The organism is Microbacterium halimionae, assembly GCF_011761265.1.
Classification (GTDB): domain Bacteria; phylum Actinomycetota; class Actinomycetes; order Actinomycetales; family Microbacteriaceae; genus Microbacterium; species Microbacterium halimionae.
Genome location: NZ_JAAOZB010000001.1, coordinates 1,554,176 through 1,611,846 on the forward strand (window position 1 = coordinate 1,554,176; position 57,671 = coordinate 1,611,846).

At 61.1% G+C, this 57,671-nt stretch carries 52 protein-coding genes (2 of these 52 running past the window's edge); 40 read left to right on the forward strand and 12 right to left on the reverse strand.

Features of this window, described 5'->3' with window-relative positions:
• On the forward strand, positions 1-260 hold the 3' portion of the coding sequence (locus tag FHS06_RS07115) for a hypothetical protein (protein ID WP_167047298.1). The gene continues 172 nt to the left of window position 1, outside the view; the window shows 260 of its 432 coding nt (coding positions 173-432); the start codon falls outside the window, past its left edge; it ends in the stop codon at positions 258-260.
• Between the two features lie 12 nt (positions 261-272).
• Here the strand turns inward: FHS06_RS07115 and FHS06_RS07120 are convergent, their stop codons facing one another.
• Genes FHS06_RS07120 through cysK form a run of 3 tightly spaced genes read right to left on the reverse strand, consistent with a single transcriptional unit; the run spans position 273 to position 3,215 of the window.
• Positions 273-1,691 (reverse strand): amidase, encoded by a 1,419-nt coding sequence (locus FHS06_RS07120; RefSeq protein WP_167047301.1) that lies wholly within the window; start codon positions 1,689-1,691, stop codon positions 273-275.
• Positions 1,692-1,704: 13 nt separating this feature from the next.
• Complete coding sequence (gene epsC, locus FHS06_RS07125) at positions 1,705-2,274, reverse strand: serine O-acetyltransferase EpsC (protein WP_167047304.1); 570 nt, start codon at positions 2,272-2,274, stop codon at positions 1,705-1,707.
• A 2-nt stretch (positions 2,275-2,276) separates the two neighbouring features.
• A complete protein-coding gene (gene cysK / locus FHS06_RS07130; RefSeq protein WP_167047307.1) occupies positions 2,277-3,215 on the reverse strand; it encodes a cysteine synthase A in 939 nt (312 codons plus the stop codon).
• A 105-nt stretch (positions 3,216-3,320) separates the two neighbouring features.
• Here cysK and prmC point away from each other — a divergent pair, with 105 nt between their 5' ends.
• The 16 genes from prmC to FHS06_RS07210 all read left to right on the forward strand — a co-directional run bounded on the left by prmC (position 3,321) and on the right by FHS06_RS07210 (position 19,036).
• Positions 3,321-4,211 carry a peptide chain release factor N(5)-glutamine methyltransferase gene (gene prmC, locus FHS06_RS07135; RefSeq protein ID WP_167047309.1) on the forward strand — a complete coding sequence of 297 codons (891 nt, stop codon included), beginning with the start codon at positions 3,321-3,323 and terminating at the stop codon, positions 4,209-4,211.
• Positions 4,212-4,249: 38 nt separating this feature from the next.
• A complete protein-coding gene (locus FHS06_RS07140) occupies positions 4,250-4,984 on the forward strand; it encodes an L-threonylcarbamoyladenylate synthase (protein ID WP_167047312.1) in 735 nt (244 codons plus the stop codon).
• On the forward strand, positions 4,981-6,144 hold the full coding sequence (locus FHS06_RS07145) for an MraY family glycosyltransferase (protein WP_167047315.1): 1,164 nt from the start codon (positions 4,981-4,983) through the stop codon (positions 6,142-6,144). The genes FHS06_RS07140 and FHS06_RS07145 overlap by 4 nt, the downstream gene beginning before the upstream one ends.
• Positions 6,141-6,623: a Cg1360 family ATP-synthase-associated protein gene (locus FHS06_RS07150; protein WP_167047318.1), complete on the forward strand. Its 483-nt coding sequence runs from the start codon at positions 6,141-6,143 to the stop codon at positions 6,621-6,623. The genes FHS06_RS07145 and FHS06_RS07150 overlap by 4 nt, the downstream gene beginning before the upstream one ends.
• A 136-nt stretch (positions 6,624-6,759) precedes the next feature.
• On the forward strand, positions 6,760-7,572 hold the full coding sequence (atpB, locus tag FHS06_RS07155) for a F0F1 ATP synthase subunit A (protein WP_167047321.1): 813 nt from the start codon (positions 6,760-6,762) through the stop codon (positions 7,570-7,572).
• 44 nt (positions 7,573-7,616) lie between these two features.
• A complete protein-coding gene (gene atpE, locus FHS06_RS07160; protein ID WP_165138922.1) occupies positions 7,617-7,853 on the forward strand; it encodes an ATP synthase F0 subunit C in 237 nt (78 codons plus the stop codon).
• Between the two features lie 30 nt (positions 7,854-7,883).
• Positions 7,884-8,450 carry a F0F1 ATP synthase subunit B gene (locus tag FHS06_RS07165; protein ID WP_167047324.1) on the forward strand — a complete coding sequence of 189 codons (567 nt, stop codon included), beginning with the start codon at positions 7,884-7,886 and terminating at the stop codon, positions 8,448-8,450.
• Entirely contained in the window at positions 8,450-9,241 is a 792-nt protein-coding gene (locus FHS06_RS07170) for a F0F1 ATP synthase subunit delta (RefSeq protein WP_167047326.1), read from the forward strand. Before FHS06_RS07165 ends, FHS06_RS07170 begins: the two co-directional genes overlap by 1 nt.
• 65 nt (positions 9,242-9,306) lie before the next feature.
• A complete protein-coding gene (gene atpA, locus FHS06_RS07175) occupies positions 9,307-10,947 on the forward strand; it encodes a F0F1 ATP synthase subunit alpha (protein WP_167047329.1) in 1,641 nt (546 codons plus the stop codon).
• Between the two features lie 19 nt (positions 10,948-10,966).
• Entirely contained in the window at positions 10,967-11,866 is a 900-nt protein-coding gene (locus FHS06_RS07180) for a F0F1 ATP synthase subunit gamma (protein WP_167047332.1), read from the forward strand.
• Positions 11,867-11,885: 19 nt separating this feature from the next.
• Entirely contained in the window at positions 11,886-13,340 is a 1,455-nt protein-coding gene (gene atpD, locus FHS06_RS07185) for a F0F1 ATP synthase subunit beta (protein WP_182486501.1), read from the forward strand.
• Between the two features lies 1 nt (position 13,341).
• Entirely contained in the window at positions 13,342-13,602 is a 261-nt protein-coding gene (locus FHS06_RS07190) for a F0F1 ATP synthase subunit epsilon (protein WP_167048087.1), read from the forward strand.
• 55 nt (positions 13,603-13,657) lie between these two features.
• Positions 13,658-14,407 carry a YaaA family protein gene (locus tag FHS06_RS07195; RefSeq protein ID WP_167047337.1) on the forward strand — a complete coding sequence of 250 codons (750 nt, stop codon included), beginning with the start codon at positions 13,658-13,660 and terminating at the stop codon, positions 14,405-14,407.
• Positions 14,408-14,520: 113 nt separating this feature from the next.
• On the forward strand, positions 14,521-15,117 hold the full coding sequence (locus tag FHS06_RS07200; protein WP_167047340.1) for a large exoprotein: 597 nt from the start codon (positions 14,521-14,523) through the stop codon (positions 15,115-15,117).
• A gap of 153 nt (positions 15,118-15,270) precedes the next feature.
• On the forward strand, positions 15,271-16,047 hold the full coding sequence (locus tag FHS06_RS07205) for a PP2C family protein-serine/threonine phosphatase (protein ID WP_167047343.1): 777 nt from the start codon (positions 15,271-15,273) through the stop codon (positions 16,045-16,047).
• A gap of 124 nt (positions 16,048-16,171) precedes the next feature.
• Positions 16,172-19,036 carry an FtsK/SpoIIIE domain-containing protein gene (locus FHS06_RS07210; RefSeq protein WP_167047346.1) on the forward strand — a complete coding sequence of 955 codons (2,865 nt, stop codon included), beginning with the start codon at positions 16,172-16,174 and terminating at the stop codon, positions 19,034-19,036.
• Here the strand turns inward: FHS06_RS07210 and FHS06_RS07215 are convergent.
• Complete coding sequence (locus FHS06_RS07215; RefSeq protein WP_167047350.1) at positions 19,033-20,022, reverse strand: asparaginase; 990 nt, start codon at positions 20,020-20,022, stop codon at positions 19,033-19,035. The two genes, FHS06_RS07210 and FHS06_RS07215, sit on opposite strands and share 4 nt — an antisense overlap.
• A 54-nt stretch (positions 20,023-20,076) precedes the next feature.
• Here FHS06_RS07215 and FHS06_RS07220 point away from each other — a divergent pair, with 54 nt between their 5' ends.
• Positions 20,077-20,565, forward strand: coding sequence for an OsmC family protein (locus tag FHS06_RS07220; protein ID WP_167047353.1), 489 nt, complete (start codon positions 20,077-20,079; stop codon positions 20,563-20,565).
• Between the two features lie 3 nt (positions 20,566-20,568).
• Here the strand turns inward: FHS06_RS07220 and FHS06_RS07225 are convergent, their stop codons facing one another.
• The gene (locus FHS06_RS07225; RefSeq protein ID WP_310734850.1) at positions 20,569-21,285 is read right to left on the reverse strand and encodes a lysophospholipid acyltransferase family protein; all 717 of its coding nucleotides are present in this window, start codon (positions 21,283-21,285) and stop codon (positions 20,569-20,571) included.
• A gap of 207 nt (positions 21,286-21,492) precedes the next feature.
• Here FHS06_RS07225 and FHS06_RS07230 point away from each other — a divergent pair, with 207 nt between their 5' ends.
• Positions 21,493-22,443, forward strand: coding sequence for an FKBP-type peptidyl-prolyl cis-trans isomerase (locus FHS06_RS07230; RefSeq protein ID WP_167047359.1), 951 nt, complete (start codon positions 21,493-21,495; stop codon positions 22,441-22,443).
• 10 nt (positions 22,444-22,453) lie between these two features.
• A complete protein-coding gene (locus tag FHS06_RS07235) occupies positions 22,454-23,539 on the forward strand; it encodes a 1-deoxy-D-xylulose-5-phosphate reductoisomerase (RefSeq protein ID WP_167047362.1) in 1,086 nt (361 codons plus the stop codon).
• A 7-nt stretch (positions 23,540-23,546) separates the two neighbouring features.
• On the opposite strand, the gene FHS06_RS07240 is transcribed toward FHS06_RS07235, so the two are convergent.
• Entirely contained in the window at positions 23,547-25,181 is a 1,635-nt protein-coding gene (locus FHS06_RS07240) for a Mur ligase family protein (protein WP_243845268.1), read from the reverse strand.
• A 121-nt stretch (positions 25,182-25,302) separates the two neighbouring features.
• Between FHS06_RS07240 and FHS06_RS07245 the strand changes: the two genes are divergently transcribed.
• Positions 25,303-26,577 (forward strand): M50 family metallopeptidase, encoded by a 1,275-nt coding sequence (locus FHS06_RS07245; protein WP_167047365.1) that lies wholly within the window; start codon positions 25,303-25,305, stop codon positions 26,575-26,577.
• Positions 26,578-26,604: 27 nt separating this feature from the next.
• Here FHS06_RS07245 and FHS06_RS07250 read toward each other — a convergent pair whose 3' ends face one another.
• Entirely contained in the window at positions 26,605-28,536 is a 1,932-nt protein-coding gene (locus FHS06_RS07250; protein ID WP_167047367.1) for an anthranilate synthase family protein, read from the reverse strand.
• Between the two features lie 253 nt (positions 28,537-28,789).
• Between FHS06_RS07250 and ispG the strand changes: the two genes are divergently transcribed.
• From ispG to FHS06_RS07270, 4 genes are all read left to right on the forward strand, one after another.
• Positions 28,790-29,941: a flavodoxin-dependent (E)-4-hydroxy-3-methylbut-2-enyl-diphosphate synthase gene (gene ispG / locus FHS06_RS07255; protein WP_167047370.1), complete on the forward strand. Its 1,152-nt coding sequence runs from the start codon at positions 28,790-28,792 to the stop codon at positions 29,939-29,941.
• Positions 29,942-30,016: 75 nt separating this feature from the next.
• The gene (locus FHS06_RS07260) at positions 30,017-31,783 is read left to right on the forward strand and encodes a proline--tRNA ligase (RefSeq protein ID WP_167047373.1); all 1,767 of its coding nucleotides are present in this window, start codon (positions 30,017-30,019) and stop codon (positions 31,781-31,783) included.
• Positions 31,784-31,800: 17 nt separating this feature from the next.
• Positions 31,801-32,847: a hypothetical protein gene (locus FHS06_RS07265; protein WP_167047376.1), complete on the forward strand. Its 1,047-nt coding sequence runs from the start codon at positions 31,801-31,803 to the stop codon at positions 32,845-32,847.
• 149 nt (positions 32,848-32,996) lie between these two features.
• The gene (locus FHS06_RS07270) at positions 32,997-34,859 is read left to right on the forward strand and encodes a lipase family protein (protein WP_310734837.1); all 1,863 of its coding nucleotides are present in this window, start codon (positions 32,997-32,999) and stop codon (positions 34,857-34,859) included.
• 21 nt (positions 34,860-34,880) lie between these two features.
• Here the strand turns inward: FHS06_RS07270 and FHS06_RS07275 are convergent, their stop codons facing one another.
• Positions 34,881-36,377, reverse strand: coding sequence for an alanine/glycine:cation symporter family protein (locus FHS06_RS07275; RefSeq protein ID WP_167047379.1), 1,497 nt, complete (start codon positions 36,375-36,377; stop codon positions 34,881-34,883).
• Positions 36,378-36,542: 165 nt separating this feature from the next.
• Here FHS06_RS07275 and nusA point away from each other — a divergent pair, with 165 nt between their 5' ends.
• The 4 genes from nusA (at position 36,543) to rbfA (ending at position 41,268) form a co-directional block, all read left to right on the forward strand.
• Complete coding sequence (gene nusA, locus FHS06_RS07280; RefSeq protein WP_167047383.1) at positions 36,543-37,532, forward strand: transcription termination factor NusA; 990 nt, start codon at positions 36,543-36,545, stop codon at positions 37,530-37,532.
• Positions 37,533-37,581: 49 nt separating this feature from the next.
• A complete protein-coding gene (locus FHS06_RS07285; protein ID WP_243845411.1) occupies positions 37,582-37,839 on the forward strand; it encodes a YlxR family protein in 258 nt (85 codons plus the stop codon).
• A gap of 57 nt (positions 37,840-37,896) precedes the next feature.
• Positions 37,897-40,749, forward strand: coding sequence for a translation initiation factor IF-2 (infB, locus tag FHS06_RS07290; RefSeq protein WP_182486500.1), 2,853 nt, complete (start codon positions 37,897-37,899; stop codon positions 40,747-40,749).
• Positions 40,750-40,842: 93 nt separating this feature from the next.
• On the forward strand, positions 40,843-41,268 hold the full coding sequence (rbfA, locus tag FHS06_RS07295; protein ID WP_167047390.1) for a 30S ribosome-binding factor RbfA: 426 nt from the start codon (positions 40,843-40,845) through the stop codon (positions 41,266-41,268).
• A 3-nt stretch (positions 41,269-41,271) separates the two neighbouring features.
• Here the strand turns inward: rbfA and FHS06_RS07300 are convergent, their stop codons facing one another.
• On the reverse strand, positions 41,272-42,138 hold the full coding sequence (locus FHS06_RS07300; protein WP_167047393.1) for an A/G-specific adenine glycosylase: 867 nt from the start codon (positions 42,136-42,138) through the stop codon (positions 41,272-41,274).
• Between the two features lie 131 nt (positions 42,139-42,269).
• Here FHS06_RS07300 and truB point away from each other — a divergent pair, with 131 nt between their 5' ends.
• Genes truB through FHS06_RS07320 form a run of 4 tightly spaced genes read left to right on the forward strand, consistent with a single transcriptional unit; the run spans position 42,270 to position 44,973 of the window.
• On the forward strand, positions 42,270-43,166 hold the full coding sequence (gene truB, locus FHS06_RS07305; protein WP_167047396.1) for a tRNA pseudouridine(55) synthase TruB: 897 nt from the start codon (positions 42,270-42,272) through the stop codon (positions 43,164-43,166).
• Complete coding sequence (locus tag FHS06_RS07310; protein WP_167047399.1) at positions 43,163-43,531, forward strand: hypothetical protein; 369 nt, start codon at positions 43,163-43,165, stop codon at positions 43,529-43,531. The genes truB and FHS06_RS07310 overlap by 4 nt, the downstream gene beginning before the upstream one ends.
• A 33-nt stretch (positions 43,532-43,564) precedes the next feature.
• Complete coding sequence (locus FHS06_RS07315) at positions 43,565-44,017, forward strand: hypothetical protein (RefSeq protein ID WP_167047402.1); 453 nt, start codon at positions 43,565-43,567, stop codon at positions 44,015-44,017.
• Positions 44,014-44,973, forward strand: coding sequence for a bifunctional riboflavin kinase/FAD synthetase (locus tag FHS06_RS07320; RefSeq protein WP_167047405.1), 960 nt, complete (start codon positions 44,014-44,016; stop codon positions 44,971-44,973). Before FHS06_RS07315 ends, FHS06_RS07320 begins: the two co-directional genes overlap by 4 nt.
• A gap of 4 nt (positions 44,974-44,977) precedes the next feature.
• Here the strand turns inward: FHS06_RS07320 and deoC are convergent, their stop codons facing one another.
• Positions 44,978-45,697, reverse strand: coding sequence for a deoxyribose-phosphate aldolase (deoC, locus tag FHS06_RS07325; protein ID WP_167047408.1), 720 nt, complete (start codon positions 45,695-45,697; stop codon positions 44,978-44,980).
• Positions 45,698-45,782: 85 nt separating this feature from the next.
• On the opposite strand from deoC, the gene FHS06_RS07330 reads away from it, so the two are divergent.
• The 3 genes from FHS06_RS07330 to FHS06_RS07340 all read left to right on the forward strand — a co-directional run bounded on the left by FHS06_RS07330 (position 45,783) and on the right by FHS06_RS07340 (position 49,891).
• Positions 45,783-46,415, forward strand: a complete 633-nt coding sequence (locus tag FHS06_RS07330; protein WP_167047411.1) for a hypothetical protein — start codon at positions 45,783-45,785, stop codon at positions 46,413-46,415.
• A 182-nt stretch (positions 46,416-46,597) separates the two neighbouring features.
• The gene (locus tag FHS06_RS07335) at positions 46,598-48,757 is read left to right on the forward strand and encodes a DEAD/DEAH box helicase (RefSeq protein ID WP_167047415.1); all 2,160 of its coding nucleotides are present in this window, start codon (positions 46,598-46,600) and stop codon (positions 48,755-48,757) included.
• A gap of 105 nt (positions 48,758-48,862) precedes the next feature.
• A complete protein-coding gene (locus FHS06_RS07340) occupies positions 48,863-49,891 on the forward strand; it encodes a 6-phosphofructokinase (RefSeq protein WP_167047418.1) in 1,029 nt (342 codons plus the stop codon).
• Here the strand turns inward: FHS06_RS07340 and FHS06_RS07345 are convergent.
• The gene (locus FHS06_RS07345) at positions 49,861-52,014 is read right to left on the reverse strand and encodes a S9 family peptidase (RefSeq protein ID WP_167047421.1); all 2,154 of its coding nucleotides are present in this window, start codon (positions 52,012-52,014) and stop codon (positions 49,861-49,863) included. The two genes, FHS06_RS07340 and FHS06_RS07345, sit on opposite strands and share 31 nt — an antisense overlap.
• Before the next feature lie 183 nt (positions 52,015-52,197).
• Here FHS06_RS07345 and FHS06_RS07350 point away from each other — a divergent pair, with 183 nt between their 5' ends.
• Together FHS06_RS07350 and FHS06_RS07355 are read left to right on the forward strand one after the other, a co-directional pair.
• Positions 52,198-53,433, forward strand: a complete 1,236-nt coding sequence (locus FHS06_RS07350; RefSeq protein WP_167047424.1) for an inorganic phosphate transporter — start codon at positions 52,198-52,200, stop codon at positions 53,431-53,433.
• Complete coding sequence (locus tag FHS06_RS07355; protein WP_167047427.1) at positions 53,430-53,765, forward strand: peptidase; 336 nt, start codon at positions 53,430-53,432, stop codon at positions 53,763-53,765. The genes FHS06_RS07350 and FHS06_RS07355 overlap by 4 nt, the downstream gene beginning before the upstream one ends.
• A 28-nt stretch (positions 53,766-53,793) precedes the next feature.
• Here the strand turns inward: FHS06_RS07355 and FHS06_RS07360 are convergent, their stop codons facing one another.
• On the reverse strand, positions 53,794-55,353 hold the full coding sequence (locus tag FHS06_RS07360; RefSeq protein ID WP_167047430.1) for a molybdopterin-dependent oxidoreductase: 1,560 nt from the start codon (positions 55,351-55,353) through the stop codon (positions 53,794-53,796).
• An 82-nt stretch (positions 55,354-55,435) separates the two neighbouring features.
• Here FHS06_RS07360 and FHS06_RS07365 point away from each other — a divergent pair, with 82 nt between their 5' ends.
• Both FHS06_RS07365 and FHS06_RS07370 read left to right on the forward strand, forming a co-directional pair.
• Positions 55,436-56,356, forward strand: coding sequence for a phosphodiesterase (locus FHS06_RS07365; RefSeq protein WP_167047433.1), 921 nt, complete (start codon positions 55,436-55,438; stop codon positions 56,354-56,356).
• A gap of 48 nt (positions 56,357-56,404) precedes the next feature.
• A protein-coding gene (locus FHS06_RS07370) for an aspartate ammonia-lyase (protein ID WP_167047436.1) crosses the window boundary here: on the forward strand, positions 56,405-57,671 show its 5' portion. It continues 197 nt past the right edge of the window; the window shows 1,267 of its 1,464 coding nt (coding positions 1-1,267); the start codon lies at positions 56,405-56,407; its stop codon lies beyond the right edge, outside the window.

Here is a 57,671-nt window from a genome sequence, read left to right on the forward strand (position 1 = left end):
CGGGCGTCGCTCGACGCAATGCCCCGGCTCTTCTCGGCGGAATCGGCATCATCTCGACCCTGGTGTCGCTGATCATCGTCGTGGTCTTGCCGATTGGCGGGATCGAAATCGGCACGCCCTACGTGCTCACCTGGATTCTTGCACCGGTGATTGTGTGGGTGGTGACGGCGCTTGCGACGCTATTGCTGCCGTTGCTGCTTCTGCGTGATGCAGTGAAAGATGCCGAGCGCGATGAAAAGAAAGCCAAGAAGAAACGCTAAGACGCGCTTTCTTTACCAACTCGGCGGATGCAGCAACGCGCCACGCTCGCGCTCCAGTCGAGCAGCCGTGGCGAGAATCGCACGCTCGCCACCCGGCTTGCCGATGAGCTGCACGCTGACGGGGTGGCCAGCTGCATCCGTCGTGAGCGGAAGCACGATGGCCGGTAAGCCCGCCACATTGACGAAACTGCTGTACGGCGCGTACTTCACCTGCTGTGCGAAGTTTCGCTCGGCATCGACGGGGTCGTACCAGCCCACGCGACGCGGCGATTGTGCGAGCGCGGGAGTGAGCACGACGTCGTAGTTGCTGAAGGCTTTGATCGTTTCTTGTTCAAAGCGGGTCGCGGCGGCGAGAGACTCAAGAAGCGCGACGGCGCTCAGTGAGCGTCCTTCACGAACGAGCCACGCCGTGATGGGCTCGACCAGTGACAGATCGTCCTCTGACAGCGGGATGCGCGCGGCACTTGCGCGCCAGAGGGTTCGAAACATCGCAGCGTAGCCACGCGGCTGCCACAGCATATTGCTGACGGCATCCCCAGAGTTCGTCAGTAGGTCCGCCGCGTGCTGCACTGCAGCGCGTGCGTCAGCATCGAGAACAATGTCTTCGTCGTCGTCCCAAGGCGATACCGTCGTCACGCCCACGTGGAGCTTCGCGCCTGCATCGATTGAATTCGTTGCGCTCGTGAACGGCGAGCGGTCACGCGCCCCGGTGGCGTAGCTATACGGTTGAAACCCTGTCATCGCATCGAGGAAGAACGCGGCATCCGCTGCCGTTCGAGCGATCGGACCCGTCACCACGAGCCCACCCGGACCGTCGAGACCGGAACCAAGCGCAAGTCTGCCGCGAGAGGGTTTGAGGCCGACGACACCGACGGTGGCTGCGGGTATGCGAATTGACCCGCCTCCGTCCGATGCGGGAGCAAACGGTAGGAGTCCAGCAGCGACGGCTACCGCGGCCCCGCCGCTTGAGCCGCCGGCTCCGTTCTTGGGGTTCCACGGGTCGCGCGCTGGGGGAGCGACGCGAGTCTCGGTGTAGCCGGTCAGGCCGAACTCCGGTGTGTTGGTTTTGCCAAGACTGATGGAGCCGGCTTCGTCGAGCGCAATCGCCAACGGATCGGACTGCGCGGGGACGTATCCCTCGCGTGCTTTCGAACCGTAGCGAGTGGGTACGCCCGCGCGCGCGACAAGATCCTTGTCGGCGAGGGGTAGTGCCCAGAGTGCACCGCGTGAACGGTCCTCGTCTGATGACCCATCAAGATGCCTTGCTCGCGCGCGAGCAGTCGAGGCAGTGATCTCGGTGAACGCCCCGAGCGTGTTGCCGCTGGCTTCGATGCGCTTCAGGTAGTGCTCGACAAGCTGGGAGGGCTGCAACGATCCCGCTCGGACTACCGCAACGAGTTCCTGCGCCGATAGCTCGTGCAACTGCGTCATACCGGCGCGTACCTCAGATGTGATATTCCGGGGCCATGAGAAGCGATCGAGTGTCGTCTGAATCACGACGAATTCGCGCTCGCGCTGGCACTCCGACGAGAATCGAACCTTCCGGAGCGTCTTTCGTGACCACGGCGTTCGCGCCGACGACACAGCCGGCACCGATCGTGATTGGTCCCAGCACTTTCGCGCCGGCACCGACCGCGACACCATCGCGCAACGTGGGATGCCGTTTGCCGCCGTTTCGCTGCCGACCACCGAGCGTCACGCCGTGGTAAAGCATCACGTCGTTGCCGATCTCAGCCGTCTCGCCAATCACGACCCCCATGCCGTGGTCGATGAAGAAGCGTCGACCAATCGTTGCACCAGGATGAATCTCGATGCCCGTGAGCCAACGCGTCAGCTGAGAACCCGCACGCGCGACGAAACGAGCTCCACGCTGCCATAGCCAATGATTTACCCGATGCGCCCAAAGTGCATGCAGCCCGGGGTACATGAGCGCAATTTCGAGGTTGCTCCGTGCAGCCGGATCCCTCAGCTTTGCGGCAGCGATGTCTTCACGGACGTGTGCCCATACCGCCACCGCTAGTCCTCTTTGAGGTCTGCGTACAACGGCGTCGAGAGGTAGCGCTCTCCAAATGAAGGAATGATGACGACGATGTTCTTGCCCGCAGCTTCGGGGCGGGCTGCCACCTGAAGTGCGGCCCAGACCGCTGCGCCACTCGAGATACCGACGAGGATGCCGTCGCGGGTGCCGACGTCGCGGGCGGTTGTAATCGCATCGTCGAACTCGACGTCGATGACCTCGTCGATGATGTCCTGGTCGAGGATTTCGGGGACGAAGTTCGGTCCGATACCTTGAATCTTGTGGGGTCCGGGCGTGCCCTTGGTGAGCAGTGGTGAGTCGGCCGGCTCTACGGCGATGACCTTGACTCCGGGCACACGCTCCTTGAGGACCTGGCCAACACCCGTGATCGTGCCACCGGTGCCGATTCCTGCGACGAAGTAGTCGACCTGCCCAGCGGTATCGCTGAGGATCTCTTCGGCGGTTGTGGCGCGGTGGATTGCGGGGTTCGCTTCGTTGGCAAACTGCTTCGCGAGCACAGCGCCCGGGGTCTCGGCAGCAATCTCTGCAGCCCGAGAGACAGCGCCCTTCATGCCGAGCGACGGCTCGGTGAGCACGAGCTCTGCGCCATATGCCTTAAGCAGCATCTTCCGCTCCTGCGACATCGAGGAGGGCATCGTCAAAATAACTCGGTAGCCACGTGCCGCACCCACCATCGCGAGGGCGATTCCGGTGTTGCCGCTTGTTCCTTCAACGATCGTGCCGCCGGGCTGCAGTTCGCCAGACGCTTCTGCGGCGTTGACGATTGCAACGCCGAGTCGGTCTTTGACGCTCGAAGCCGGGTTATAGAACTCGAGCTTGGCAAGAATGTTGCCTTCGACGTCTTCGGCGACGCGATTGAGTCGTACGAGGGGAGTGTTGCCAAATGCTGTCGTGATGTCGGAGTGAATGCCTGACATGCCATGCCTTTCGCGGGGAAGTCTCAACGGTCCACCAGCCTAGGCGAGCATTCCGAGGCCATCGCCAAATATGACAAATCCTGCCGGTTAGGCTTGACGCCGATCATGACCGATTCTTCTGACATCCCCCACAGTTCTCTCTCACTCGCCACGGCCGTGCGCCGTGCGTCCGACGCGCTCGAGAAGGCTGGCATCAACGACCCGATGGTGGATGCTGAACTTCTCGCAGCACACGTGCTGAAGACATCACGTGGCGGCGTGCAGTCAGCAATGGTGCGAGGAGAAAAGATCGCCGGCGAGCTGCAGCAGCTCTTTGAAGACGCAATCGATCGTCGCGCTCGGCGTGAACCACTGCAGCACATCACGGGGACCGCGCCTTTTCGCCATGTAGAGCTCGCTGTCGGCCCTGGAGTTTTTGTGCCTCGACCAGAAACCGAGCTGTTGGCGCAGATAGCTATCGACGGGCTTCAGTCCGCGGCGTCTCCGGCGCCGATTGGTGTCGACCTTGGAACAGGTTCGGGTGCGGTAGCGATTTCTATGGCCGCCGAAGTGCCGCATGCTCAAATATTTGCCGCTGAGAACTCTGTGGACGCGTTTATCTGGGCTCGACAGAATGCCTCGAAGCTGGCACCGGACAATCTTCGTCTCGCATTCATCGACCTTGAACACGCATTTCCAGAGCTCAACGGCACTGTGAGTGTTGTGGCATCCAACCCGCCGTATGTGCCTGACTCGGCGATACCGCGCGACCCAGAGGTGCGCAGGTATGACCCGCCGCAAGCGCTCTACGGCGGGCCCGATGGTCTCGACGTTGTGCGCACCCTCAGCATCGTGGGGATGAGGCTCGCTCATTCAGGCGGCATGATTGCGATCGAGCACGGTGAATGGCAGGGTCCGGAGGTCCGCTCGATCCTGGCGGATGCCGGGTGGCGCGCGACAGCGACCCACCCTGACCTCACTCTTCGTGACCGTGTCACGACAGGGCTGCGTCCATGAGCGAAGAAATAGCGTGCCGCCGGTAGACTGTGGCCGTCATGTCATCCCTCTTCGACTGCCGTGACGACGCCCAGCTGCTAGCCGGTATGCGTCGGGCGCGACAAGCCATCGCTCGCGGCGAGCTCATTGTCGTGCCAACCGACACCGTCTATGGCGTTGCCGCTGATGCATTCAGTCCTGCTGCAGTGGCCCGATTGTTGGCAGCGAAAGGTCGTGGTAGGCAGTCGCCTCCTCCCGTCCTCGTGCCCGGAATCAATACTCTGCGTGCGCTCGCGTCGGAGGTCCCCGAGGCGGTTGAGCGGCTCGTCGAAGAGTTCTGGCCCGGCGGACTGACCATCGTGCTTCCAGCGCAGCCTTCGCTTTCATGGGATCTCGGCGATACCCACGGCACTGTTGCAGTTCGGATGCCAGCCCACCCGATGGTGTTGGAACTCCTCGAAGAGACCGGCCCCTTGGCGGTATCGAGTGCCAACCTCACCGGAAAAGCAGCAGCGATCGAAGCAGCAGATGCTGAGAAGATGCTGGGTGAGAGCGTTGCCGTTTATTTGAATGACGGGCCGTCGACGACGGGAATTCCCTCTACGATCATCGATGCCACCGGTCTCGCGCATGGCGCGGAGCGAAAAGTGCGAGTGCTTCGCGAAGGGGTCGTCGACCGTGACGCACTGCGTCGTATTCTTGGCGACCTGCTGGAGGCAGACCCGGGAACGGAAGACACCGCACCCGACCGCGATCAGGGCGACGATGCCCAGGCAGCGGGCGGCGGCGCGTGAAGCAATACCTGCTGATCACGATCATCACAGCGCTTGTGACGCTCTTTTTTTCTTGGGCTGTCTGGCGACTGAGTCTCAGATACAAGCTCTATCCCGCGATTCGTGAACGAGATGTACACAAAACCCCGACGCCGCGGCTCGGGGGAGTTGCGATGTTCCTCGGCGTGGTCGTTGCGTTCGCTGTGTCGTCCCAGCAACCATTCTTTTCGATCGTTTGGGCACACCCGCAACAGGTTCTGGCGATTCTTGCTGCGACCCTCGTCATCGTGTTGATCGGTGTAGCTGACGATCTGTGGGATCTCGACTGGATGATCAAGCTCGGCGCACAATTTCTCGCCGCCGGAATCATCGTCTGGTTCGGTGAACTCCAGATTTCTTCGCTACCCATCGGGGGCATGACGGTCGGATCGAGCTGGATGAGCCTGATCCTCACGATGTTCGCCATCGTTGTCGTGATGAACGCTGTCAATTTCATTGACGGCCTGGATGGGCTTGTGGCCGGCGTTTGCCTCATCGCGAATGGAATCTTCTTCGCGTACTCATACATCCTCGTCCGCGACACCGGAGCGAGCACGTACTTCAACCTCGCTTCACTCATCGCCGTCGTACTCGTGGGTGCCTGTCTCGGGTTCCTGCCGCTGAACTGGAGCCCCGCAAAGATGTTCATGGGGGATTCGGGCGCTCTCATGTTGGGCCTGTTGATGGCGACGAGTGCTATCGCGATCACTGGGCAAATAGAGCCGGCAATGCTCGACCCCGACCAATTCGGTCGCTCTCAACTGCTCGGTGCTTTTATCCCGATCCTTCTTCCGATTGTCGTCGTGCTGTTGCCGCTCCTTGATTTTGGGCTCGCCGTCATCCGGAGAGTGCGCGCGGGTAAGTCGCCCTTCTCTCCCGACAGGAAGCATCTTCATCACCGCATGCTCGACATGGGTCACTCCGACCGGGACGCTGTGCTGATCTTCTACGCATGGACCTCGATCGTTGGTATCGCTGTGCTGCTCATGTACATTGCGACGAAACTTGACTGGTACGGCGAATACTGGATTGGCGTCGCCTTCGGTGTCGTCGGTATTGCTGCTTGCCTCGTCGTCACACTTTTGCCTGCCCGCCGCTCGAACGCTATAACCCGCCTCGAGCCGACGAAAGACGCTCCATGACTCCTGAACCCGATGCCGCCCGCTCAGTAACAAGCGCACCGCTCCTGCGCGCGACCCTCGCCTGGTCAGGCGGTGTAGCAGTAGTGCTCGCTGTCGTCGCCGGAATCGCTGGCTTTGTCGTCTCGGGTACGGATGGCATGTGGAGTGGACTCGTCGGCGTGATCGTCGCGACGGTATTTCTCGGGATCACCGGGGTCAGCATCCTGATTTCAAACCGTTGGTTCGGAGACCCGCTCTATGTGCCGATCTTCTTTGCCATTGTTCTCGGCGGTTGGATTTTGAAGCTCATCATCTTCATCGTCGCCCTCGTCATTCTGCGTGGTCAGCCGTGGGTTGATCCGACGGTTTTCTTCGTTGCGCTTGTCGTAAGTGTGATTGCCGCACTCGCAGTTGACGTCGTAACTCTCGCTCGGATGCGTGTCCCGCGAGTAAATGTCGCCCTACCTACATCTGCCGATGAGGGCGAGAAGACAGATTGAGGGCCGCAAGCGCCACTCAGACGCCCCGAGTTTGATAGGCTGAACATGCGACCGCCCAGCATTACCTTCTGGTGCGGATTTCCGCTCATCGACCATCGTCGCAACGGTCCCCACCGATGCCCCGAAGCTGGAGCCAGTGCTGTTTACTCAAGCTGCGACACTGATCGCTAACGCATCGTCCTCTGACGAGTTTCACGCGCCCACAATCTGGGAGTTCTTCCCCGACGCGGTGTTCTTCGAGGGCACTGATTTCGCGATCACGCGTATCAACCTCATTCAGATGCTCGCCACTGCGGTGCTCGTTGTTCTCTTCATCATGGGAACACGACGCATGCGCATCGTTCCGGGTCGTTTCCAGAGCATTATCGAGATGGGGCTCGACTTCGTTCGAGTCAACATCGCCGAAGATTTGCTCGGCAAGAAAGACGGCAAGCGGTTCCTGCCGATCTTGACGACCCTCTTCTTCATGATCTTGTTCATGAACTTGACGGGGATTATCCCCGGGCTCAACATCGCAGGAACGAGCGTCATCGCGGTGCCGCTGCTGTTGGCTGCTGTCGCTTACATCACCTTCATATATGCGGGCGTGAAAAAGAATCCCGGTAACTTCTTCCGGAATTCGCTTATGCCGTCGGGTGTGCCGTGGCCGCTCTACATCATCATCATTCCGCTCGAGTTCCTGTCGACGTTCATCATTCGTCCGGTGACACTTACGTTGCGACTGCTGATGAACATGATCGTTGGGCACCTCATGCTGGTGCTCTTCTTCTCGGCTACACAGTTCTTCATCTTCACCCTTGGTGGCTTCTGGTCGCTTCTGGGAGCGGGAACCCTCGCTTTTGGTCTTGTCTTTACCCTCTTCGAAATCCTGGTCGCAGTTCTCCAGGCTTACGTTTTCACGATCCTCACCGCGGTTTACATTCAGCTCGCGGTCGCGGAAGAGCACTGAGCGGGCCGGCTCTCGCCTGCCCACCCAACGAAAGGAAATAACCCGTGGACGCAACTACGGTTCTCGCACAGGTCACCGGTTCGATCGCGACTGTCGGTTACGGTCTCGCCGCAATCGGCCCCGCAATCGGCGTCGGCATTGTTGTCGGTAAGACGATTGAGGGCGTTGCTCGTCAGCCCGAGCTCGCCGGCCGCCTTCAGGTTCTGATGTTCATCGGTATCGCATTCACCGAGGCGCTCGCGTTCATCGGTATTGCTACCGGCTTCATCTTCGGCGCCTGATCCCTCCACCTACACAAGTAAGGAGACAGGATGCTATCCGCTCTTGTCACCCACGCTGCCGAAGAGACTGAGGCGGCTCCAAACCCGCTGTTGCCTGCGACGTATGACATCGTGTGGTCGGCAGTGTGCTTTGTCGTCATCCTTTTCGTCTTCTGGCGCGTTGTTCTGCCCAAGATGCAGGCGATGCTCGATCAGCGCGCAACCGCCATCGAAGGCAACATCGCGAAGGCTGATGAGGCTCAGCGTCAGGCGGAGGCTGCTCTTGAGGAGTACACCGCTCAGCTCGCAGAGGCTCGCAAAGAAGCTGGAGAGATCCGGGAAGCAGCTCGCGACGACGGCAAGAAGATTGTCGCTGAAGCGAAAGAGACGGCAACCACTGAGGCTGCTCGCGTCACAGCTGCTGCGCAGTCGCAGATCGAAGCTGAGCGTCAGACTGCTCTCGTTTCGCTGCGATCTGAAGTGGGCACCCTTGCTCTCGACCTTGCTGGTGGCGTAATCGGAGAGACACTCTCTGACGACGCGAAGGCACAGGCCGTTGTCGACCGGTTCCTCGCGGAGCTTGAAGAATCAGACGCAGTAGAAAAGGCGTCGAAGTAATGGGTAGCGCGACCACGCACGCACTCGCGGCGACGTCGGCGGCACTCGATGCTGCATCCGGTGTCGACCTCGACGTTGCTACGCAGCTGTTTACCGCGGCGCGCACTCTTGCTGACTCCGTTCAACTGCGAAGTGCTCTGGCTGATGGCGCTGCGGCGCCATCAGCGCGGACCGCGGTTATCAACGCTGTCTTCGCGAAAGAATTTGCGCCGAGTGCTGTCTCGTTGCTGAACGCAGCGGTCGAGCAGCGTTGGTCTTCGGACGCCGACCTTGTGGCTGGCATCGAAGAACTTGCAGTACGTGCTGCCGTTGTCGCCGATCCGTCGACCGACGTGGAAGGCGAGCTGTTCTGGTTTTCACGGATAGTCGCAGACAACCCGGAACTTGAGCTTGCCTTGGGCAGCCGATTGGGTGACGCCTCTGCGAAGGGAACCCTCGTCGAGTCGCTCGTTGACGGCAAAGTGAGCGCCGCAACCAGCCTGATCATTTCGTCGATCGTGCGCCAGCCTGGTGAACGTCGCGTCCGCGCGATCTTGACCCAGGCGCTCGACATCGCTGCACGCCAGCGTGGTCGAACGGTTGCAACTGTTACGACGGCTCACGACCTCGGTGCGAGCCAGATCGATCGCTTGCGGTCGGCTCTCAGTGCTCGCTACAGAACCGATGTTTCTATCAACGTCGTCATTGACGCAGCTGTTGTCGGGGGACTCCGAGTCGCCATTGGCGATGAGCTCATCGATGCGAGCGTTTCCACCCGATTGGCAGATCTTCGCCAGCGTCTCGCTGGCTGATCAAAGACTTCCCGCTGCACTGCGGAGACTTCGGGGCCGAGGCCCCACAAACACGAAGGAAGACAATGGCAGAAATCTCCATCAGCCCCGACGTCATTCGTGACGCGCTGAAAGACTTCGTCGCCGCGTACGAGCCCACCGGCTCTGCTGCCGCTGAGGTCGGCACGGTCGTCGACGCCGCGGACGGCATCGCTCACGTCGAGGGTTTGCCGGGCGTCATGGCCAACGAGCTCGTCAAGTTTGCTGACGGCACGCTCGGCCTCGCTCTCAGCCTCGATGAGCACGTCATCGGTGTCGTCGTTCTCGGCGAGTTTGCTGGCGTTGAAGCCGGCCAGCAGGTCACCCGTACCGGTGAGGTGCTTTCGGTTCCTGTCGGTGATGGCTACCTCGGTCGCGTCGTTGATACTCTCGGTGCCCCCATCGACGGACTCGGTGAGATCGCAACGACCGGCCGTCGCGCCCTTGAGTTGCAGGCGCCCGGCGTCATGCAGCGCAAGAGTGTGCACGAGCCGCTTCAGACCGGCATCAAGGCAATCGACGCCATGATTCCTGTCGGTCGTGGTCAGCGCCAGCTCATCATTGGTGACCGCCAGACGGGTAAAACCGCGATCGCGATCGACACGATCATCAACCAGAAGGCCAACTGGGAGTCGGGCGACACCAACAAGCAGGTGCGCTGCATCTACGTGGCAATCGGCCAGAAGGGCTCCACGATCGCTTCGGTCAAGGGCGCTCTCGAAGATGCCGGTGCAATGGAGTACACGACGATCGTTGCGGCTCCCGCATCTGACCCCGCCGGCTTCAAGTACTTGGCGCCGTACACCGGTTCTGCTATTGGTCAACACTGGATGTATGAGGGCAAGCACGTCCTCATCATTTTTGATGACCTGTCGAAGCAGGCTGAGGCCTACCGTGCCGTATCGCTGCTTCTGCGTCGTCCGCCGGGCCGCGAGGCATACCCTGGTGACGTTTTCTACCTGCACTCGCGTCTGCTGGAGCGTTGCGCAAAGCTCTCTGACGAACTCGGTGCTGGCTCGATGACCGGCCTGCCGATCATCGAGACTAAGGCGAACGACGTCTCGGCATACATCCCGACCAACGTGATCTCGATCACTGACGGACAGATCTTCTTGCAGTCGGATCTCTTCAACTCTAACCAGCGTCCCGCTGTCGACGTTGGTATCTCCGTGTCGCGTGTTGGTGGTGACGCTCAGGTGAAATCGATCAAGAAGGTGTCGGGAACGCTGAAGCTCGAACTCGCTCAGTACCGCTCACTCCAGGCCTTCGCGATGTTTGCGTCGGACCTTGACGCCGCGTCGCGTCGTCAGCTCTCTCGCGGTGAGCGCCTGACTGAGCTGCTGAAGCAGCCTCAGTACTCGCCGTACCCCGTCGAAGAGCAGGTTGTTTCGATCTGGGCCGGAACGAAAGGCAAACTCGACTCGATCGAAGTCGAAGATGTCTTGCGTTTTGAGCGCGATCTACTCGATTACATGCGTCGCAACACTTCAATCCTCGACACGCTGCGGGAGACCAACGCGCTGAGCGATGAGATTGTTGCCGAGATGGAAAAGGTCACTGACGACTTCATCCTCGAATTCCAGGGCGGCAAAGGCCAGGCCATTGACGCCCCCGGACGCGAGGAGGTGGCGGCGGCAGCTGAAACCGACGTCAACCAGGAGAAGATCGTCAAGGGCCGTCGCGGCTAGATAACAGAGACGACGACTAATGGGCGCACAACTCAGGGTCTACAAGCAGAAGATTTCTTCTGCCCAGACGACCAAGAAGATTACGAAGGCGATGGAGCTCATCGCGGCTTCGCGCATTCAGAAGGCGATGGCGCGTGTACGCGCGTCCTCTCCGTTCGCGCGCGCCGTGACACGGGCTGTGTCGGCAGTTTCGACCCACTCGAACGTTGATCACCCTCTTACCCGTGAGCCAGAGGTGATTCGTCGCTCTGCGGTGGTCATCTTCTCGTCCGACCGCGGCCTCGCCGGCGCGTTCAACTCGCAGATTCTGCGAGACGGATTGGAAGTAGGAGAGCTTCTTCGCTCGCAGGGTAAAGAGCCAGTGTTCTACCTCGTCGGGCGGAAGGCTGTCGGTTACTTCCAATTCCGGAAGATGGTGAGCGCGGCGCAGTGGATCGGTGACACCGATACACCGCACTTCGGCACGGCAGAAGAAATCGCGACAACTCTCCTCGACGCATTCACGCGTGGTGGCGAGAGCGAGGGCGTCGACGAGATTCACCTCGTTTACAACCGCTTCGTCAGCATGATGGTACAAAAGCCCGAGCGTGTGCGCTTGTTGCCGCTCGAGGTTGTTGAGGCAAGCGACGATACCAACGACGGTCAGATTTATCCGCTCTACGAATTCGAGCCGGATGCTGAGACCGTTTTGGACGCACTGTTGCCGGTGTACATCCAGAGCCGGGTATTCAACGCTCTTTTGCAGTCGTCGGCCGCAAAGCACGCCGCGACGCAGAAGGCGATGAAGTCCGCAAGCGATAACGCCGACAAACTCATCACCGATTACACCCGCCTCCGCAATAACGCGCGCCAGGCGGAGATCACGCAGCAGATCGCCGAGATCGTCGGCGGCGCCGACGCCCTCTCGTCGGGCAAATGACATTCACACGAAAGAGAAGATGACAATGACTTCTACCGCTGAAGCGACGCAGACCGCGGTCGTCGGTCGCGTTGCGCGCGTCAACGGCCCCGTCGTGGACATCGAGTTCCCTCACGATGACATCCCCGACATTTACAACGCTCTCAAGACGACGATCACGATCGGCGAGGACGTCACCGAGATCACGCTCGAGGTTGCACAGCATCTCGGCGACGATCTTGTTCGCGCGATCGCACTGAAGCCGACGGATGGCATCGTTCGCGGACAGGAAGTTCGCGACACCGGTGGCCCCATCACGGTTCCCGTCGGTGACATCACTAAGGGACGAGTGTTCAACGTCACGGGTGACATCTTGAACGCTGAGCCCGGCGAGAAGATCGAGATCACCGAGCGCTGGGGAATCCACCGCAAGGCTCCGAACTTCGACCAGCTTGAGTCGAAGACGCAGATGTTTGAGACCGGCATCAAGGTCATTGACCTGCTCACGCCGTATGTTCTCGGTGGAAAGATCGGCCTCTTCGGTGGTGCAGGTGTCGGTAAGACCGTGCTGATCCAGGAAATGATCCAGCGCGTTGCTCAGGATCACGGTGGTGTTTCGGTGTTCGCTGGTGTGGGGGAGCGTACCCGTGAGGGTAACGACCTCATCGCCGAGATGGACGAAGCTGGCGTGTTCGACAAGACCGCGCTTGTGTTCGGCCAGATGGACGAGCCGCCGGGAACGCGTCTTCGCGTCGCGCTGTCGGCTCTGACGATGGCGGAGTACTTCCGTGACGTGCAGAAGCAGGACGTGCTGTTGTTCATCGACAACATCTTCCGCTTCACGCAGGCCGGTTCCGAGGTGTCGACTCTGCTGGGGCGTATGCCTTCGGCCGTGGGATACCAGCCGAACCTCGCTGACGAGATGGGTGTGCTCCAGGAGCGCATCACGTCGACACGTGGACACTCCATCACGTCTCTCCAGGCTATTTATGTGCCCGCAGATGACTACACCGACCCGGCTCCGGCAACGACGTTCGCTCACCTCGACGCGACAACCGAGCTTTCGCGTGAGATCGCGTCGAAGGGTCTTTATCCGGCTGTTGACCCGCTGACGTCAACGAGCCGTATTCTTGACCCTCGCTACATCGGTGACGACCACTACCGTGTGGCAACCGCGGTCAAGCAGATCCTTCAGAAGAACAAGGAACTGCAGGAAATCATCGCGATCCTTGGTGTTGACGAGCTTTCTGAAGAAGACAAGATCGTCGTTTCACGCGCGCGCCGCATTCAGCAGTTCCTCTCACAGAACACCTACATGGCGAAGAAATTCACCGGTGTCGAGGGTTCGACTGTGCCGATCAAGGAAACAATCGAATCGTTCGACGCAATCGTCAAGGGTGATTTCGACCACGTAGCCGAGCAGGCGTTCTTCAACGTCGGTGGTATCGCCGACGTTGAGGCCAACTGGGCACGTATTCAGAAGGAGAATGGCTAACATGCCGCTGCACGTGAGCCTCGTTTCGGCTGATGCCGAGGTTTGGACCGGTGACGCATCACTCGTCGTCGCGAAGACCGTTGAGGGCGAGATCGGTCTCATGGCCGATCACGAGCCCATCTTGGCAATTCTTGCGGAGGGCCAGGTGCGCATCACGACCCTTGAGGGTGAAAAAGTTCTGGCGAGTGCGCAGGACGGTTTCCTCTCGATGGAGGGCAACGTGTTGACGATCGTAGCGGGGAACGCGGCGCTCGTCTCCTGACCAGCAGTTACAGCGCGCGCCGCCCACTTCTGGGTGGCGCGCGTTGTTTTTCCTCATGATTATTCTTCCCCCCTCTGAAACCAAACGCCCCGGCGGGGTTGCCGAACCGCTCACCCTGGATTCACTCGCGTTTGCAGAGCTCACTCGAGCGCGCCGAGACGTGCTCGCCGCGCTCGTCACGCTCTCCGCACACCCAGAGGATGCTGCACGGATACTCAAGCTCAGCGACCGGCAGCGAGGCGAGATTAGTGTCAACGCTGAGATCTACGCGTCACCCACGATGCCGGCGATCGATCGCTACACAGGCGTGCTCTACGACGTGCTTGCTGCGCACGATCTTGATGAGAATGCTCGCGGCTGGTTGGGCGATAACGTCGTTATTCACACGGCCCCCTTGGGCTTGGTGGGGGCGCTCGACCCGATCCCGGCGTATCGTTTGGGCGCCTCAGCGTCGCTGCCGGGGCTGCCCTCGCTGCGTAAGACGTGGGCTAGCGCTGTATCGGGCGCTCTCGTTGCGGCCGAGCCTGAATTCATTCTTGATTTGCGATCACAGGCGTACGTCTCGCTGGGGCCAGCCCCGCTGTCCGTCTCGAGCGCCTATGTTCGAGTTGTCGCGACAGCGGAAGATGGCGCCGTGAGAGCGCTAAATCACTTCAATAAGCACTCCAAAGGCGCGTTCGTTCGTGCCCTCGCCGTGGCACAGCCGGCGTTGCTTTCGCTCGATTCGCTCGCCGGGTGGGCGGCATCGGTGGGATTTGACCTACGCGACAACGGCTCCGGATCCTGGGACCTCGTCGCTGTTTAGCCGCGCCGTGGGTGGCTTCCTGTGAGAACCCTTAGAGATTGGCTAGACTGAAGCAGTGGGTGTCACTTTGGTCCCGTAGCTGATCTTCAGCTCCCTCAATCAAGGAAGTAACTATGATCTTCAGTTCGAACTACGACTCGGATGTGAACGGGCTCGGCATCCTTGCTGTTCTTGTCTTTCTCATTCCTTTTCTGTTGATACTCGCGCTCGCGGGATATCTCATCAGCTCCTTTCTCTACATGCGCATTTTTGATAAAGCGGGTGTACAAGGCAAGTGGCGTGCGTGGGTCCCGGTCTACAACTACCTCATCTTGGCGAAGCTCGGCGATCTGTCGCCCTGGTGGTTCCTTGGTGCGCTGGTGGGGGCAGGGCTTTTGTCGGGCATCCCGATCGTCGGTGCACTGCTTTATCTCGTTCCACTCGTTCTCATCGTCATGTACTCGTGGCGCGTTGGACTGAAGCTCGGTAAAGAGTGGTACTACCTCTTGCTCTTCCTCATCCCCGGTATCGGTAGCCTTATTTGGCTCGCAATTATGGCGTTTACGTCATCGCGCTGGTCGACGGCTCTACCGCTCGCACCGTGGAGCAGCAGCTTCCTCGCGGACAACACCGTCTGGGACGGTGTTCCTCCGCAGCATGGCGGCGCTTCACCAATGCCGCCCGCTCCGGGTTCGTACACACCGCCCACGCCTCCCGCTCCGCAGTCTTAGGCTGCTAAGAAGGAAATGCGCCTCCGCTTCATGCGGAGGCGCATTTCTTGTTGCCGCGCGCCGAGCGAGAGTGGGTCGCTCACGTCTACTAAGATGTGAAAATGCCGTGACCACGGCGACGCAACGACCGCCAGCTGGCGGGGAGGACAGGGCGTGCCCGAAGTATCCACCCGAACCCACTCGGTGACTTTGCCGCAAGGCGAACTCACTCTGACGTGGGCAGCAGTCACAGACACCGGCCGCCGCCGCGAAATTAATCAAGACGCAGTGCTTGCCGACTTTCCTCTTTTCATCGTCGCTGATGGCATGGGCGGACACATCGGTGGCGAGATCGCCAGCGCCAGCACCATTACACGCCTGTCTGCGACTCTTGACGGCGCGAAAATGACGCCCCGTATTATTGAAAAGGCGCTCACTCGCGCTGTAAAAGACATTGCTTCGCATCCGGAAGCGACGGACGAAGGTACCGGAACGACAGTCACGGGTGTCTATCTCGATGTCACAACGCCCGAGCCGCACTGGGTGACGTTGAACATCGGAGATTCGCGCGTCTATCTTTCTCGTGACGATTCGCTCGTGCAGATCACCACCGATCATTCAGTCGTTCAGGAGCTCATCGCGGCAGGTCGACTGAGTCCAGAAGAAGCCGAGAACCATCCGTATGGCAATGTCATCACGCGTGCTGTGGGACCTACCGAGAGCGTAAAGCCAGATTACGTTCGGCTGGATCTCGTCGATGGTGACAGGTTTGTCATCTGCTCAGACGGTTTGACGAAAGAGCTCACCGACTTCGGAATTCAGCATTTCTTAGAAGAGCACAGCGACCCGGCCGCAGCAGTATCGGCGATGCTCGACGCGGCACTCGAAAATGGCGGACGGGACAACGTGACGATCATTGTTCTTGACGTTGTCTTTGTGGGCGCGAGCTGACCTGATCGGCCACAACGCTTAATTTCCGGAGCTCATATTCTCCACAGCGGCGAGCTCCTTACGTCTTGTCCCTGTTCGTGAGAAGTCCACACGACGCATGTTGTGATGGATGTCTACTGGCAAAATGCCACAAACTTCAGATCGTGCCCGCCACGTCGACTCGCGCTTGGCGTCGCACCAGCGGGGAGAATCCTTACGACTTCCCACCCCCGAGTTGCCACCGCGACGTCAAAGTCTGCCTATTTTTGCGGCCTTCGTGCCTGTCATCGGTGCAGTGGCGCTGTGGTTGTTCACCGGGTCGATTTTTGCACTCTGGTTCGCCGCACTCGGCCCGCTGATAGCGGTTGCCGCAGCGATAGACGCGCGTCGTGCGGCGCGCAAATCACGCCAACGATCGCTCAAGACACTGGCGACCGCTATTGCTGGCTTGGCGAGCATTGTCGATGAGCGCCATGCCTCGGAGCGACGTTCTCTCGAGGCGAGGCATCCTGACATCGTTGGGTTTATCGCGGACGATTCTGCAGTGTGGCGCGACCAGAGCACGGATGCCCCCGCGATTGTCGTTGGTCGCGGCACGACGCAGAGCGTGGTCTACATTTCTGGTGGCGAGGGGGGAGATGCCGAGCAGCTTCGCCAGCGTGCACAGCGTCTCATCGATGCGCCGATCACCGCTGCTGCTCACCGAGGCATTGCCGTCGTGGGGCCAACGCACCTTGCGGCGGCGGTGATTCGCGCGCTCATCGTGCAGCTTTGCCTCGCACTACCGCCAAGCCGACTGAGAGTGTCAGCGGCTAAACCCGAGGAATGGATGCGCGCGCTGCCGCACTGGGGCAGTGGCGCGAAGTACTCGCTCGGAGTATGCGAATCGGGTGTGCCGCTCGTCGATACGTGCGACATCATGCTTGCCCGTGTTGAGCCGGGCGCGCCGCTTCCGCCGGGCTGTGGGTGCGTGCTTAACCTGACAGGCCTCGTCAGCGCGCGCATGGATGATGCACGATTCGTCGAGGCGAACGACGAATCGCACTCAATGGCGGTCGAAGTTGAGATGCTCGCACCAGCTCAAGCGCTGCAGGTCGCTACCGAGCTCGGGACGCGCGCACGAGCATTTACGCCGGCCGCGGGCCCCGCTGATGTTGCTCTTCGCGACCTTCTCTCTGACGAGATCGCCACCACGCTTGCGCCACTTCGCGCTGTGATCGGACACGACGGGCACCAGGCAAGTTGGGTTGATCTGGTCGCTGACGGCCCACACGCGATCGTTGCGGGTGTGACCGGATCGGGGAAGAGCGAGCTGCTCATCACCTGGGTAGCTTCGCTCAGCGCACAGTTTGACACCACAGCTGTGAGCTTTTTACTGGTCGATTTCAAAGGTGGCACAGCGTTTGACAGCCTTCGCAGGCTGCCGCATGTCACGGGAGTCATCACCGATCTCGATGGCACGGGTGCTCGACGTGCTCTGGTGAGCCTTCGCGCAGAAATTCGGTGGCGAGAACGTGCCTTGGCGAACGTCGGGGCGCGCGATATCAGCGATGAACGAGCTGCTTTTCCGCGACTCGTTATCGTCGTAGACGAATTCGCCGCTTTGGTCGCGGCACACCCCGAACTCCATGAGATATTCATTGACGTCGCCGCGCGCGGACGTGCCCTAGGCATGCATCTCGTACTCGGGACGCAGCGCGTCGCCGGTGTTATCCGCGACTCGCTCCTGGCTAACTGCCCGCTTCGGATGAGCTTGAGAGTCACCGACCCGGCTGACAGCAAGTCGGTCGTTGGTACCGATCATGCGTTCAAACTGGCTGGAACGCCGGAATCACGCGGATTTGCAATGATCAAACGCGCTGCGGATGCGCAGCCGTCGTCAGCGCGCATCGCCCTGACGACAACGGACGACATCACGCGTATCGCTGCGGGGACGATGGGCCCGTCGCCTCGACGACCTTGGTTGCCCGCGCTTCCAGCGCACACGAACGTGTCATCGTTGCAAGTGCCGATCGTCGTGGAAGGCGAAATCGTCTTGGGGCTCGCTGACGAGCCTGATCAGCAGCAACAGAGCGTCGCGACTCTGAGACCGGGGGACCGGGGGCTACTGATCATGGGATGTGGCGGAAGCGGCAAGTCCTCGGTGCTCCAAGTCATCGCTCAGCAGGTCGGAAGCGAGCGCATCGTGAATGTGCCGCGAGAGGCAGAAGGCGCGTGGGATACGCTCGCGAAGCTTGTTGAGGAACCGCCCGAGAGCGGGATTGTTCTCGTGGACGACGTTGATGCTCTTCTTTCGCAGTTTCCCAGCGACTACGCGCTGGAAGCAGCGCACAACCTTGAGTATCTGCTGCGCGCGGCGGGGAGATACCGCGTCGTTGTAACGGCTCAGCGATTTACCGGATCGGTATCCCGATTGGCTGATTTGCTGCCGAGACGTGCGCTACTTGCGATGACATCGCGACAGGACTACATCGCAGCGGGTGGGGACTCCGGCACTTTTGCTGAACCTCGACCCTCAGGACGGGCGCGTTTGGACGGCATCCTTGTTCAATTTGCATGTCCGGATGTCACGCAGCAAGAGTCGTCTGCGACGGAGCCACAGTTGTGGTCGCCAACCGCGCCGATTACAGGTTTTGTCTTGCGGCCCGGCGCTTCCTCCCGGCGTCTTGCGAATACGTGGGCTCAGGCAGGATGCCGCGTGCTGAGCGTTGAAGAGGCAACGAATCTCACCTCGATGGCGGATATCGGAGAGCGACCCCTCGTCATCATCGGCGACGGCGAACAATGGCAACGATCATGGCGAATCCTCTCAACGGTGCGAGATGGTCACGACCTCGTTGTGGATTCAGCGTGCGCCGCTGAGCTACGAATATTGACCGGCATCCGTGAACTGCCTCCCTACTGCACACCCGGCGCTGACCGAGCGTGGCTTGTGAGCCAAGGTGAATCGCCGGTGCGAGTGCGCCTCCCGCGCGCCGAGTCAGCAAGCGTTTCGCGCACGACCAGCTAAACGACAGGCCGAATGATTCCTACGTCGTGGCTACCGCCCGAAATCGTGAGGGAAAGCTGCGACGTGACTGCGGCGACATCTGTTGCTGGCAGCGCTCCGGCCTGCTCGAGCAGCGCAAGCGCAACGACATGGCTTACTCGATTGCTGCCGTCGAGGGTTTTGGCAGCAACGGTGGCGCCATTGGGAGCTGTCATGATGATGACTCCTTCGGCGCCGTACTTGGAGAAAACACCGGCCCGTTCGATTGCGATCGTGTCGGGCTGTCCTGGGCCCTGGATCGCCCACGGGTTATCGCGTACCGCCTGAACGAGTGTGCCAGCATTCCGGTGGAGAGCGAACGGGGACGTTGTAGAAGACGTGCCTATGCGGTGGGCTGCCCGTGCGAGGCCGGTCAATGACACGGCGTACACCGGTGCGCCGCAACCATCGATAGCGGCATGCGCCATCTTTTCACCCGTAAGGCGCTCAGCGACTTCGCGAATCTGCACCTGAAGCGGATGCGACGGGTCAAGGTAGGTTGCGGTGTCCCAGCCGTTGACGCTGCAAGCCAACAGCATGGCAGCATGCTTGCCGGAACAGTTCATACGAATTCGGGCGGGCTCAGCGCGATCGCGGATCATCTCGGCTCGCGTCGCACTGTCTGTCGGCCAGGAGGGTGGACAGCCGAGCGCATCTTCGGTGAGGCGCGCTGTTTCAAGAATCTCGCGCACCACTTCGACATGTCGATTGGTACCAGAGTGGCTCGCCGTAGCTAGAGCGAGGCGCTCGGAATCGAGCCAAGCGCCCGCCGCGAGGCTCCCCAGCGCCTGAATCGGCTTAAAGCTCGATCGGGGCAAGATCAGTGCGCTGACGTCTCCGACTGTGCGAACGACCTGGCCGTCGGGCGAAAGGACGATCGCTGATCCAATGTGACGAGATTCAACGAAGCCGCTGCGCTCGACGACGGCGAGTTCAGCTGCATCTGCTGCGGAGATTGTGTGCGGCATCCGATAAGACTACCGACCGACCACGCCCGGATTGGAGCGTGGCACACTGATGTCATGCTCGGAGAACATCACTACACGCTGACAGCCACATGGACCGGCGACCGAGGAACTGGCACAACTGGATACCGCGAGTACGATCGCGATGTCACGCTCAGCGTGCAGGGAAAGAGCGATGTCTTTGCCTCTGCGGACGTACCGTTTCGCGGTGATGGTTCGCGATGGAACCCCGAAGACCTACTCATCGCCTCGCTCGTTGAATGCCATCTGTTGTCTTACCTCCACGCGTGCGTCGAAGTGGGTGTAGTCGTCACCGCCTACAGCGACGAGGCGACGGCAACAATGCGAGAGCACGGTAAAGCATCCGGAGCGTTCGTGGAGGTGCTGCTGCATCCGGTCGTCACAGTGTCAGACGAGAGCATGGTGGATGCCGCGCTCGCAGCGCATGCAACTGCACATGAGCGCTGCTTTATTGCGAACTCAGTCAACTTCCCGGTGCGTCACGAGCCGAAAATCGTTGTTTCCGGCGGGCGTAGCGAGGCGTGAAGCTCAGCGTCGTTCGTGCGGGAAAACCTGTTTGATTCGCTCGATCGGGTTATGCGCCGGCACCTCGTTATAGGTGCCGGCAAGTTCTTGACCGGAGAGCTCGTGGATCGCTGCCATGATTTCGTCCGTTGCCAGCCGTCGCGCTTTTCCTGACGTTGCCGGGCCATGGTGGCTGAGGTCAAGAGGCTCGCCGAACCGCACGGAAATACGTGGTCGCAGTCTCGGGAATTTTGCTCCGACCGGCATCGCTTCATTCGTGCCAGCGAGTCCGACGGGTACAACGGGCGCACCAGTTTGGAGCGCAAGGAAGGCGACGCCAGTTCGCCCCTTATAGAGTCGTCCGTCAAGCGAACGAGTGCCCTCGGGGTAGAGCGCAATGGCTTTGTCGGCGTTCAGCATCCGTTCTTGGGAATCGAGTGCATCGAGTGCTGCCTGGCCTGCGCCGCGCTCGACGGGACTTGCGCCGAGCGCTGTGAAAAACGCGCGGGAAATGCGGCCGCGAAGACCTGTTCCGTCGAAGTAACTCGATTTGGCGAGAAAATGCACCGGCCGCGGGGCCGACATCGGTATCGCGAACGAGTCGATGAACGATAGGTGGTTACTCGCGAAGATCACCGGGCCCTGGCGCGGGACATGGTGTCTGCCCTCGATTCGAGGTCGATAGATCACCCGGGCAAGCGGTGCAATGATGCGACGGCTAAGGAAATAGGCGAAGCCCACATTTTTGACCGGCGCCGGGTTCTCGGGGCGCGCGGAGGTTTCGGGCGTCTCGTCGGAGGTCACCAGACGAGGCTACTCCGATCTTCATGCTCCGCTTTGCATAGGCGAACCTCGTCCGACGACCGGTTTCGGCGCGGCATTCAGCTAGTGGATATGCAGATGGGGGATGATGGGCGTATCCCCGCCAGACACCGATTGAGGTTCTCCGTGCGCATTCGTTCGCTCGCCGCTTTGTCCATCACGGCTATTGCCGCTCTATCTCTCGCTGGTTGCACCGGTTCTAGCGAGCCTGACGCCAGTCCTAGCGCCGAGGTCTCAGACCTCTGCAGCGCCGCTGTCGCTTCAGGCGACGCGTCCAATGCTGTGTCGGTTTCCGGCGACTTCGGCTCGATGCCCGAAGACGTGACTTTTGAAACACCGCTTGATATCGCCGACCTTGAGTCGACTATTGTGACCGAAGGCACCGGCGAGGCTGTCTCGGCCGGGGACTTCGTCTCGTACGGAATCGCCGTGTACAACTCTGAGACGGGCGAGCTGGTTGACAGCGTCGGCTATGAGGAAGGCAGCTTCCTCCCACAGCAGGTCTCCCCTCAAGCCGCGTTCGGCCAGATCTTCGGCTGTGCCCCGATTGGCACGCGGGCAGTCGCGACTTTCCCCGCGACTGATTCAAGTGCTGCTGGCGTCTATGTGATCGACGCGCTTGAGATCGTTCCCACCGCAGCCTGGGGTGAAGAGCAGACACCAGCTGATGGCTTCCCGACTGTCGTTCTTGACGACGACGGTGCGCCCACGATTACGATTCCGGACACTGATGCTCCGACTGATGTCGAGCTCGACACTTTGAAGCTGGGTGATGGCCCGGTCGTCGAGTCTGGCGACACCGTCTTGGTGCAGTACACCGGTGTGCAGTGGTCGGACGGAACAGTCTTCGACTCCAGCTGGGAGAGCGGCACGCCGACAAGCTTCGTGACAACGCAGGTTGTGCCGGGCTTCCAGCAAGCGCTGGAAGGCCAAACCGTAGGATCGCAGGTCTTGGTCGTCATCCCGCCTGAGTTCGGCTACGGCGAAGCAAGCGAAGACAACACCAACGCGCTCGCTGGCGAGACACTCGTCTTCGTCGTCGACATTCTCGGTACCCAGCACGCGGTCACCGAGTAAGGAGTTTCGGATGCCTCGGCGCATTGTCATTCTCGGCTCTACCGGGTCGATCGGCACTCAAGCGCTCGATGTGATCGCCGAACGGCGTGACAAGTATGAGGTTGTGGGGCTGGCCGCGGGAAGTAACCGCGGCCAGCTCGCCGCTCAAGCTGTGGCGTTTGGTGTGGAGCACACGGCCGTTGGGGCAGTTGAAGCCGAGCAGCTCGTGCGAGACGTCGATGCCGACGTGGTGTTGAATGGAATTACCGGCTCGGTAGGGCTCGGCCCGACTCTCGCCGCCCTCGAAATGGGCAGAACACTCGCTTTGGCTAACAAAGAGTCGCTGATTGTCGGGGGCGAGCTTGTCAAGGCGAAGGCTCGACCCGGCCAGATCGTTGCTGTGGATTCCGAGCATTCAGCTATCGCGCAGTGTCTCCGATCAGGAGATGCTCGTGAAGTGCGACGCCTCGTGCTGACAGCATCCGGCGGACCTTTCCGCGGTCGCTCGGCCGCGGAGCTCGTGGGCGTCACTCCTGCGCAGGCTCTCGCCCATCCCACGTGGAACATGGGGCGTGTGGTCACGACGAACTCTGCGACCCTTGTGAACAAGGGACTAGAGGTAATTGAGGCCCATCTCCTTTTCGACGTGGACTATCGCCACATCGATGTCGTCGTGCATCCCCAATCGATCGTTCACTCGATGGTGGAATTCTGGGATGGCTCGACCATCGCCCAGGCGTCTCCACCCGACATGCGCCTGCCGATTTCCCTCGGGCTCGGATGGCCCGATCGTGTAAGCGGTGTTGGTACGCCGATTGATTGGACAACAGCGTCGACGTGGACTTTTGAGCCGCTCGACGAAGCTGCATTTCCCGCCGTGTCGCTGGCGAAAGCCGTGGGCCGCGCAGGCAAAACCTTTCCAGCGGTGTTCAACGCGGCGAACGAGCAGGCAGTTGATGCTTTCCACGAGGGACGCTTGTCGTTTCCCGGCATCGTCGAGACAGTGCAGCGCACTGTGGACGCGCACGAGGCGCCAGCATCCCTCAGCCGGGAAAGCCTCGCGGATGCTGAATCCTGGGCCCGTCGAACTGCCGATGAGCTGATCGCCCGCAGTTGATGCGGCGTCAGTCTTCGTTCGGGTAGGGCACTGGCCAGGACGGTTCTGGCACCGGCCAGCCAGCGTTTTTCAGCGCTCGCCTGGCAAGCTCACGCGCCGAGTATGGCGTGCGCTCACCGCGAATGTCGCGGTAGTCCTGGTGCCCAGGCCCTGCCCACAAAATGGCATCGCCGTCAGAAACGAGAGCGATGGCCTCGACAATTGCACGTTCCGGCGGTGAGAATTCGTAGATCTCAGCGTCGGGGCGCGTCTGCCGAGCGCCGGAAATGAGAACAGCGCGGATGCCGTCGGGGGCTTCGAATCGCGGATGATGATCGGTTACGACCAAAATATCGCTGCCCTGTACTGCGGTACGGCCCATATCGAGACGCTTCGTGGCATCACGGTCACCGTCTGCCCCAAAGAGCATCAGGACGCGACCGGGAGTCACCCGTCGAATAGCTGCCAAAGTCTTCTCAAAGGCGTCGGGGGAGTGTCCGAAATCTACGTAAACTGCGGGGCCACTCTTGCCTGACACGAGTTGGGTGCGGCCTGGAAGGTGCGCTTCAATGCGACCCCCGTCGAGAGCTTTACTCAGATCGCCCCAGCGGTAGCCGCCTTCGAGGAGCATAACGATGGCCAGAGCGGCGTTCGCCGCCATGTGGCGACCGATGACCGGCACTGTTGTGGTGAGAGATCCGGCGGGTCCGCTCAAAGTGAATGTGGTGCCTTCGGGGCGTTCCTCATCAATCGAGACGACCCAATCCGCCGCCGCTGCGGCTCTCGGATCATCAGCGATGTCGGGAGTTGCAACTGTGACATAGGGCACTTCGCACGCCGCAACAACGTCAGCACCAGCGGCAGAGTCGAGGCAAATCACCGCACGGCGTGCGCGATCAGCGTGGAAGAGGGGAAGCTTCGCCTGAAAGTACTCAGCCATGTCGGCGTAGTCATCGAGGTGGTCGTGGCTCAAATTGGTGAAGCCAGCGACATCGAACATGATGCCGTCGACACGGTGACGGCTGAGAGCTTGAGCACTCACTTCGACTGCGACGGCTTCGACACCCCGTTCGCGCATCAAAGCAAGCAGTGCGTGAAACTCGGACGCCTCAGGTGTCGTCAAGCGCGACACGATTACCTGCCCTGCTATGTGCCGCTCGGCCGTAGAAGACAGGCCGGTCGACACCCCGAGCTGAGTCAGAATGCCTTCGAGGATGTGCGAGACGCTTGTTTTTCCGTTCGTGCCTGTCGTTGCGAAAAGCAGCGGCAGTGCGTCATCGGGCCCCGTGCCGTATGCCCACGCTGAGATGTCGCCGAGCTGGGCACGCGGGTTGTCGACGATGACGACGGGAAGACCGGCGCTTGCCGCGATGTCGGCTCCGGCGGCATCCGTCACGATTGCGACCGCGCCCCGTTCCGCGGCGATTGGTGCGAACTCGGCACCGTGCCTATTGACGCCCTGCATCGCCACGAACGCCTCACCAGGACGCAGGTCAGCAGTTGCGAGCGTGACACCAGTGAGCGAGATGCCGTTGGTATCGCCACGGACCTCGCTGCCAAACTGGGCGGCAAGGTCGGCAAGGGCACGTGGCTGCGGTTTTTCAGGTCGCAGCACGGGTGGAAGATTTGGCGCCGGTTCGTGCGCGGATTTTGGCGTCATCATTGCATCTCATTCAACCAGAAGACAGTGAGGGATGCCGTAGCGCCGGTACCGAAGCTGGTGCACAACACAGTCACTCCGCAGTCACGGCTCGTTCAAAGGCATCCACCACTAGCGTGGCTCTGTGACTGTCATCGCCTTTGTAATCGGCATCGTTGTTCTCGTCGTAGGACTCGCGGTGTCGATTGCCGTACACGAGCTAGGCCATCTCGCCCCGGCAAAGGCCTTCGGCGTGCGTGTCGGCCAGTACATGATCGGATTCGGTCCCACTCTTTGGTCGCGCCGTAAGGGCGAGACCGAATACGGGTTCAAAGCGCTCCCGCTTGGTGGCTATATCTCGATGGCAGGGATGTATCCGCCATCTCCCGCTGAGAGGGAGCGCGCAGAAGCCGGCCAGCCCGCTCGCAAGACGCGATTCTTCTCCACAATGGTGCAAGAAGCACGCATGGCGAACGACGAGACCCTCGGTGACGACGACCGCGTGTTTTACAAGCTGCCGGTGTGGAAACGGGTTGTCATCATGCTCGGTGGCCCGTTCATGAACCTTGTGATGGCGGTGCTGCTCTTCACGATCTTGTTTTCCGGAATCGGCGTACAGACCGCAACAACCACCGTCGCAGCTGTGAGCACTTGCGTCCCAGCTGACGACGCAAGCGACTGCACCGCGACTGACCCGGCGGCTCCAGCGGCAGCTGCCGGATTCGAGGCCGGTGATGTGATCGTGTCGGTGGACGGCACGAGCGTGGCAGATTTTGCCGAGGCATCCGCGATTATTCAGGACTCACCGGGGCAATCGATTGCTGTTGTCGTCGAACGCGACGGTGCAACTGAGACACTGACCCTCGTCCCAGCGGCCCGAGAGGTGAATGGCGAGGAAGTTGGCTTCGCCGGGATTACTTCTCAAGTCGACTACGTTCGTCAACCTGTGTGGACCGGAGCGGTCGCGGCCATGGAAAACACCGGGGCTGTCATAGGCGTCGTCGCTCAGCTGCCGGTGAAGGTCTACGACACTGCGGCTTCACTGTTTACCGGGGCTGATCGTGACCCCAACGGTCCGCTTTCTATCGTGGGCGCGGGTGTGATTGCCGGCGAGGTCGCCGCTGCTGACGCACCAATCTTGAACCGCGTCGCGGGAATCATCCAGTTGCTGGCGTCTTTGAACTTGGCGCTATTCGTCTTCAACCTGATCCCGCTGCTTCCGCTCGACGGCGGCCACATCGCGGTTGCGCTGTGGGACGGCATCAAGCGGGCATGGGCCAAACTCTTTTCACGACCGGCGCCGAAGCCGGTCGATGCCACCAAACTTGTGCCGGTCACTTTCGTTGTCGTGATCCTGCTGTTCGCGATGGGAGGCATCCTCATCGTTGCCGACCTCGTGAACCCGCTTTCGATCTTCTAACCGACTGGAGGCTTGCGTCTCGGGCGCCTAGCTGAGGATCGGACGGAACGCGTCAGAAATCAGCTGCTCCAAGGTGCGCATGCCGTCTCGCGACAGAATCGATTCCAGGTGACCCTGCACCGACGCGAACCCGGGACCCCGCAGAGCGTAAACATCGCCCGACGCCGAATCAGCCGAAACCTCGGCGCCGTGCGTTGACGCTGTTCCGGGATCAACATGGGCGGTGAAGGTGTTGTAGAACCCGATCGATGCTGTTTTACCGAAGATGTCGACGTCGAGCTGGAGACCCTGATGGGGTCGGGACAGCGGTGCAAGTTCGATGCCACGCAGGTGCGCAAGGATTTGGTGCGACAGGCACACAGCGAGAAGCGGTCGACGCTGCTCGACACGACGTGCGACGACGTGGCTCATGCGCTCAAGTCGCGGTGAGCGTGGGGCCCGAGGATCGCCCGGACCGGGCCCCGCCACGACAATATCGGCGCCATCGAGTTGTGCGTCGGTGACCTCATTCCACGGCACGATGTGGGCATCGAGGCCGAGGTGTCGCAGCTGGTGAGTGAGCATCGTCGTGAAGCGGTCTTCGGCATCGACGACGACGGCGCTCCGACCAACGAACGGGCCCTCCGCGCCTGACCCTTGAGGTTCCAACCAAAAAGCCGCCAATCGGGCGTTCCGAGAGGCGAGCAAATCTGCGATCGCCGGATCGTCAGCGAGCGGTTCATGGGGGAGGGCGGGTGCATCCGGGTCTACGTCTGGCTCATCACGGGCGATAGCACCAATTGCTCCGAGAACCCCAGCCGCTTTGCCGTGTGTTTCGCTGACTTCTCCCAGCGGATCTGAGTGACGAACCAGAGTCGCGCCGACGGGAACGCGGAGCGTGCCATCCACCAAGTACGCGGTGCGGATGAGGATCGGGGCGTCGAGATCGTGGGTTGACTCGCCCGAAGCGACATGATCACGCGGAGTGAAAAGCGCTGCGACACCGGAGTAATAACCGCGAGGGCCTCGTTCGTGGCGCGTAATGACAGTGCACGCATTTTGCATGGGTGAACCGGTGACGGTGGGAGCAAACATGGTTTCGCGCAGGATGTCACGGGGATCAAGCGTGCTGTGGCCCTCGAGCACATACTCCGTATGTGTCAGCCGTGACATCTCTTTGAGGCGTGGGCCGGTAATGCGGCCGCCGTCAGAGCACACTGCGCTCATCATCTTCAGCTCCTCATCGACGACCATGAAGAGCTCTTCCGTCTCTTTGGTCGACTCGAGAAACTCGGTAAGCGTCGCGGCCGTTGCGCCGCCGGCAGGGTGACGGAAAGTGCCAGATATTGGGTTCATCGTCACGAGGCCATTTCGTGCACTCACATGAGCTTCCGGACTGGCGCCAACTGCAATGTGGCCATCTGTGGCAATAAGAAACGTCCAGTACGCACCGCGTTCTTGACTGAGAAGCGCACGGAACCAGGTGAGCGCAGCCTCAATTTCAGACGAATCGACCCGCGCGGTGAAATCACGACGGATCACAAAGTTTGCGCCTTCGCCGCGGCCGATCTCGTCAGCGATGACGCGCCGCACAATCTCGGCATATTCGTTGTCTGGAATGTCGAACCCGGCTTCGGACAGCGGGATCTCCCGCGCCGGAAGGGTGCTGATGGCATCCTGTCGTGTGATCAGCGCGCGTTCACCGACGACGACACACCGGAGTGGGGCGCCATCGTCGTGGCATTCGAAGCCGCGCTCGCGGACCTGCCGATACGGCACGAGGGCGAGAACCTCTTGAGGTGTGCCCGAGGCGTCCAGCAGTGGGATGTCAGCGAGGACATCAACATCGACCACATCACCGGTGAGAACCTCGACGTCGCCACCTTCGCGCGCGAGGAGCACCAGTGGTTCGCCGGATGCCGCAGCCCGCAGTCGCTCGAGCAGCGCAATGCCTGCAGTTGAAGAGACATCGTCGGTCATGATCGGTCCTTACTACTTGTCCGCCCTTGGCCGCCGTTCACGAGAAAAGGCCGCCCGTTCGGCGGCCTGGATTCGTGGAAACGCGAACTCACCGCCCGAAGGCGGTCCACCAGGATTGGTTCGCGTGCATGCCGTGAAAATTACCACATGCGCCCAGTGCCGTTTCGCCGCGGTTCGTGCATTTCGCGCTCATTTTCGTGTCCAACACCTCAGATCACGGCCCTGAGCGTACTGATCGGCGTAGGCTGATGACGTGCCAGCAGTCAATCTCGGGACGCCCAAAGTCCCCGAAACACTCGCCCCGCGTCGCAAGAGTCGCCAGATCAAGGTCGGCAAAGTACTCGTCGGCGGGAATGCTCCCGTAAGCGTTCAGTCGATGACGACGACGCAGACGACCAACATCAACGCGACTCTGCAGCAGATCGCTGAGTTGACGGCATCCGGTTGTGAGATCGTGCGCGTCGCGGTTCCGACACAAGAAGATGCTGACGTTCTGCACATCATCGCGAAGAAGAGCCAGATTCCGGTCATCGCCGATATTCACTTCCAGCCGAAGTACGTGTACCAGGCGATTGACGCTGGTTGCGGGGCGGTGCGCGTCAACCCAGGCAACATTCGCAAGTTCGACGACCAGGTAGGGTCGATTGCGGCTGCTGCGAAGGCCGCGGGCGTGTCGCTTCGTATCGGAGTGAACGCTGGGTCGCTCGACCGCCGCCTGCTGGAAAAGTACGGCAAAGCCACCCCGGAGGCGCTCGCCGAGAGCGCCCAATGGGAAGCATCGCTGTTCGAAGAGCACGATTTTCACGACTTCAAGATTTCGGTCAAGCACAACGACCCGGTGATCATGGTCAAGGCCTACCGCCTGCTCGCCGAGCGGGGCGACTGGCCGCTGCACCTCGGCGTTACCGAGGCCGGGCCCGCTTTTCAGGGAACAATCAAGTCGGCGACGGCTTTCGGCATCCTGCTTTCTGAGGGCATTGGTGACACGATTCGTGTTTCGCTGTCTGCGCCGCCTGCCGAAGAGGTAAAGGTCGGGCACCAGATTCTGCAGTCACTCAACCTGCGTGAGCGCAAGCTCGAGATTGTGTCGTGCCCGTCGTGCGGTCGCGCTCAGGTTGATGTGTACTCCCTCGCTGACAATGTCACTGAGGGGCTCAAAGACATGACGGTTCCGCTGCGCGTTGCTGTGATGGGCTGCGTTGTCAACGGACCAGGTGAGGCTCGCGACGCCGACCTCGGTGTTGCTTCGGGTAACGGCAAGGGTCAGATCTTCGTCAAGGGTGAGGTCGTCAAGACAGTGCCCGAGTCAGAGATCGTGCAGACCCTCATCGAAGAGGCGAACCGCATCGCCGCGTCGATGGGCCCGGACGCCAAAACCGGCACCGCTCAGGTCATCACCGCGTAATTTTCGCCGCCTCGCGGTGGCTATTGGCACCGCACGGCGTGGAAGTTCACCACGTCGCACGTAGAATTGGGTCTCGTGGTCACACGTCTTTCGCACTTCTTCCTCCGCACGCTCCGCGACGATCCGGCCGAAGCCGAGGTCGCCAGCCACAAGGTGCTGGTGCGAGCCGGCTACATCCGGCGGCAAGCTCCCGGCGTCTTTGCTTGGCTGCCAATTGGCCTGCGGGTGAAGAATAAAATCGAGACCATCATTCGCGAAGAGATGGCGAATGCTGGCGCGTATGAAGTGCATTTTCCGGCGCTGTTGCCGCGCGAGCCCTATGAAGTCACGGGGCGTTGGGAAGAGTACGGCGACGCGCTTTTTCGCCTGCAGGACCGCAAGGGTGCTGACTACCTTCTGGCGCCGACACACGAAGAGGTATTCACTCTTCTTGTGAAAGATCTCTACTCCTCGTACAAAGATCTGCCGCTGACGATTTACCAGATCCAAGACAAATACCGTGACGAGGCGCGTCCTCGCGCTGGCCTCCTGCGCGGCCGCGAGTTCACGATGAAAGACGCGTACTCGTTCGACTACACCGATGCGGGTCTTGATGCCTCATACCAGGCGCAGCGTGACGCGTACGAGCGGATCTTCCAGCGTCTCGGTCTCGAATACGTCATCGTCAAAGCGGATGCCGGAGCCATGGGCGGATCCCGAAGCGAAGAGTTTCTGCATCCGACCGTCGTGGGTGAAGACACTTTCGTGCGATCCGAAGGTGGCTACGCGGCCAACGTCGAAGCGTTCACTACGGTCGCGCCCGACCCGATTCCGATCGAGGGTCAGCCGGAGGCGCAGATCTTCGATTCTCCGAATACGCCGACGATTGCGACTTTGGTCGACCACGTCAACGCTGTGCTCGAGGCTCCGGCGGCCGGGGAGTGGACAGCCGCGCACACGCTGAAGAATGTCGTGCTCGCCCTTGCGCACCTAGATGGCACGCGTGAGCTCGTGGTCGTAGGTATCCCCGGCGACCGCGAGGTCGACGATAAGCGTGTTGAGGTCGTATTTGCACCCGCCGAGGTAGAACCCGCGACCGAAGAAGACTTCCTTGCCTATCCGTCGCTCGTGAAGGGCTACATCGGCCCGTGGTCGCCGACTGGCGCTGTGCTTGGTGAAGAGTCTGCCACCGGCATTCGCTACTTCCTCGACCCTCGCGTTGTCGACGGCACGAGCTGGATCACCGGTGCGAACGTCGACCAGAAACACGTGCATTCGCTCGTGGCGGGCCGCGATTTCTTCGGCGACGGTTTCGTCGAAGTGGCGAGCGTGCGCGAAGGAGATGCGGCACCCGACGGTTCGGGAACCGTGACTCTCGCCCGCGGCATGGAGATCGGCCACGTCTTCCAACTCGGACGCAAATACGCCGAATCGCTGGGCCTGAAGGTGCTCGATGAGAGCGGCAAGTTGACGACCGTCACGATGGGCTCGTACGGCATCGGCGTGACTCGGATCCTCGCCAACATCGCCGAACTCAATCACGACGACAAGGGACTTATCTGGCCGGCAGCCGTCGCACCGTTCGATGTGCAGGTCGTAGCTACCGGCCGCGATGTGGCGGCATTCGAACTTGCCGAGAAGCTGTCGAGTGAGTTGAAGGCATCCGGTCTCGACGTGTTGTTCGATGACCGGCCGAAGGTTTCACCCGGCGTGAAGTTCGCTGACGCAGAGCTCGTCGGGGTGCCGAAGATCGTGATTGTCGGACGTGGCGCCCCTGAGGGCAACGTCGAGCTGTGGGATCGCCGCTCGGGAGATCGCGATGTCGTAACGGTCGCCGAAGCGGTAGCTCGGTTGCGCTCGTAGCCTCATAGGGTTTTGGTATGACTGCATCACGGCGACGAATATCTGCGCTTTCAGCCGCTGCTATCGCCGCGACCCTTTTGCTCGCAGGATGCGCCGGCGCGGCGCCCGCTGAGACTCAGACGAGTGCACCCACTGCTACGGAGACCCTGACCGCGGAGCCGACACCAACTCCGACGGCGACCCCAGCGTCGATGCAGTTGCCATTCGACGGCGATTGCAACTCGGTATTCACTGCCGAACAGTTGAATGAACTAGTCGGCGAGGCCGAACTCGATGAGCCTTGGGGAGCAGATTTGCCTCCCGAGGAGACCCTGGGCCTGCTGTCGTGCAGATGGAACGGTGAGCTATCGACACTCGAGGCGATTGTTGCTCCGGCCGACAGTGTCGTTGATTTTCCGCTCGACCGTTACGTCATGAGCGATTGCGGGTCGGCCGGCTACTACTACTGCGGCGCGGTCGGCGGAGACTCTGAAACGTGGATCCTTGTCGCAACACTGATCAGCAGCGATTCGGCGGCCGATCTGCAACGCGCGAACACGGCCCTTGGATACGTTGAAGCGGCATCCCACAATTACCCGCAGCCTGTGGCACTCAAGACCGAAAAAGACTGGTGGTCATTGCCGTCCTGCGACGAACTTGATTCGCGCCTGGACATGGCAGCTATCCTTGGCCGCACAGCGTCTGAACCTGTATATCACTCAGACAACATTCCCTCGGGGCCAACGTGGGATCTGCTCGAGGGTGCCGGCCGCACGCAGTGGTGCCCGTGGACGGTGAGTGACGGGTCTCCGTACGACACCGAATCGAAAGTTGTCGAAATCGAGATTTGGCCGGGGGCTGCTGACACCGATGCGATGCAAAAGCTGATCGCGATTGAGGGAATCGAGCCCATCGATGTCGCTGGTGCCGATAGTGCATACATCGGCCCAGGGCTTGCGTACTCCGGGACTTACACGAGTCTCTATGTGATTGACGGCCCGAACGTCATGCAGGTGTATGGCCTCGACGGAGACTCTGCGGGTCTCAGCGCTGTTGCAACTGCTGTGCTTGAGCAGCTTCAGTAGCGCCTCGGTTGCGCTCGTAGCGTCGGAGAATCGCGTTGGGTCGGAGCCAACCTGACCAAAGGCTCCGACGGAGTGGAATTCTCCGACGGAACGCCTGCACCCTCGCGCCGGTGCGCCGGGCAGGCTGCTGACGCAATTATCCTTTCTGAGTGACCTCAACCGCTCCACGTGCGCGACGGCTGCGCTGGAGCGCACTGCCGGGACTGCTGCAAGCTGCGCCCGCGCGCGTCGTTGTGCTTGTCGGAATTGGGGTGTCACTGCTTGGCGGGCTGGTCGTCTTCAAGCCGCTCGCTTCTCTCGTGCTCCTCGGTATCTATGTGAGCCTGAGCGCAATCGCATCAGGCTTGGTCGAGCTGGTATCGCGACACCCGGGCAGTGTCTGGTGGCGACGAGCGCTCGCCACGGCATGGATCGCGGGCGGCATCCTGATTTTGGTTTGGCTGGGGCGGAGCATCGAGCTACTTCCAGTGGCGCTCGCAGTGCTCCTTGTGGTCGCTGGGCTCGCCTCGGTGGGTGACGCGCTTTCTCCGCGCGCGTTGAGTGCACGAATCCTCGCACTCGTCTGGGGCGTGGCGCAGATTGTATTCGGTGTGCTCTCGCTGAGCTGGCCCGACGTCACTTTGCTTGCGGTAGCGGTGCTTTTCGGTGTGCGCACCATAATTTTCGGTATTGAGCTGATCGTGACCGGAATACGCGGCCTCATCGAAAAGCGCCGTCAAGCGCGCACAGCGGATGCCTCGCCCCCAGCGCGGTCCAAACGTGTCACGGTGTGGATGGCTCTAGGCCGCTACGCGCTCGCGATGCTGCTCGTGGTGACGATGGTCACCGGGTGGCAGCTCAATGACTGGCTCGCCGACGGTGCTCCCGTTGTCGACAGCTTTTATGACCCGCCAAGTGATGTGCCAGACGGCCACGGACGTCTCATTCGCGAGGGGGACTATTCCGGGCGGGCGCCGGAAGCCGGGGGCGTGCGAAGGATTCTCTACACGACCGAGGACGCGTCCGGCGACGCCGCTGTCGCGAGCGCGATGGTCATACAGCCGACGGAACTCGGCACGGGTCCGCATCCTGTTGTGATCTGGAACCACGGCACAACTGGCATCGCTCAGGGCTGCGCGCCCAGCTTGAGTGACGGTACCGCCACGAAGTGGGCCATCCCGGCGCTTGAAGAGATGTTGGCGCGCGGGTGGGTGGTGGTTGCCCCTGACTACTCTGGCCAGGGTGCCGCTGGAAATTTTCCATATCTGATCGGGCTGGGGGAGGCACGGTCGGCTCTTGACGCTGTGCTCGCCGCGGGAGAGCTCAGCGACTTGACGCTGTCGCCGTCAACAATTTCTGCGGGGCACTCCCAGGGCGGGCACGCCGCGCTATGGACAACTCAGATTGCTGCCGAATACACACCGGGAATCACTGTCGTCGGCACGGCGGCTTTTGCGCCGGCGGCTGACCCGCTCGACCTCGCCGAACGCCTGACGTCAGAAAATGCTGGTGCGCTGTTGACGATCATGATGTCGTGGGTTCTGGTGCCGTATGCCGAGACATATCCGGAGATCTCGCTATCGCGCTACGTAGCTACGGGTGCACGGTCAATCGTCCGTGAGATGTCGCAACGGTGCCTGAGCGAGCCGGGGCTCATGGTCTCAGCGTTGACAGCGCTTGGGCTTTCCGAAGATTCTCCGGTGCGCACCCGAGACCTCACGGTGGGTGCGTTCGGCCGACGTCTCGCCGAGAACGTACCGACGGGACCATGGGAATCACCGATGTTCTTCGCGTGGGGTTCTCAAGACGATGTCATCCCTCCCGCAGCGCAGCGCACTTTTACTGACGCACTGTGTGAAGAGGGTGAGCTCGTCCGCACCCGCGAAGTGTCCGATCGGGGGCACCAAGACATCCTGCAACCGGGCTCAGACGCACTGCAGCCCTTCATGCGATGGGCGGATGCCGCAATGACGTCGACCCCCGCACAGATTGAACTGGCGACTCCCTATTCGCTCGTCGGCTGCTTGCCCTAAGAAATCAGCGGCGCCGCCTCTTTAGCTGTCGTGCAGGTGATCGCGATGCTTTTCGGCCTGGTGCTTTTGCACATTGACATCGATCGGCCCTGTCACGGTCAGCTCGTCTTCCCAGCACTCGATCCCGGCAACGCCGGGAAGGAGATCTCGCGTGAACACCGGGTCGCGGCCCGCGCGCCGTTGCGCTGTGTAGTCCTTCAACAGGCGGAAGGCGATTCCCGAGAGAAGCCCGATAGCGATGAGGTTGATGAGCGCCATGAGTCCCATCACACCGTCGGCGAAGTTCCAGACAAGATCAGCGGATGCCACGGAGCCCGCGAGCACGGCGACGACAACCAGGATGCGGTACGCCAGCAGAACCGGGCGTGATCCGGTGATGAACTCGATGTTCGACTCGCCGTAGTAGTAGTTTCCGAGGATCGATGAGAACGCGAGAAGGAAGATGATCACGCTCAGCGCTATCCCCGCCCAGTCGCCGAGCAACCCGGTGAGAGCGCTCTGCGTCAGACCGATTCCGCGTTCGGCTGAGGCGAGATCCGGCTGGGATATGAGGATGATGAACGCGGTAATGGTGCAGACGAGAAAAGTATCGAAGTAGACGCCGAGCGTCTGCACGAGGCCCTGCTTGACAGGGTGCGTGACAGCAGCACTCGCGCCAGCGTTCGGAGCTGATCCGAGCCCTGCTTCATTAGAGAACATCCCGCGCTTAACTCCGGTGAGCACGATGTAACCGAACGCAGCGCCAAGAACTTCGTTGTAGCCGAATGCCTGCGTGAAAATAGCCGCGAACACTTCGGGAAGGCGGGTGATGTTCATCCCGACGACGATGAGCCCGAGCAGCAAGTATCCGAGCGCCATGAGCGGCACGAGAGTTTGAGTGACGGATGCAATTCGGCGGACTCCGCCGAACACGACGAGTGCGGTAAGGAGGGCGACGACGATGCCGATTGCCCAGGGGAGCCACAAGAGGTCGGTGTTCAGCGTACTGGTCACGGTCGCGGCGATCGTGTTTGCCTGCAGCGAGCTGAAGGCAAAGGGAAAGCAGACGATCAGCACGACTGCGAAAACGATCCCCATCCAGCGGGCCTTCAGTCCGCGTTGCATGTAATACGCGGGGCCACCGCGAAAACCGTCTTTGTCGCGGATCTTGAAAAGCTGTGCAAGCGAAGATTCGATAAAGCTTGATGCTCCGCCGACGAACGCCATGAGCCACATCCAGAAGATCGCTCCCGGTCCGCCCACGGCAATCGCTGTGCCCACTCCGGCGATATTGCCTACTCCTACGCGAGACGCCGCCGAAATTGTGAAGGCTTGGAAGGCTGAAACAGATTGCGGTTTGCCATCTGTTGTTTGCGGCGTTTTATCGGTGAGAGTGCGGAACATCTCGGGAATCAGGCGAAACTGCACGACTCCTGATCGAGCGGTGAAGTACAACCCGAGCACGACGAGCACGGGGAGCACGAGCCAGGTCCAGAGGTAATCGCCCCATGTCAACAGAAAATCATTCGCGGCATCCATCGCACCAGTATGGAGAGCAAACGCCACGTTTCACCAGCATGAGTTTGCGGCGTGCCCGTGCGACGTAATTTTGTGACGTGGCAGTGCCGGTTGGCATCCAGCTGGCATCCGGTATCGTTGTGGGGATGTCGGCGTTGCCGACGAGAGCTAAATATGGAGGCCCCCGTGGATATCGATCTCGGACTGCTGCGCACGGTCGAGCGGGAGAAGGAAATTCCCTTCGACGAACTCGCTCGAATCATCGAACAGGCGATTCTGACTGCGTACGCGAAGCACACGTCGCCCACTGGTGAGCTGCCTTCAGGTGCACGCGCAGAACTCGACCGGAAGACCGGACACGTGGCGGTGATGATTCCCCTTCTCGACGAGGAGGGGGCCGTTATCGGCGAAGAAGAAAGCACACCCGATGACTTCGGCCGCATCGCTGCGTTCGCCGCGAAACAGGTCATTGGTCAACGCCTGCGAGACATCGCTGATGACGCAGTGCTGGGTGAATTCCGCGGTAAAGAAGGCGACATCGTCGCAGGCATTATTCAGCAGGGCCCGAACCCGCGCATGATCCACGTCGACCTCGGCACGGTTGAGGCAATTTTGCCGCCCGAAGAGCAGGTTCCCGGCGAGCTGTACCCGCACGGTACGCGTTTGCGCGTCTATGTCACGTCGGTATCAAAGGGCACAAAAGGCCCCTCGATCACGGTTTCTCGCACGCACCCCGGACTCGTTCGCAAGCTCTTTGCGCTCGAGGTTCCCGAGATCGCATCCGGACTCGTCGAGATCGTCGCGCTCGCGCGAGAGGCTGGCCACCGCACAAAAATGGCGGTGCGTGCGAGCGATCCTTCTGTCAACGCGAAGGGTGCGTGCATCGGCGAAATGGGCCGTCGTGTGCGAGCTGTAACCGAAGAGTTGGGTGGCGAAAAGATCGACATCGTCGACTTCGACGCGGAGCTTGCCCCTTTCGTCGCGAACGCGCTCTCGCCAGCAAAGGTGACGTCGAGCTTCATTCTCGACGCCACAACCAAGGCTGTGCGTGCCCTCGTTCCCGATTACCAGTTGTCGTTGGCAATCGGAAAAGAAGGCCAGAATGCGCGTCTTGCCGCCAAGCTCACTGGCGCAAAGATCGACATTCAGCCCGACAGCATCCTCGAAGAGGGATAGGCAACGCGGCGCTCGCCCAGTTGCGAGGTGTACGATGAACCCAGTACGAATGTGCGTCGGTTGTCGCACGCGTGCGCCCCGGTCCGCCCTCTTGCGAGTGGTGGCTGTCGAAGCGAATGTCATTCCTGACGAACGCGCGACAATGCCGGGTCGTGGTGCGTGGGTACACGAGACACACGAGTGCGTGGATGCCGCTCTTCGGCGCCGCGCGTTTGTACGGGCATTGCGTGTGTCAGGCCCGCTTGACACGCAGACCATCGAGAAACGGCTGAACGGCTATGGACAAAAAGTGAACGGCTCGAAATGAGACCCGTCCGCATTTAGCGGTCTGCCCTGTCTGGGGTAGGCCTCAGACAGGAGAATTGTGGCAAAACCACGCGTGCACGAAATCGCTTCGGAGCTCGGCGTTGACAGCAAAGTCGCGCTTGCGAAGCTGAAGGAACTTGGCGAATTCGTCAAGAGCCCTTCCTCAACCATTGAGCCCCCGGTAGCTCGTAAGCTCCGGGCGGCTCTTGAAGCAGAGGGCGCATCGAAGCCCGCTGAGACAGCCCCGGCGAAGGCCCCCAGCGCTTCCAAAGCATCAGGCGGTGCAACCCCCGGTCGCACGTCCGTGCGCCCAGGTCCCGCTCGCCCCGCGGCGGCGACGCCCGGCCCGAAGCCCGGCCCCGCTGAGCCGGCGAAAGCAACGCCTGCTCCAGAAGCTCCCGCGGCAGCAGCGCCCGCACCGGCACCAGCACCGAAGGCAATCGCGCCCGAGAGCGCTGCTCCTGCTCCTGCTCCTGCTCCGTCTGCCGCGGAAGCTCCCGCTGCAGACGACGCATCGCAGGCACCTAAGCCCGGCAACAGCGGAGCTACTCCGCAGCCGCCCCGCCCGGGTGGTTCTTCGCGCCCGGGCAACAACCCGTTCGCGTCGGCCCAGGGTATGGGTCAGCGCCCGTCGGGGCCTCGCCCCGGCAACAATCCCTTTGCATCGACGCAGGGCATGGGCCAGCGCCCGTCGCCCGGTAACATCCCGCGTCCGCAGGCTCCGCGTCCCGGTGCTCCTCGTCCCGGTGCTCCTCGCCCCGGCGGCGCAGGTCGCCCAGGCGGCGGTGGCGGCGCCCGCGGTGGTGCACCGTTCCAGCAGCGTCCCGGCGGTGCCGGTCGTCCCGGTGGCGGCGGCGGTGCTGGCGGCGGCTTCGGCGGTCGTCCCGGCGGCGCTCCGGCTCCCGGTGGTTTCGGCGGTCGTCCCGGCGGTGGTGGCGGTCGTGGCCGTGGCCCCGGCGGCGGCACAGCTGGTGCCTTCGGTAAGGGTGGCGGCAAGTCAAAGCAGCGCAAGTCCCGTCGGGCAAAGCGCCAAGAGTTTGAAATGCGGTCCGCACCGATCGTCGGTGGCGTCAACGTCCAGAAGGGCAATGGCCAGACGATTCGGATGCGTCGCGGAGCATCCATTTCTGACTTCGCTGACAAGATCGAGTCGATCACCGGCTACACGGTTCAGCCGGGAACGCTCGTAACGATTCTCTTCAACCTGGGTGAGATGGCTACGGCAACTGAGTCACTCGACGAGGCGACCTTCGAGGTTCTCGGAGAAGAGCTCGGCTACAAGATTCAGATGGTTTCGCCCGAGGACGAAGACAAGGAGCTTCTTGAAGGCTTCGGTCTCGACCTCGAAGCTGAGCTTGACGCAGAAGACGAGAGCGATCTCGAGATTCGTCCTCCGGTCGTCACGGTTATGGGTCACGTTGACCACGGTAAGACGCGACTTCTTGACGCGATCCGCCAGACCAACGTGGTTGGCGGCGAAGCCGGCGGCATCACCCAGCACATTGGTGCGTACCAGGTCTGGACTGAACACGACGGTCACGAGCGCGCGATTACCTTCATTGACACACCCGGTCACGAGGCGTTCACCGCTATGCGTGCCCGAGGCGCGCAGGTCACCGACCTCGCGATCCTCGTTGTCGCAGCCGACGACGGCATCATGCCTCAGACAGTTGAGGCGCTTAACCACGCCCAGGCTGCTGGTGTTCCGGTTGTCGTCGCGGTGAACAAGGTTGACAAGCCCGATGCCAACCCGGCCAAGGTGCGTCAGCAGCTCACTGAGTACGGTCTCGTCTCGGAGGAGTACGGCGGCGATGTCATGTTCGTCGACGTATCAGCACGCCAGAACATCGGAATCCAGGAGCTGCTTGACGCAGTCCTCCTTGTTGCCGATGCCGGTCTTGACCTCACGGCCAACCCGAACAAGGCGGCGCGAGGCGTTGCAATTGAAGCCAAGCTCGACAAGGGCCGCGGTTCGATAGCAACAGTGCTCATCCAGTCCGGAACTCTCCGTGTTGGCGACGCGATCGTTGCGGGTACGGCCTATGGTCGCGTGCGTGCCATGGTCGATGAGAACGGCGACGCTGTCCAGGAGGCATGGCCTTCTCGTCCCGTGCAGGTGCAGGGTCTCAACTCGGTACCTCGCGCCGGTGACACGTTCATCGTTACCGAAGAGGACCGACTCGCTCGCCAGATCGCCGAGAAGCGTGAAGCGGCCGAGCGCAACGCTCAGCTCGCCAAAGCGCGCAAGCGTATCTCGCTCGAGGACTTCACCCGTGCGCTGCAAGAGGGCAAGGTCGAGTCGCTCAACCTCATCATCAAGGGTGACGTTTCCGGTGCTGTTGAAGCGCTCGAAGAGTCACTCCTCAAGATCGAGGTCGACGACAGCGTGCAGCTGCGCATCATCCACCGTGGTGTGGGTGCGATCACCGAGTCCGACGTGAACCTGGCGACGATCGATAACGCGATCATCATCGGATTCAACGTGCGTCCCGACGCGAAGGCTCGCGAGCGTGCCTCTCGCGAGGGCGTTGACACGCGCTTCTACTCGGTCATCTACAACGCCATCGATGATGTCGAGCAGTCACTCAAGGGTCTCCTCAAACCGGAATACGAAGAAGTTCGTTCGGGCGTGGCCGAGATCCGCGAGGTGTTCCGTTCCTCCAAGGTCGGAAACATCGCCGGTGTTTTGGTTCGCAGTGGAACGATCACTCGAAACGCGAAGGCACGCGTCATCCGCGATGGCGTCGTTGTCGCCGATGGCCTGGCCATCGAGTCGTTGCGTCGCTTCAAGGACGATGTCACCGAAGTGCGCACTGACTACGAAGCCGGTATTGGCCTCGGTAAGTTCAACGACATTCAGATCGGCGACGAGATCGAAACTACCGAACTCGTCGAAAAGCCTCGAGGCTAAGAACACCCCTAGATGCCGGGCGTTTTCCATGTAAAAGTGGGAAACGCCCGGCATCGAGGTATCTCTCTGCGGGGAAAGAAAGAAGGAACGAAGATGGGCAGTGAACGTCAGGCCAGGATGGCCGACCGTATCCGTGTTCTCATTGCGGAGCGACTTGAAAAGGGCCTCCGTGACCCGCGACTCGGGTTCGTCACGATCACAGATGTTCGAGTGACCGGCGACCTGCAGCACGCATCAGTGTTCTTCACTGTGCTTGGCGACGAGCAGGCAAGAAATGACTCTGCCGCGGCCCTCAAGGCTGCAACCGGCCTGCTCCGAAGTGACGTTGGTCGTCAGCTTGGAGTGCGTCTCACGCCGAGCCTCGAGTTCATCCCGGATGCGATTCCCGAGAACGCTGACCACATCGCGGAGCTTCTTCGCGAAGCACGTGAGCGCGATGAGAGCGTCGCGGGCCTTGCGTCTAGCGCGAAATATGCAGGCGATGCTGACCCCTACGTCAAGCCTCGCGAAGAAGAGTAAAACTTAGCGGGGAAGCCGGAGCATCCCTTCGGATGCTTCGGCAAGTCCGTCTGCGATGAGCGAGTCGATAGCTCGGTCTCGTTGCAGTGAATCGGGCCAGGTAGCCGCAACCGCCTCCAGTGCTGATTCGTGGTCTGGTGCCGATCTGAGGTGTTGGAGAACGGCCCCTCGAGCTTGCCGGTCACTACCCGCGTACGTGGCTTGGCGACGGCGACGGTCGCCGGTGTCGGGGTAGCCCGCATCTCGCCATGCGCAAATATGCGCGATGGGGCATGCTTCGCAGTTCGCGCTGCGAGCGGTGCACACGACGGCACCGAGCTCCATCGCAGCAGCATTCACAATGGCGGCACGTTCTTCGCTCTCCGGCAATATCGCCGCCATCGCGGTCAAATCACGCGTCGACGGCGGATCGGGCTGTGACTGCGCGTCGAGTGCGCGTGCCAGCACCCGGCGCGTGTTCGTGTCGACGACCGGGTGCCGGTCGCCATAGGCGAACACGGCAACTGCGCGCGCGGTGTAATCGCCGATTCCGCTCAGCGCAAGCAGCGCATCGACGTCGCGCGGCACCACCCCACCGTGCTGCTCGGTGATTTGCACGGCCGCTTTGTGCAGCCACAGTGCACGTCGCGGATAGCCGAGATTGGCCCACTGTTCGACGGCTGCACCGGGTGACGCCTCGGCCAGCGCTGCCGGTGAGGGCCACCGCTCCAGCCACGCCTCAAGGCGCGGAATCACTCGCGCTACGGGGGTTTGCTGCAGCATGAATTCGCTGACGAGAATTCCCCACGCTCCGAAGTTGGGGTCGCGCCAAGGGAGATCGCGAGCTGACTCGCGATACCACGCTATGAGCGGCGTCGCGAGATCTGGCACCGCATCAGCCTACGCGGCGCTCGGGGGAGGAGATACGCCGGGGGGAGGGCGGGAAGCTGCAGATAGTCCTCCGTCGGGCACATCTCCGCCCTCCGATACCGATCGCGCTCGGGGAGTCGTAGGCTGGAGGGATGGTGACGACCTCTGCCTCCGGCATCCTCCTGGTCGACAAACCCACCGGAATCACAAGCCACGACGTCGTTTCTCGCACGCGCAAGGCTTTGAACATGCGCAAGGTCGGCCACGCCGGCACGCTTGATCCGATGGCAACCGGGCTCCTCGTGCTCGGTGTCGGCCCCGCCACACGATTACTGACTTTTATTGTGGGTCTCGATAAGACCTATGAAGCGACGATCCGCCTCGGGGTGAGTACCGACAGTGACGACGCTGACGGCGAAGTAATTCAGACGACGGATGCCTCAGCTCTTGGCCTTGAAGAGATCACGGCAGGAATTTCCGAGCTGACCGGTGACATTTCTCAAGTGCCGAGCAAAGTCTCGGCCATAAAGGTTAACGGCCGACGCGCGTATGACCGGGTGCGTGCCGGCGAAGAGATCACGCTGTCCCCGCGGCCGGTGACTGTCTCGCGCTTCGATGTCACCTCCATGCGCACGGGCGAGACAGTTGTTGAAGTCGGTGTCGTTGTGGATTGCTCCAGCGGCACGTATGTGCGCGCTCTCGCTCGGGATCTCGGCGAACGTTTAGGCGTGGGCGGACACCTCACGACTCTTCGTCGCACGCGCATCGGACCTTTCGTGGTCGACGGTGCACCCGGAGCCGACGACCTTGTCGATGTGACCCTCATTGATGCTCCGACAGCGGCGGCAAAAGTGCTCGGCCGAGTAGACGTTGATGCCGACGAAGCTCGAGACCTCCGTGACGGCAAGCGCATCGTGGGCGCTGCCGATCGTCTGACATCGACGCAGGCTGCTGCCGTTGACCCAGATGGGGCGCTCATCGGAATTGTCGAAGCACGCGGAAAAGATATGAAGAGCGCGATGAATATGCCGACCGGGAGCAACGCATGATCCTGTGGTTCACGCTCACACAGGTTGCCGTTGCCACAGCCGCCGCTTTGCTCTGCGTGATCCTGGGTCTCGCGGGGCGGCGACCGAGCGATCTTACTGTCGGCTCTCTCGCACTCGTTGAGGTACTGCTGATCGCACAAGTCGTCGTTGCGCTCGTCGCGCCCGCGGCCGGAAACCCGCCAACCGGGAGCTTGCTCGAGTACTGGGTATACCTCGTGTCAGCCGTGATTCTTCCACCTGCCGGTGTGGCCTGGGCACTCCTCGAGCGCAGTCGGTGGAGCACAGTGATCATGGGGATTGCCGCCGTGGCTGTTGCGATCATGATCTGGCGAATGCATGCCATCTGGACCGTACAACTCGCGTGATTGTCACGCTAGCGCACCTAGAATAGTGAAGACATGACAGACTCCACCCGTCCCCGCCGCATGACAGGCATTGGCCGCGTTCTCGTGGTCGTCTACGCGATCATGGCGCTTGCCGCGACCGGTCGATCGTTTGTTCAGATCGTGCGTGCTTACTCGGATGCCCCTCTCGCCTACACGCTCTCGGCGCTTGCTGCGGTGGTGTACATCGTGGCGACCCTCGCGCTCGTTTTTGCTGGATCCCGCGGCTGGTACCGCGTGGCCTGGACGGCAATCGTGTTCGAGCTCGTCGGTGTGATCGTCGTCGGAACCCTCAGCATTTTTCTTCCTGCGCTGTTCAACCACCCGACGGTGTGGTCGGTTTTTGGCGTCGGATATCTTTTCATTCCGCTAGTCCTGCCGTTCTTCGGCCTGTGGTGGTTGGCGACGCATCGCCCGGCACCCTCAGTGATGACGGATGCTGAGCCCGCCGCTGCGGTGCGCGGATGATTGTATTTCGTGACCCGGCGGACGTTCCCGCCGATTTTGGTTCGTCGGTTGTGGCCATCGGCAAGTTCGACGGCGTGCATGCAGGTCACCGCGCGGTCATTGAGCGCGCGCGAGTGGATGCGGCCGCGTCCGGTCGAAAGGTGGTCGCCGTTACATTCGACCGCAACCCGCTGAGTCTGCTGCGCCCTGATCTTTGTCCGCGCGACGTGTCTGGCGTGACGCAAAAGATTCATCAGTTGGCCGAAACTGGAATCGACGCGACGCTCCTTTTAACGTTCGACGCCGAGCTCGCTGAGTGGGAACCCCGTGAGTTCGTTGAGCGCGTGCTTGTCGAACCGCTTCGCACGCGAACCGTGCTTGTCGGCCAGGATTTCAGGTTCGGGCGTGGCGGAGCCGGAACCCCTGAGGTGCTCGCGCACCTTGGCGAAGAGTTCGGCTTTCGCGTTGACGTCGTAGAAGACGTGCGCGCCATCGACGTCGATCGTCGAGTGTCGTCCACCTGGATTCGTGAACTTCTTGCGGAGGGCGACGTGACGGGTGCAGCGAAGCTGCTTGGGCGCCCTGCATCCGTATGGGGTGAAGTCGTGCACGGCCTGAAGCGCGGCCGTGACCTCGGCTTTCCCACCGCGAACCTCTCACCCGAGCTTGAGGGCTTTGTTCCAGCAGACGGTGTCTATGCGGGCTGGCTCGTAGACGAAGGCTCGGCAGATGGCCTCCGAAGTGGCACTCGCTACCCGGCCGCTATCAGCATCGGCACGAATCCCACATTCGATGATGTGCGCAAACGTCAGGTAGAAGCCTACGTGCTCGACGAAACGGAGCTCGACCTCTACGGGCACCTCGTCGAAGTGCAGTTCGTGGAGCGGGTGCGCGGAATGATCGCCTTCGAAGGAATCGATCCGTTGATCGCACAGATGACGAAAGACGTGGCCCAGGTGCGCTCAGCCCTGAGCTAAAAAGTCAGTAAGACGACTCGTCGGTGGCGCCACTTGTGACTTCACCAGAGTGGAGCCCACGAAGTTCGCTGAGGATCGTCGCGCTTGCGCTTGTGCCCAAACGCGTCGCGCCAGCGTCGATCATCTCGAGTGCTGTGTTGAGGCCACGCACTCCGCCTGATGCCTTCACAGCCAGGCTGGGAGAAACATTCGCACGCATGAGCGCCACGTCTGGCACGGTCGCACCGCCACCAGCGAAGCCGGTCGAGGTTTTCACGAAATCAGCGCCCGCAGCTTCGACGAGGCGGCTGCCGCGAGCGATCTGCTCGTCGTCCAAAAGACTTGTTTCGAGGATCACTTTGGTGATGTGATCGCCGGCGGCGTCTTTCACGGCGCGGATGTCCGCAACGACGGCATCGTCGAAGCCGGAACGAAGCGCGCCAATATTGACGACCATGTCGACTTCGATTGCCCCGTCAGCGAGTGCTTGATGCACCTCTGCCACTTTGGCGGCAGTTGACGTTGTGCCGTGGGGAAAGCCGATGACAGTCCCGACGGCGACACCTTTGCCCGCGAGGTACGCGACAGCATGGGAAATGTCAGAGGGACGTACACACACGCTGAAGACGCGCCACTCGGCGGCGATGTCGAGTTCGGCGTCAACGTCGCTGCGTGTGAGGTCGGGCTTGAGGATAGCGTGATCGATCATCGCGGCCACGGCCGCTTCAGAGGGGAGCGAATGCATGCAACAAGCGTAGGCCCGCGGCGTTGCCTTCGTCACACTGACGCGATGCCGATTAGGCTCCGACTGTTCCCACTCGGAGGTTTCGATGTCGTTCCAGATTCATTCGCTTGTTCGCGCCACAGCCGTGCTCGCCGTTGTGGCTGCTGTGCCGTTCGCGGTCACCGCATGTGCACCCGAACCGTCTGCGTCGGCGTCCGCGTCGTCAACGGAGGGGTCGGCTGCTCCGACGATGACTCCCTCACCGACCGCGTCTACCGCGACCGACGACATTACGCTCCCGGAATCATGCGATTCGCTGTACTCGGATGCCATGCTCGCAACGCTTCAGGCAGATCTACCGCCATTGAACGACAGCGACGTGGACCTGTACTCGACGCAAATTGTGCCGGCGCTAGAGATTCTCGATTCCGGGATTCCCACGCTGCGATGCACATGGGGTGGTCCCGGTACTCTCGGCCTTGCCACCAACGCCTCCGTCGTTTCGGCTGAACAGACTGCGACTGTCATTGACGCACTCACCACAGCCGGCTTGACGTGCGCCGATGTCATGAACGGAACGTTGTGTGCCGCGCAATCAGAGGTCGTTGACCTCGACGGGAACACCGTCGCACGCGGCGAGAGCCACTATCTCCGAGCCAACGCCTGGATTGCCACGTCGTGGGTGGGTGCGCTTCCGAACGGTTACTCGGAAGACATAGCGGCGAAGCTGTGGCCCTGACCACGAATGCCCTAGACTGTTTTTGGGGAACATTGCGACGACGACTAGTCGTCTCGTGAGCTTGTGTCTACATCGCGATCTTCCACCCCTGCCGGCCTCAGCATCTTCGCCGCCCGCAGGACCCCGGACATTCGGTGCGACCGAAACCTGAAGTCGCTCCGGTATTGACGCTCAGGAGGAGCATGCCGTCCACGGCAACCGCCACCCAGAACTCTTCGCCGCGGCGTCGGCGTTCTTCGTCGATGAATCGTCGTGACGAGGAAGCCCCGCTGATCCCAATCCTTGCTCGCAAGGTGCGTGAGGTCGAGGCGAAAGCACAGCGCGGCAAACTCGGACCGACGAACCGCGTGAAGTTCCAGGTCATCGCATTCTTAGTGCGTGAAGAGCGCGCCCGCGTCAAAGCCGACGGCGATATCACTGACTCCGCCCGCGCTGAGCTCCTCAAGAGGCTCGATGGTGTCGCGACAATCCTTGCCAAGACGGCGGCGAGAGACACTTCGCTCATCCAACTGCTCGAGGTTGATCATGCGGCCTCTCCTGTCGCCCGCCGTATGCGCCGCGATTGGCTCCTTGAGTCTGGCGCAGAATTAGCACCGGACGAACTGATCATCTCGGATGCCGCTCCCGCTCCGACTGAGGTTGTTCCTGCTGCCCTCGCCGAGCGCCAGGTGAAGCCGGCGCAGGTCGAGCTTCGGCAAATGTCGAACCCGTTCCTGGCTCCCGACCTCACTCCACGTGCGCCCAAGGATGCTCCGCGTCGCAGGCTTGACGGGTGGGAACTCATGGGCCCGCTTTACAAAGCTTTTGAAATGGGTGCCGGCGGCATCGCAGCAACAATGCCGTTACCCGAGGTTCCGGAATACGACAGGCTTTCTCCCAAGGGTCTTGACGTAATGCCGCATCAATCACGCTTCCTCGAAGCGGTTCGCGAAGGTCATCGATCCTTTCTCCTCGCTGACGAACCGGGCCTCGGTAAGACCGCTGAGTCTGTGCTTGCAGCATCCGTGGCCGACGCTTACCCGCTGCTCGCTGTTGTTCCGAACGTCGTGAAGATGAACTGGGCGCGCGAAGTCGAGCGCTGGACGCCGCATCGCCGAGCCACGGTGATTCAGGGTGACGGTGAGACGATTGACGCGTTTGCCGATGTCTTCATCGTCAACTACGAAATTCTTGACCGTCACCTGTCGTGGCTCTCATCTCTCGGGCTCAAGAGCCTGGTGGTCGACGAGGCGCACTTCATAAAGAATCTTTCATCGCAGCGCTCGAAGAACGTACTCGCTTTGGCAGGACGGATTCGCCAGCAGGTCCGCGACCCGCTTTTGCTCGCACTGACCGGTACACCGCTCATCAACGATGTGGAAGACTTCGACGCGATCTGGCGTTTCCTCGGCTGGACCAATGGCGAAAAGCCGGGTGCCGAGCTCATGGAAAAGCTCGATGCGACTGGACTAACTCCGGCCGACAAGGCCTTCTACCCGGAGGCGCGAGAAGCTGTCATCTCGATGGGAATCGTTCGGCGTAAGAAGAAGGATGTCGCAGCTGACCTTCCGGACAAACTCGTCGCGGACCTTCCCGTGCAGCTTGACGATGAATTCGGCCGCTCGATTCGCCAGGCGGAACGTGAGCTTGGTGAACGTCTTGCGGCTCGCTACCGACGCATCATCGAAGCTCGTGGCGATCGTGGTCTCGCTCCCGGCGAGATTGACGACGACATTGTCCGTTTGGTCGCTCACAATGAGCTTGAGGAGTCAAAGGCGTCGGGCACAGGGTCCGAGAACGTCTTCACGATGGTGCGCCGTATTGGCCAGGCGAAGGCTGTACTTGCCGCCGATTACGCCGCGCAACTGCAGCGCTCGGTAGGCAAGGTCGTTTTCTTTGCAAAGCATATTGACGTCATGAACGCTGCTGAAGCTCACTTCGCAGCGGCCGGCGTGCGAAGTGTGTCGATCCGCGGTGAGCAGACCACAGCTGTGCGTCAAGACGCGATCGACGCATTCAACAATGACCCCGATGTGGGCGTCGCTGTGTGCTCGCTGACTGCCGCGGGCGTCGGGGTGAACCTGCAGGTTGCGTCGAACGTGGTTCTGGCTGAGCTCAGCTGGACCGCAGCCGAGCAGACGCAAGCAATCGATCGTGTGCACCGCATCGGTCAGGATGAGCCGGTGACTGCCTGGCGCATAATCGCCGCACACACAATCGACACCAAGATCGCCGAGCTAATTGACTCGAAGCAGGGCCTCGCCGCCCGGGCTCTCGATGGTGAAGCGGTTGATTCGGCATCGAGCGACTCCGTGCAGTTGTCAGCTTTGATGCACCTCACGCGCCGCGCCCTCGGCGGCTAAAAGTATTAGCCACGGCCCTACCCAGTGGCACCGCTTGGCATCCGGCGATAGTGTCGTGGTGGCAGCGTCGCCATGCTTTTTCACCCGACAGCAAGGATTCACGCCATGAAGATCGGCATCCTCACCAGCGGGGGCGACTGCCCCGGACTGAACGCGGTTATCCGCGGCGTCGTGCTCAAAGGCACGACGAACTACGACCTTGAGTTTGTAGGAATCCGCGACGGATGGCGCGGTCTCGTCGACGCCGATTTTTTCCCGCTCACCCGCCATGAGGTCAAAGGACTCTCAAAGGTCGGCGGAACGATTCTCGGAACCAGTCGCACGAACCCCTACGAGGGTCCGCGTGGCGGAGCTGAGAACATCGCCAAAACGATGTACGGACACCGGATCGACGCCATCTTGGCGATCGGCGGCGAAGGTACTCTCGCTGCGGCAAACCGCCTGGCGAATGACGGGATCAACGTCATCGGTGTTCCGAAGACGATCGACAACGACCTGCGAGCAACCGACTATTCGTTCGGGTTCGATACCGCAGTGAACATCGCGACTGATGCGATGGACCGCCTTCGCACCACCGGTGACTCGCATCAGCGCTGCATGGTCGCGGAGGTCATGGGACGCCACGTCGGATGGATCGCGCTGCACGCGGGAATCGCATCCGGCGCTCACGTCATCTGCATCCCCGAAGTTCCGATGTCGATCGACGAAATTTGCGAACAAGTGACAAGCGCTCATGACCGTGGTCGCGCACCGCTCGTCGTGGTATCAGAGGGATTCACCATCACCGGCATGGACGAAGCCTTCAGCGACAAAGGCCTCGACGCCTACAACCGTCCACGCTTGGGTGGTATCAGCGAAGTGCTGGCTCCTGAGATCGAACGAATTACCGGTGTTGAGACACGTGCAACAGTGCTCGGCCACATTCAGCGTGGCGGCTCGCCGTCAGGTTTTGACCGCGTGCTCGCGACGCGACTTGGTCTCCACGCCGCCGATGCACTCGTCGAGGGCTCTTGGGGCCAGATGGTGGCGCTACGCGGCACCGATATCGTGCGCGTGCCGTTCGCGGAGGCGCTCGGCGAGCTCAACACGGTGCCGCAGTACCGTTACGAAGAGGCTGCTGCTCTTTTCGGTTGATCGTCGTTGGTGATACCGACGACGTCGAGAAGCCAGGCGAGTTCGCCGGCGCGTTCGCGCCAAGCGTTGTAACGACCACTGACGCCACCGTGTCCAGCGACCATCTCGCACTTCAGAAGTGCGTCAGCGCCGACCTCACGCAGTCTCGCGACCCACTTCGCAGGCTCGACGTACAGCACGCGAGTGTCGTTGAGCGACGTGACTGCGAGAATTCGCGGATAGGTGACTCCGTCGCGCACGTTCTCGTAGGGCGAGTATGACTTCATGTACTCGTAGACGTCGGCGTTGTGGAGGGGGTCTCCCCATTCATCCCACTCGATCACTGTCAGCGGAAGCGAGGGATCGAGAATGGTTGTCAGCGCGTCGACAAATGGAACATCCGCCAAGATTCCGGCGAAGAGCTCTGGCGCAAGGTTGGCCACGGCTCCCATCAATAGCCCGCCAGCTGAACCGCCCTCAGCGACCAATTGAGCGGGAGTGGTGTATCCAGCGTCCACGAGGAATCGCGCGCACTCGACGAAGTCTGTAAAGGTATTGCGTTTGGCGAGCAGCTTGCCGTCTTCGTACCACTGACGTCCCATCTCACCGCCGCCGCGAACGTGCGCGACGGCGAAAATGACTCCTCGGTCGAGCATTGAGAGTCGAGCGATAGAGAAGCCGGGGTCTATCGAGTGCTCATAAGATCCGTACCCGTAAAGGTGCACGGGGCGCGGGTTCTCTCCGGCGTCCCCGAACGAGCGCTTCCACACCAGCGACATCGGAACCTTTGCTCCGTCGGCAGCCGTCACCCACACCCGCTCTTGCGCGTAGTCAGCCGAGTCGAAGTCTCCCAGCACGATCTGCTGCTTGCGTGGCAGCAGCTCGCCCGAATCAATCACGTAGTCGAAGACTGTGCTCGGCGTAATGAAAGACGTGAATCCGATCCGAAGGAGTGGCGGTGCCCATTCCGGGTTTGAGCCCGAGCCGGCGGCGTACAGCGGCTCGTCGAAAGAAAGCTCTTTCACATCGTTCGTCGCGTAATCCAAGAGCCCGAGCCGCGGAAGGCCCGCGCGGCGGTAGCCGACGACTGCCCAATCGCGGAAGGTCGAGACGCCGAGCAGCCGCCGCCCGGGCTCGTGGGCCAGCACCGCCTGTCGCTCACCGAGCGGATCGGCTGCCGACACCTTGACGAGCTCAAAATCGAGGGCATCGTCGTTATGGAGGATGTACAGGACGTCCTCGCCATCGACAACTGCGTGATCGGTGTCGTACTCGACACCTTCGCGGCGCGGCCACACCACTTGAGGTTCAGAACGCAGATCATCCGCGTCAATCAACCACTCTTCTGACGTGATCGAGGATCCAATGCCAATCACAAGGTATTTGTCGCTTCGGGTGAAACCGGCGCCGACCCAGTAGCGATCGTCGGGCTCGTGAAAAAGCTTGCTGTCTGAGGCGACATCGGTGCCGATCTCGTGAAGCCAAACGGTGTCAGGGCGCCACGCGTCGTCCACCGTCGAATAGACGATGAAGCGGGCGTCCGGTGAGAAGCTCGCTCCCGCGGAAGTGCCGGGAATCTCTTCGCCGACGCTCTTGCCCGAGCGGAGGTCACGCACGCGAAGTGTGTACCGCTCATCGCCTTCGGTATCGACGCCGTAGAGAAGCAGATTGCCGTCGTTCGATACCTCAAAGCTTCCGAGCGAGAAGAATTCTTCGCCGTCAGCTTCGACGTTTCCATCGAGCAAAACCTCTTCGCCAGGAACCTCGACGTCGGGGGAGAGGGCGGGCGGCGTCCAATCATCGACGCGCGCAAGCGGTGCACGACATTGGATGCCGTATTGCTTTCCTTCGACGGTACGTCCGTAATACCACCACTCGCCCCGCCGCACGGGCAGAGAGAGGTCTGTTTCAAGTGTGCGGCTCTTTATCTCTTGATAGATTCGCTCCTGCATTGGCGAGAGGTGAGCCATCCGTGCAGTTGTGTACTCGTTCTCTGCTTCGAGGTGAGCGCGAACTTTTGGATCATCTTTGGAGCGCAGCCATTCGTAGCTGTCAGTGACTTCGTCATTGTGGTGCAGCCGACTCAGAGGGACGCGGGATGCTACTGGGGCGGATGGCGCGTGAGCGGAATCGTTCGAAGTCATAGATCAACGCTAACCGAGCGACGTTGATACGCGTTCGTCTGGGCTCTCCAGCTTGACCGAGGCGATCCTCGGTGGAAAGATTTCTCGGGGTCACATGAACATCCCGTGAACCCACGGTGAACTGTTCGTTCGCGCCGCCGATTCACTCGGCAGATTTTGCCTGGCATCTACGGAAAGCGAACGGTGGAAACCGCAGTAGTAATTGTCGTTCTGGTCATTGGCCTCGCGCTCTTTTTTGACTTCACGAATGGTTTTCACGACACCGCCAATGCGATGGCTACGCCCATCGCCACCGGTGCGCTAAAGCCCAAAGTCGCCGTCGCACTCGCGGCCGGGTTGAACCTCGTGGGCGCATTTTTGTCGACGGAAGTATCGAAGACGATTTCGCACGGAATCATTCGTGAAGATCAGATCACTCCGGAGCTTTTTCTGCCTCTGATTTTCGCGGGTCTCATCGGGGCCATTACGTGGAACATGCTCACGTGGCTTTTGGGGCTGCCATCCAGCTCGTCGCACGCGCTGTTCGGCGGTCTCATCGGAGCGACCCTGGTGGGTGTCGGTGCCATGGCCATCGATTTCGGTGTTGTGATGAGCAAGGTCATCTTGCCGGCCGTGATCGCACCTTTCACCGCAGGGCTGATCGCTTTCCTCACGACGCGTTTGGCGTATGCCGTCACCCGTCGCCACGACAAGAAACCTGACGGACGCGATGGCTTCCGGTGGGGCCAGATCTTCACATCTTCGTTGGTCGCGCTCGCTCACGGCACTAACGACGCTCAAAAGACAATGGGAGTGATCACGCTCGCGCTGATCATGGCGGGTTGGCAGAACTCAGCGGACGCCGATCCGCAGCTGTGGGTGATTCTCGCATGCGGTTTGACCATTGCGCTCGGCACGTACATGGGTGGATGGCGAATCATTCGCACGCTCGGGAAGGGACTGACCGATGTGAAGCCCGCTCAGGGCTTTGCAGCAGAGACATCGACAGCGTCGACGATTTTGGCCTCGAGCGCGCTCGGCTTCGCCTTGTCGACGACTCAAGTTGCCTCGGGATCCGTTATCGGTTCGGGTCTCGGAAGGCGCGGTTCTCTCGTGCGGTGGCGCACAGTCGGGCGCATCGCCATCGGATGGTTGCTCACACTCCCGGCGGCCGGTGCAGTAGGTGCATTCGCCGCGTGGCTGGTAGTTCTTTGGGGTGGGTGGGGGATTGCTGTTGACGCTGTCGCCGCCGTGATCGTGGTGTTGGCGCTCTTCATGCGTTCACGACGCGACGCGGTCAACGCAGACAACGCGATGAGCGAAGTTGCCGACTCCGGCCACGCCGTGAAGGTCACGAAGAACCCGCCCTTGACGAAGCGCCAGCGCGCTGCTCGCAAGAAGAAAGCCGACCTGACAGAGAACGGAGATGATCCTTCGTGAGTATCGCCATCGATTGGCTCGCGTTTGCTCAGGTTTTCGTAGCTGCGCTCCTCGGCGCCACCCTGGTTGTTGGATTTTATGCCCTTGGACTCCGTCTCCTGGTGCGGGCAGGCAAAGCTCCAGTTGTCGCCCCAGCAGACTTTACTGACGCGATCACAGTACTGAAGCCGAAAGAGATCGCGCGCGCGGAGAAGGCCGCGGCGAAGGCTGCCAAAAAGAGCCCACTCACCGCGCGTCAACGAGCAATCGCGTCAGTGTTCGCATACGTTTCCTTCACAATGTCAGGCCTCGCTGTGCTCGCAGGACTCGCGCTCATCGTTGTCGGTCACTGATCTGCAATACCACTCATTTCGTTGCGGTCTACTTGACCGTCACGAGCGTGCGCTGCCATCCGCTTGAGCCATTGGGCGCGATAGCGGCGCGTTCCTCAGTTTGAACCTGACCATCAGCGTCGACTGCTCTCACGGCAAGGTAGTGAGTGCCGGGGGCAGCATCCCAGTCGACGTACCACTGCACCCAGGTGTCGGAATTCACCGGATTCGAAAGCGTTGCCGCCACCCAGTCGCCGTTGTCGATGGAAACCTCGACGCGTGAGATTCCGACGTGCTGTGCCCACGCGACGCCAGCGATTGGGATAGATCCTGCCGTGACGGCGCCATCCGGTCGCGGAGTGTCGATTCGGGAAGACATCTTGATTGGTGCCTTTGCGTCATAGCCGCGCGGGGTCCAGTACGCCTCGTCCTTGTCGAAACGAGTGACGGTGAGTTCCGTCAGCCATTTCGTCGCGGAAACGTAGCCGTAAAGGCCGGGGACAACCATCCGCACGGGGAAACCATGCTCCGCTGGTAGCGGTTCGCCGTTCATCGCGACGGCGAGAATGGCATCACGGTTGTCGTCGGTGAGCGCATCGAGGGGGGTGCTCGCGGTGTAGCCATCAGCGCTACGTGAGAGCACCATGTCGGCGTCTGCGGAGGGCGCGGCCTTGGCGAGAACATCGCGAACGGGGATTCCCAGCCACTTCGCCGATCCCACGAGGTTGCCACCGACTTCGTTCGAGACGCAGGTCAGGGTTATCGAGTATTCGTCGAGTCCCATGCCGACGAGATCGTCGAAGCTGAGTTCCACGCGCTCGCCGACCATCCCATCGATGACCAGCCGCCAGGTCGAGGGATCAACACTCGGCACAGTGAGTGCCGTGTCAACCCGGTAGAAGTCTGCATTCGGCGTGTACAGCGACGAGAGGCCGTCGATATCGAGCTCGGCGCCGTCCGGAACCGTCACGCGTGATTTCGGGTCGGGAAGTGAAAGCGCTTGGCGGAGCGCATCAACCGACGAGGTGGCTGCAGAAATCGCGCGTGCACCGACTCCGACAACGACAGCGCCGAGCGTTGAGATGCCGGCGAACACCAAGAAACGACGGCGACTCGGCTTCGTGCTGTCGGCGTCATCGGTATCGGGAGAGTGGGAGTCGCGCCACGCCTTCAAACGTCGGGTGAGAAGTTCCAAGATGACGATAGCGGCGCCAAGACCCGCCGCGGGCGCGAGAAGTGCGAGCGGTTGTGATCCAGCGCGCGTGAGAACTGCTGCTCCCGAGAGCACCGCCGCAATCCCAAGGAGCACGTGCCCGAGCGGTGGGCGCTTGTACTGCAAAATGCCAGCGAGCGCTGCTGCGACCACTACAGCGAGGCCGAGCCCGAGAAGAAGCGCGACCTTGTCGAACGACCCGAATGTCGATATCGCTAGTTCTTTCAGTGGTCGTGGCACGACGTCGATGACGAACCCACCCACGGCGAGAAGCGGACTAGCGGCGGCGCTAAAAGCGAGAGCGACGAGTTCGGCTGCGGCCAGAAAGACCGCGGCCGCAATCACACCGCTGAGGGCCGCGAGCCATATGAAGCGCGCCTTGTGTGCTGCAGTCATGGTGATGCCTCTCGTCGTCGTCACGAGTTGTTCGGTGCGGTCGGTCGTTCGGATGGGGGTGGGGGCACGTACGCTGAACAACATGTCGGTGATAAGTCCGCGATTCGGCCAATACCCGCCCGCGCAACGCGTCCTCGTGCACGTGAGTGACACTCACTTTCTCGCAGGAAACAAGCCGCTTGGCGGTCGATACGACGCCGCGGACAATCTTCGCCGCACGCTACGGGCGATCGAGTCGCTGCAGGTCGCGCCGGACGCGATCGTCTTCACTGGTGACCTCACCGACCTCGGTGAGCCGGAGGCCTATCGAGCACTGCGAGAGGTTGTAGAGCCGGTAGCAGAACGACTGGGGGCGCCGGTCATCTGGGTTGCGGGTAATCACGATGAGCGGGGACCGCTTCGTGCCGAGATATTCGACGCACTACTCACGCCCGAGGATACGTCGCCCATTACTGACGTCTGGGACCTCAACGGGCTACGGCTCGTTACGCTCGACACATCCGTGCCAGGGTGGCATCACGGAGATCTCGATGAAGAGCAGCTGGAGTGGTTACGCGGTGTGCTCTCCACTCCTGCTCCACTCGGCACGCTCCTCGCGATGCATCACCCACCGCTGCCATCTCACATTCCGTTTTTCGACATTCTGGAACTTCGTGACCAGGGCCGGTTGGCAGAGGTGATAGCGGGAAGTGACGTGCGCGGCATCCTTGCGGGGCATCTCCATTACTCGACGAGTGGCACATTTGCTGGAGTTCCCGTGAGCGTTGCTTCGGCGACGTGTTACACCATGAATCTCGCGCGCCCGGCGATGACTGTGGGCGGTATGGATGCCGCGCAGTCATTTCAACTCGTGCACGTTTATGACGACACGATCACTCATGCTGTCGTGCCGGTCGTGGAGTCCGAAACTGCCGAAACGTTCTCGGAAGAGTGGGTTGAACGAATGGCGGCACGAACGCCTGAGGAGCGGCTCAACCTCTTCTCGCGCAAACCGGCTCGGTGAGTAGGCTCGGAGTTATTCTGCTCGTTCTGTGACCCAAAAGGACACCACATGGCTTCGGACGCAACGTCGCGTACACGCACGGAAACTGACTCGCTCGGCTCATTGGAAATCCCAGCGGATGCGTATTGGGGGATACACACCGCGCGTGCCCTTGAGAACTTTCCGATCAGTAAGCGACCCATCTCTGTGTATCCCGATCTGATCGTCGCACTGGCGATGGTGAAGCAGGCGTCGGCCCGGGCCAACCGCGACATTGGTGTCGTCTCAGGTGAGAAAGCCGATCTCATCGACCGAGCTGCACAGCGCGTGATCGATGGGCATCACCACGACCAGTTCGTCGTTGGTGTTATTCAGGGAGGTGCTGGCACCTCGACAAATATGAATGCGAACGAAGTCATCACCAACATCGCGCTCGAGATCGCTGGTCGCGAGAAGGGTGACTACGACTTTCTGTCGCCCATCGATCACACGAACCGAAGCCAGTCGACCAACGACGTCTATCCGACGGCGATCAAGGTGGGGCTCGCGCTCACTCTGCAGACTCTGCTGTCTGAGCTCGCGCTCTTACGCCGATCGTTCAGCGCGAAAGCTGTCGAGTTTCACGATGTCTTGAAAGTCGGACGCACGCAGTTGCAGGATGCCGTGCCGATGACTCTTGGCCAGGAGTTTCACGGGTTCGCTACGACTCTCGGCGCGGATGAAAGTCGTCTTCGCGAAAACGCGTTTCTCCTTGCGGAGATCAATATGGGTGCCACAGCAATCGGAACCGGCATTACGACGCACAGTGGGTACGGGGCCGCTGTGCTCGGTCATCTGCGCTCGATTACGGGTCTCGACCTCGAAACGGCAAGCGATCTTGTCGAATCGACGAGTGACACCGGTTCGTTCATGTCGTTCTCGGCTTCTTTGAAACGCAACGCCATCAAGTTGTCCAAGATCTGCAACGACTTGCGGTTGCTTTCCAGCGGACCACAGGCTGGCTTTGGCGAAATCAATCTGCCCGCACGCCAGGCGGGATCATCGATCATGCCAGGCAAGGTGAATCCCGTGATCCCCGAGGTCGTGAACCAGGTCGCGTTCGCCGTCGCTGGGGCAGACACCACGGTGACGATGGCTGTTGAGGCTGGGCAACTTCAGCTCAATGCATTCGAGCCCGTGATCGCGCACTCTATTTTTCAGTCGATTACGTGGATGCGCCAAGCGACATGGACTCTTCGGGTCAACTGCATCGATGGAATAACTGCCAACCGTGACCGACTGGGAGCGATGGTTGGCTCCTCGGTCGGAGTGATTACGGCGCTGACGCCGTTCATTG

Bases quoted from the DNA above. Each gene is read 5' to 3' on its own strand.
- FHS06_RS07120 (WP_167047301.1), bottom strand. From the start codon at position 1,691: ATGACGCAGTTGCACGAGCTATCGGCGCAGGAACTCGTTGCGGTAGTC.
- cysK (WP_167047307.1), bottom strand. From the start codon at position 3,215: ATGTCAGGCATTCACTCCGACATCACGACAGCATTTGGCAACACTCCC.
- prmC (WP_167047309.1), top strand. From the start codon at position 3,321: ATGACCGATTCTTCTGACATCCCCCACAGTTCTCTCTCACTCGCCACG.
- FHS06_RS07140 (WP_167047312.1), top strand. From the start codon at position 4,250: ATGTCATCCCTCTTCGACTGCCGTGACGACGCCCAGCTGCTAGCCGGT.
- FHS06_RS07150 (WP_167047318.1), top strand. From the start codon at position 6,141: ATGACTCCTGAACCCGATGCCGCCCGCTCAGTAACAAGCGCACCGCTC.
- FHS06_RS07165 (WP_167047324.1), top strand. From the start codon at position 7,884: ATGCTATCCGCTCTTGTCACCCACGCTGCCGAAGAGACTGAGGCGGCT.
- FHS06_RS07170 (WP_167047326.1), top strand. From the start codon at position 8,450: ATGGGTAGCGCGACCACGCACGCACTCGCGGCGACGTCGGCGGCACTC.
- atpA (WP_167047329.1), top strand. From the start codon at position 9,307: ATGGCAGAAATCTCCATCAGCCCCGACGTCATTCGTGACGCGCTGAAA.
- FHS06_RS07180 (WP_167047332.1), top strand. From the start codon at position 10,967: ATGGGCGCACAACTCAGGGTCTACAAGCAGAAGATTTCTTCTGCCCAG.
- atpD (WP_182486501.1), top strand. From the start codon at position 11,886: ATGACAATGACTTCTACCGCTGAAGCGACGCAGACCGCGGTCGTCGGT.
- FHS06_RS07190 (WP_167048087.1), top strand. From the start codon at position 13,342: ATGCCGCTGCACGTGAGCCTCGTTTCGGCTGATGCCGAGGTTTGGACC.
- FHS06_RS07195 (WP_167047337.1), top strand. From the start codon at position 13,658: ATGATTATTCTTCCCCCCTCTGAAACCAAACGCCCCGGCGGGGTTGCC.
- FHS06_RS07200 (WP_167047340.1), top strand. From the start codon at position 14,521: ATGATCTTCAGTTCGAACTACGACTCGGATGTGAACGGGCTCGGCATC.
- FHS06_RS07210 (WP_167047346.1), top strand. From the start codon at position 16,172: ATGCCACAAACTTCAGATCGTGCCCGCCACGTCGACTCGCGCTTGGCG.
- FHS06_RS07215 (WP_167047350.1), bottom strand. From the start codon at position 20,022: ATGCCGCACACAATCTCCGCAGCAGATGCAGCTGAACTCGCCGTCGTC.
- FHS06_RS07220 (WP_167047353.1), top strand. From the start codon at position 20,077: ATGCTCGGAGAACATCACTACACGCTGACAGCCACATGGACCGGCGAC.
- FHS06_RS07235 (WP_167047362.1), top strand. From the start codon at position 22,454: ATGCCTCGGCGCATTGTCATTCTCGGCTCTACCGGGTCGATCGGCACT.
- FHS06_RS07240 (WP_243845268.1), bottom strand. From the start codon at position 25,181: ATGATGACGCCAAAATCCGCGCACGAACCGGCGCCAAATCTTCCACCC.
- FHS06_RS07250 (WP_167047367.1), bottom strand. From the start codon at position 28,536: ATGACCGACGATGTCTCTTCAACTGCAGGCATTGCGCTGCTCGAGCGA.
- FHS06_RS07265 (WP_167047376.1), top strand. From the start codon at position 31,801: ATGACTGCATCACGGCGACGAATATCTGCGCTTTCAGCCGCTGCTATC.
- FHS06_RS07275 (WP_167047379.1), bottom strand. From the start codon at position 36,377: ATGGATGCCGCGAATGATTTTCTGTTGACATGGGGCGATTACCTCTGG.
- FHS06_RS07285 (WP_243845411.1), top strand. From the start codon at position 37,582: ATGTGCGTCGGTTGTCGCACGCGTGCGCCCCGGTCCGCCCTCTTGCGA.
- rbfA (WP_167047390.1), top strand. From the start codon at position 40,843: ATGGGCAGTGAACGTCAGGCCAGGATGGCCGACCGTATCCGTGTTCTC.
- truB (WP_167047396.1), top strand. From the start codon at position 42,270: ATGGTGACGACCTCTGCCTCCGGCATCCTCCTGGTCGACAAACCCACC.
- FHS06_RS07310 (WP_167047399.1), top strand. From the start codon at position 43,163: ATGATCCTGTGGTTCACGCTCACACAGGTTGCCGTTGCCACAGCCGCC.
- FHS06_RS07315 (WP_167047402.1), top strand. From the start codon at position 43,565: ATGACAGACTCCACCCGTCCCCGCCGCATGACAGGCATTGGCCGCGTT.
- FHS06_RS07320 (WP_167047405.1), top strand. From the start codon at position 44,014: ATGATTGTATTTCGTGACCCGGCGGACGTTCCCGCCGATTTTGGTTCG.
- deoC (WP_167047408.1), bottom strand. From the start codon at position 45,697: ATGCATTCGCTCCCCTCTGAAGCGGCCGTGGCCGCGATGATCGATCAC.
- FHS06_RS07330 (WP_167047411.1), top strand. From the start codon at position 45,783: ATGTCGTTCCAGATTCATTCGCTTGTTCGCGCCACAGCCGTGCTCGCC.
- FHS06_RS07335 (WP_167047415.1), top strand. From the start codon at position 46,598: ATGCCGTCCACGGCAACCGCCACCCAGAACTCTTCGCCGCGGCGTCGG.
- FHS06_RS07340 (WP_167047418.1), top strand. From the start codon at position 48,863: ATGAAGATCGGCATCCTCACCAGCGGGGGCGACTGCCCCGGACTGAAC.
- FHS06_RS07345 (WP_167047421.1), bottom strand. From the start codon at position 52,014: ATGACTTCGAACGATTCCGCTCACGCGCCATCCGCCCCAGTAGCATCC.
- FHS06_RS07360 (WP_167047430.1), bottom strand. From the start codon at position 55,353: ATGACTGCAGCACACAAGGCGCGCTTCATATGGCTCGCGGCCCTCAGC.
- FHS06_RS07365 (WP_167047433.1), top strand. From the start codon at position 55,436: ATGTCGGTGATAAGTCCGCGATTCGGCCAATACCCGCCCGCGCAACGC.